Source organism: Pristimantibacillus sp. Z349TD_6 (assembly GCF_056173205.1).
Genome location: NZ_CM149662.1, coordinates 5,594,336 through 5,652,006 on the forward strand (window position 1 = coordinate 5,594,336; position 57,671 = coordinate 5,652,006).

Annotated in this window: 50 protein-coding genes and 1 riboswitch (2 of these 51 running past the window's edge); of the genes, 9 read left to right on the plus strand and 41 right to left on the minus strand. The window is 46.0% G+C overall.

Features of this window, described 5'->3' with window-relative positions; all coding sequences use genetic code 11:
* Positions 1-150, minus strand: the start of a protein-coding gene (gmd, locus tag AC0VYE_RS24430) for a GDP-mannose 4,6-dehydratase (protein ID WP_475443162.1). 924 nt of this gene lie to the left of the window's left edge; only the first 150 of its 1,074 coding nucleotides appear in the window; its start codon is at positions 148-150; its stop codon lies beyond the left edge, outside the window.
* A 194-nt stretch (positions 151-344) separates the two neighbouring features.
* On the opposite strand from gmd, the gene AC0VYE_RS24435 reads away from it, so the two are divergent.
* The gene (locus AC0VYE_RS24435; RefSeq protein WP_076270228.1) at positions 345-1,280 is read left to right on the plus strand and encodes a GDP-L-fucose synthase family protein; all 936 of its coding nucleotides are present in this window, start codon (positions 345-347) and stop codon (positions 1,278-1,280) included.
* Positions 1,281-1,338: 58 nt separating this feature from the next.
* Here AC0VYE_RS24435 and AC0VYE_RS24440 read toward each other — a convergent pair whose 3' ends face one another.
* From AC0VYE_RS24440 to rfbF, 7 genes are all read right to left on the minus strand, one after another.
* Positions 1,339-2,445 carry a glycosyltransferase family 2 protein gene (locus AC0VYE_RS24440; RefSeq protein WP_475443163.1) on the minus strand — a complete coding sequence of 369 codons (1,107 nt, stop codon included), beginning with the start codon at positions 2,443-2,445 and terminating at the stop codon, positions 1,339-1,341.
* Between the two features lie 109 nt (positions 2,446-2,554).
* Complete coding sequence (locus AC0VYE_RS24445) at positions 2,555-4,003, minus strand: glycosyltransferase family 2 protein (RefSeq protein WP_475443164.1); 1,449 nt, start codon at positions 4,001-4,003, stop codon at positions 2,555-2,557.
* 14 nt (positions 4,004-4,017) lie between these two features.
* On the minus strand, positions 4,018-4,698 hold the full coding sequence (locus tag AC0VYE_RS24450; RefSeq protein WP_076270231.1) for a putative nucleotide-diphospho-sugar transferase: 681 nt from the start codon (positions 4,696-4,698) through the stop codon (positions 4,018-4,020).
* A 21-nt stretch (positions 4,699-4,719) separates the two neighbouring features.
* A complete protein-coding gene (locus AC0VYE_RS24455; RefSeq protein ID WP_475443165.1) occupies positions 4,720-6,603 on the minus strand; it encodes a glycosyltransferase family 2 protein in 1,884 nt (627 codons plus the stop codon).
* Between the two features lie 44 nt (positions 6,604-6,647).
* On the minus strand, positions 6,648-7,568 hold the full coding sequence (locus AC0VYE_RS24460) for an NAD-dependent epimerase/dehydratase family protein (RefSeq protein WP_475443166.1): 921 nt from the start codon (positions 7,566-7,568) through the stop codon (positions 6,648-6,650).
* Positions 7,569-7,581: 13 nt separating this feature from the next.
* Complete coding sequence (gene rfbG, locus AC0VYE_RS24465) at positions 7,582-8,667, minus strand: CDP-glucose 4,6-dehydratase (protein ID WP_475443167.1); 1,086 nt, start codon at positions 8,665-8,667, stop codon at positions 7,582-7,584.
* Between the two features lie 10 nt (positions 8,668-8,677).
* A complete protein-coding gene (gene rfbF, locus AC0VYE_RS24470) occupies positions 8,678-9,469 on the minus strand; it encodes a glucose-1-phosphate cytidylyltransferase (RefSeq protein ID WP_076270235.1) in 792 nt (263 codons plus the stop codon).
* A gap of 221 nt (positions 9,470-9,690) precedes the next feature.
* Here rfbF and AC0VYE_RS24475 point away from each other — a divergent pair, with 221 nt between their 5' ends.
* Positions 9,691-10,770: a hypothetical protein gene (locus tag AC0VYE_RS24475; RefSeq protein WP_475443168.1), complete on the plus strand. Its 1,080-nt coding sequence runs from the start codon at positions 9,691-9,693 to the stop codon at positions 10,768-10,770.
* A gap of 79 nt (positions 10,771-10,849) precedes the next feature.
* Here the strand turns inward: AC0VYE_RS24475 and AC0VYE_RS24480 are convergent, their stop codons facing one another.
* From AC0VYE_RS24480 to AC0VYE_RS24500, 5 genes are all read right to left on the minus strand, one after another.
* Positions 10,850-11,929, minus strand: a complete 1,080-nt coding sequence (locus AC0VYE_RS24480) for a family 6 glucosyltransferase (protein WP_076270237.1) — start codon at positions 11,927-11,929, stop codon at positions 10,850-10,852.
* A gap of 24 nt (positions 11,930-11,953) precedes the next feature.
* Positions 11,954-13,285 carry a glycosyltransferase family 2 protein gene (locus tag AC0VYE_RS24485; protein WP_475443169.1) on the minus strand — a complete coding sequence of 444 codons (1,332 nt, stop codon included), beginning with the start codon at positions 13,283-13,285 and terminating at the stop codon, positions 11,954-11,956.
* A gap of 32 nt (positions 13,286-13,317) precedes the next feature.
* Positions 13,318-14,229 carry a CgeB family protein gene (locus AC0VYE_RS24490; protein ID WP_475443170.1) on the minus strand — a complete coding sequence of 304 codons (912 nt, stop codon included), beginning with the start codon at positions 14,227-14,229 and terminating at the stop codon, positions 13,318-13,320.
* 225 nt (positions 14,230-14,454) lie between these two features.
* Entirely contained in the window at positions 14,455-15,633 is a 1,179-nt protein-coding gene (locus AC0VYE_RS24495; protein ID WP_475443171.1) for a glycosyltransferase family 4 protein, read from the minus strand.
* Between the two features lie 187 nt (positions 15,634-15,820).
* Positions 15,821-16,543, minus strand: a complete 723-nt coding sequence (locus AC0VYE_RS24500; protein WP_076270241.1) for a sugar phosphate nucleotidyltransferase — start codon at positions 16,541-16,543, stop codon at positions 15,821-15,823.
* A 231-nt stretch (positions 16,544-16,774) separates the two neighbouring features.
* Between AC0VYE_RS24500 and AC0VYE_RS24505 the strand changes: the two genes are divergently transcribed.
* On the plus strand, positions 16,775-17,593 hold the full coding sequence (locus AC0VYE_RS24505) for a UTP--glucose-1-phosphate uridylyltransferase (RefSeq protein ID WP_475443172.1): 819 nt from the start codon (positions 16,775-16,777) through the stop codon (positions 17,591-17,593).
* A 31-nt stretch (positions 17,594-17,624) separates the two neighbouring features.
* Here AC0VYE_RS24505 and AC0VYE_RS24510 read toward each other — a convergent pair whose 3' ends face one another.
* Positions 17,625-18,410, minus strand: coding sequence for a glycosyltransferase family 2 protein (locus tag AC0VYE_RS24510; protein WP_475443173.1), 786 nt, complete (start codon positions 18,408-18,410; stop codon positions 17,625-17,627).
* Positions 18,407-19,153, minus strand: coding sequence for an NAD(P)-binding domain-containing protein (locus AC0VYE_RS24515; protein WP_475443174.1), 747 nt, complete (start codon positions 19,151-19,153; stop codon positions 18,407-18,409). The genes AC0VYE_RS24510 and AC0VYE_RS24515 overlap by 4 nt, the downstream gene beginning before the upstream one ends.
* A gap of 218 nt (positions 19,154-19,371) precedes the next feature.
* On the opposite strand from AC0VYE_RS24515, the gene AC0VYE_RS24520 reads away from it, so the two are divergent.
* Positions 19,372-20,451 carry a glycosyltransferase gene (locus AC0VYE_RS24520; RefSeq protein ID WP_076270244.1) on the plus strand — a complete coding sequence of 360 codons (1,080 nt, stop codon included), beginning with the start codon at positions 19,372-19,374 and terminating at the stop codon, positions 20,449-20,451.
* A 56-nt stretch (positions 20,452-20,507) separates the two neighbouring features.
* On the opposite strand, the gene AC0VYE_RS24525 is transcribed toward AC0VYE_RS24520, so the two are convergent.
* Positions 20,508-21,647: a hypothetical protein gene (locus tag AC0VYE_RS24525; protein ID WP_475443175.1), complete on the minus strand. Its 1,140-nt coding sequence runs from the start codon at positions 21,645-21,647 to the stop codon at positions 20,508-20,510.
* Between the two features lie 233 nt (positions 21,648-21,880).
* Positions 21,881-22,606: a YhcN/YlaJ family sporulation lipoprotein gene (locus tag AC0VYE_RS24530; protein ID WP_076270246.1), complete on the minus strand. Its 726-nt coding sequence runs from the start codon at positions 22,604-22,606 to the stop codon at positions 21,881-21,883.
* A 161-nt stretch (positions 22,607-22,767) separates the two neighbouring features.
* Here AC0VYE_RS24530 and AC0VYE_RS24535 point away from each other — a divergent pair, with 161 nt between their 5' ends.
* Positions 22,768-23,775 carry a beta-ketoacyl-ACP synthase 3 gene (locus AC0VYE_RS24535; RefSeq protein WP_475443176.1) on the plus strand — a complete coding sequence of 336 codons (1,008 nt, stop codon included), beginning with the start codon at positions 22,768-22,770 and terminating at the stop codon, positions 23,773-23,775.
* An 81-nt stretch (positions 23,776-23,856) separates the two neighbouring features.
* On the opposite strand, the gene AC0VYE_RS24540 is transcribed toward AC0VYE_RS24535, so the two are convergent.
* The 20 genes from AC0VYE_RS24540 to moaA all read right to left on the minus strand — a co-directional run bounded on the left by AC0VYE_RS24540 (position 23,857) and on the right by moaA (position 49,642).
* Positions 23,857-24,102 carry a hypothetical protein gene (locus AC0VYE_RS24540; RefSeq protein WP_475443177.1) on the minus strand — a complete coding sequence of 82 codons (246 nt, stop codon included), beginning with the start codon at positions 24,100-24,102 and terminating at the stop codon, positions 23,857-23,859.
* Positions 24,089-24,403 carry a hypothetical protein gene (locus AC0VYE_RS24545; protein WP_475443178.1) on the minus strand — a complete coding sequence of 105 codons (315 nt, stop codon included), beginning with the start codon at positions 24,401-24,403 and terminating at the stop codon, positions 24,089-24,091. The genes AC0VYE_RS24540 and AC0VYE_RS24545 overlap by 14 nt, the downstream gene beginning before the upstream one ends.
* Entirely contained in the window at positions 24,403-24,747 is a 345-nt protein-coding gene (locus AC0VYE_RS24550) for an alpha-helical endospore appendage domain-containing protein (RefSeq protein WP_076270250.1), read from the minus strand. Before AC0VYE_RS24550 ends, AC0VYE_RS24545 begins: the two co-directional genes overlap by 1 nt.
* A gap of 27 nt (positions 24,748-24,774) precedes the next feature.
* Positions 24,775-25,065 carry a nucleoside-diphosphate sugar epimerase gene (locus AC0VYE_RS24555; protein ID WP_076270251.1) on the minus strand — a complete coding sequence of 97 codons (291 nt, stop codon included), beginning with the start codon at positions 25,063-25,065 and terminating at the stop codon, positions 24,775-24,777.
* Positions 25,066-25,129: 64 nt separating this feature from the next.
* The gene (locus tag AC0VYE_RS24560) at positions 25,130-26,518 is read right to left on the minus strand and encodes a glycosyltransferase family 2 protein (RefSeq protein ID WP_475443179.1); all 1,389 of its coding nucleotides are present in this window, start codon (positions 26,516-26,518) and stop codon (positions 25,130-25,132) included.
* A gap of 213 nt (positions 26,519-26,731) precedes the next feature.
* A complete protein-coding gene (locus AC0VYE_RS24565; protein ID WP_475443180.1) occupies positions 26,732-33,184 on the minus strand; it encodes a WIAG-tail domain in 6,453 nt (2,150 codons plus the stop codon).
* 157 nt (positions 33,185-33,341) lie between these two features.
* Positions 33,342-34,373 carry a FecCD family ABC transporter permease gene (locus tag AC0VYE_RS24570; protein WP_076270254.1) on the minus strand — a complete coding sequence of 344 codons (1,032 nt, stop codon included), beginning with the start codon at positions 34,371-34,373 and terminating at the stop codon, positions 33,342-33,344.
* A gap of 2 nt (positions 34,374-34,375) precedes the next feature.
* Positions 34,376-35,416 carry a FecCD family ABC transporter permease gene (locus AC0VYE_RS24575; protein WP_076270255.1) on the minus strand — a complete coding sequence of 347 codons (1,041 nt, stop codon included), beginning with the start codon at positions 35,414-35,416 and terminating at the stop codon, positions 34,376-34,378.
* 185 nt (positions 35,417-35,601) lie between these two features.
* Positions 35,602-36,750, minus strand: coding sequence for a glycine oxidase ThiO (gene thiO / locus AC0VYE_RS24580; protein WP_475443181.1), 1,149 nt, complete (start codon positions 36,748-36,750; stop codon positions 35,602-35,604).
* Complete coding sequence (locus AC0VYE_RS24585) at positions 36,750-37,568, minus strand: thiazole synthase (RefSeq protein ID WP_475443182.1); 819 nt, start codon at positions 37,566-37,568, stop codon at positions 36,750-36,752. The genes thiO and AC0VYE_RS24585 overlap by 1 nt, the downstream gene beginning before the upstream one ends.
* A gap of 5 nt (positions 37,569-37,573) precedes the next feature.
* Positions 37,574-38,428: a thiamine phosphate synthase gene (thiE, locus tag AC0VYE_RS24590; RefSeq protein ID WP_475443183.1), complete on the minus strand. Its 855-nt coding sequence runs from the start codon at positions 38,426-38,428 to the stop codon at positions 37,574-37,576.
* Between the two features lie 43 nt (positions 38,429-38,471).
* Complete coding sequence (locus AC0VYE_RS24595) at positions 38,472-39,539, minus strand: ThiF family adenylyltransferase (RefSeq protein WP_475443184.1); 1,068 nt, start codon at positions 39,537-39,539, stop codon at positions 38,472-38,474.
* Complete coding sequence (gene thiC, locus AC0VYE_RS24600; protein ID WP_475443185.1) at positions 39,532-41,295, minus strand: phosphomethylpyrimidine synthase ThiC; 1,764 nt, start codon at positions 41,293-41,295, stop codon at positions 39,532-39,534. Before thiC ends, AC0VYE_RS24595 begins: the two co-directional genes overlap by 8 nt.
* Before the next feature lie 312 nt (positions 41,296-41,607).
* Positions 41,608-41,712: riboswitch (TPP riboswitch) on the minus strand.
* Between the two features lie 74 nt (positions 41,713-41,786).
* Entirely contained in the window at positions 41,787-42,944 is a 1,158-nt protein-coding gene (locus tag AC0VYE_RS24605; protein WP_475443186.1) for a glycosyltransferase family 4 protein, read from the minus strand.
* Between the two features lie 83 nt (positions 42,945-43,027).
* The gene (ytvI, locus tag AC0VYE_RS24610; protein ID WP_076270261.1) at positions 43,028-44,059 is read right to left on the minus strand and encodes a sporulation integral membrane protein YtvI; all 1,032 of its coding nucleotides are present in this window, start codon (positions 44,057-44,059) and stop codon (positions 43,028-43,030) included.
* Positions 44,060-44,123: 64 nt separating this feature from the next.
* A complete protein-coding gene (gene yfkAB, locus AC0VYE_RS24615; protein WP_076270262.1) occupies positions 44,124-45,263 on the minus strand; it encodes a radical SAM/CxCxxxxC motif protein YfkAB in 1,140 nt (379 codons plus the stop codon).
* A gap of 136 nt (positions 45,264-45,399) precedes the next feature.
* Positions 45,400-46,518: an HD-GYP domain-containing protein gene (locus AC0VYE_RS24620; RefSeq protein WP_076270263.1), complete on the minus strand. Its 1,119-nt coding sequence runs from the start codon at positions 46,516-46,518 to the stop codon at positions 45,400-45,402.
* A 147-nt stretch (positions 46,519-46,665) separates the two neighbouring features.
* Positions 46,666-48,114, minus strand: a complete 1,449-nt coding sequence (locus tag AC0VYE_RS24625; RefSeq protein ID WP_475443187.1) for a bifunctional metallophosphatase/5'-nucleotidase — start codon at positions 48,112-48,114, stop codon at positions 46,666-46,668.
* Between the two features lie 42 nt (positions 48,115-48,156).
* A complete protein-coding gene (locus AC0VYE_RS24630) occupies positions 48,157-48,651 on the minus strand; it encodes a hypothetical protein (RefSeq protein WP_475443188.1) in 495 nt (164 codons plus the stop codon).
* Positions 48,641-49,642 (minus strand): GTP 3',8-cyclase MoaA, encoded by a 1,002-nt coding sequence (moaA, locus tag AC0VYE_RS24635; RefSeq protein ID WP_076270264.1) that lies wholly within the window; start codon positions 49,640-49,642, stop codon positions 48,641-48,643. The genes AC0VYE_RS24630 and moaA overlap by 11 nt, the downstream gene beginning before the upstream one ends.
* Before the next feature lie 102 nt (positions 49,643-49,744).
* Here moaA and AC0VYE_RS24640 point away from each other — a divergent pair, with 102 nt between their 5' ends.
* The 4 genes from AC0VYE_RS24640 (at position 49,745) to AC0VYE_RS24655 (ending at position 54,044) form a co-directional block, all read left to right on the plus strand.
* The gene (locus AC0VYE_RS24640; protein WP_475443189.1) at positions 49,745-50,479 is read left to right on the plus strand and encodes a molybdenum cofactor biosynthesis protein; all 735 of its coding nucleotides are present in this window, start codon (positions 49,745-49,747) and stop codon (positions 50,477-50,479) included.
* Positions 50,480-50,537: 58 nt separating this feature from the next.
* On the plus strand, positions 50,538-51,614 hold the full coding sequence (locus tag AC0VYE_RS24645) for a ThiF family adenylyltransferase (RefSeq protein WP_475443190.1): 1,077 nt from the start codon (positions 50,538-50,540) through the stop codon (positions 51,612-51,614).
* Between the two features lie 92 nt (positions 51,615-51,706).
* The gene (locus AC0VYE_RS24650) at positions 51,707-52,762 is read left to right on the plus strand and encodes an HD-GYP domain-containing protein (protein ID WP_475443191.1); all 1,056 of its coding nucleotides are present in this window, start codon (positions 51,707-51,709) and stop codon (positions 52,760-52,762) included.
* Positions 52,763-52,925: 163 nt separating this feature from the next.
* On the plus strand, positions 52,926-54,044 hold the full coding sequence (locus AC0VYE_RS24655) for a YhfM domain-containing protein (protein ID WP_475443192.1): 1,119 nt from the start codon (positions 52,926-52,928) through the stop codon (positions 54,042-54,044).
* Between the two features lie 86 nt (positions 54,045-54,130).
* Here AC0VYE_RS24655 and sufB read toward each other — a convergent pair whose 3' ends face one another.
* The 4 genes in view from sufB to sufD are tightly spaced (at most 28 nt apart) and all read right to left on the minus strand, a layout consistent with a single transcriptional unit that may run on beyond the window.
* Complete coding sequence (sufB, locus tag AC0VYE_RS24660; protein WP_076270269.1) at positions 54,131-55,528, minus strand: Fe-S cluster assembly protein SufB; 1,398 nt, start codon at positions 55,526-55,528, stop codon at positions 54,131-54,133.
* Between the two features lie 28 nt (positions 55,529-55,556).
* Positions 55,557-55,985 (minus strand): Fe-S cluster assembly sulfur transfer protein SufU, encoded by a 429-nt coding sequence (gene sufU, locus AC0VYE_RS24665; protein WP_076270270.1) that lies wholly within the window; start codon positions 55,983-55,985, stop codon positions 55,557-55,559.
* Positions 55,972-57,198 (minus strand): cysteine desulfurase, encoded by a 1,227-nt coding sequence (locus AC0VYE_RS24670; protein WP_475443193.1) that lies wholly within the window; start codon positions 57,196-57,198, stop codon positions 55,972-55,974. Before AC0VYE_RS24670 ends, sufU begins: the two co-directional genes overlap by 14 nt.
* Positions 57,195-57,671, minus strand: partial view of a Fe-S cluster assembly protein SufD gene (gene sufD, locus AC0VYE_RS24675; RefSeq protein ID WP_339204088.1) — the 3' portion only. Its footprint extends 831 nt past the window's final position; the window shows 477 of its 1,308 coding nt (coding positions 832-1,308); its start codon lies off the right edge, out of view; its stop codon occupies positions 57,195-57,197. Before sufD ends, AC0VYE_RS24670 begins: the two co-directional genes overlap by 4 nt.

The window sequence follows — 57,671 nt, forward strand, 5'->3', positions numbered from 1 at the left end:
GGAATCATTCAACAAATGGTCGATTCTTCCGGTATTCGGCAGAGAGCTTCTTCTCTGCAATCCGTGTACAATATATCCCTTATCTAACAGCAATTCAGCTAGATATGCGCCGTCTTGTCCCGTAATCCCTGTTACAAAAGCAATCTTCAAAGCATCTGCCCCTTCCCTATCATCCCAATTAGTAACATAGTATGTCTCTCAAACGAATTGGTATGGACGTAATGGAAGCTTCTCAAACTCTATTCTATAAATAGGCAAAGACATGCTCACATTAAGAGCCGATTACATAATCTGATAAGTAGAATTATATATTCAGGTTAAATAGGAAAGGTCGGAGGCTGATAATGAGTCAATTGAAAGGGAAAAAAATTATGGTCACCGGAGGCTCCGGCTTCTTAGGCTCGCATGTCACCCAGCTGCTTGCCAAATACGATGCAGCAGACGTTATTGTACCGAGGAGCCGGCAATATGATTTAACTAGCCAGGCCGCATGTATGTCCGTTATTCAAGACTATAAACCGGATATCGTCATTCATTTGGCCGCAAAAGTAGGCGGGATTGGAGCCAATCGCGCAAATCCAGGTTCTTTTTTTTATGACAACCTGTCGATGGGCATCCACCTCGCAGAGGCATCGCGCCTCCACGGTGTCGAGAAGTTTGTAGCCTGCGGAACAATTTGCTCTTACCCCAAATTTGCCAATGTTCCATTCAAGGAAGAAGAGCTGTGGGACGGCTATCCTGAAGAGACAAACGCACCTTATGGCTTAGCCAAAAAAATGCTGCTCGTTCAGTCTCAAGCTTATCGCAAGCAATACGGCTTTAATTCCATCTTCCTTCTACCCGTTAATCTGTATGGTCCCAGAGATAACTTTGATCTGGAAACCTCGCATGTCATTCCTGCGCTTATTCGCAAATGCTTAGAGGCGAAAGAACAGAATGCTGATTACATTGAGGTTTGGGGCACAGGAATTGCAACAAGAGAGTTTTTATATGTGGAGGACGCTGCAACAGCTATTCTGCAAGCCGCAGAGCAGTTTAATGGCGAAGAGCCTGTCAATATTGGCACAGGCCGCGAAATCTCAATCAAAGAGCTCGTTCATTTAATTGCGGAGAAAACAGGCTACACCGGAAATATACGATGGGATGCAAGCAGACCCGACGGGCAGCTTCGAAGATGCCTTGACACATCCAAAGCAGAGCAGCTATTCTCCTTCAAGGCGAAGACGGATCTGCCGGAAGGGTTAGAGAAAACCGTGAAATGGTATATCGATCAGCAATAAATACGGTTATATAAACAAAAGCCACAGTGACTACCCATAGTCGCTGTGGCTTTTGTTTTTATGATGCCCGCTTCTTTCCTTTTATTGCGCTCCCTTTTTTCCGTGGCTGGACACTCCCCTTACGCTTGCTCCGGCTGACAGCTCTCCTGCTTGATGCGTCTTTACTACTTTTTTTTCTTCGTATGCCGGTTGTTTTTTTTCCTAACCTTTTACGTCCGTTTCTTCTTAACGGCTTCGTTCTTCTTATGCTTGGAGCTGGTTTGGCAACTGGCAGATTAGCATGATAATAGCTTGAAACCTCAGCAAAATACGAATTCAACACATTTTCAAGGCTCTGCTGGGAATAATGGTTCGTTTCGATATTTTTTGCCCGAAGCTTATCGAACCAGCTTGTCACCCCTTGAACAAAACCGTCTGTTGCCTGCAAACGTCTCTCGCATACATCCATATGAAGGTTAAGCTCATCCTCCGTAGGCAGAAGCCCCATCTGAATCAGCTGATTGAATACAATTTTTTTCCCGATCACTTGTTGTTCCGCATTATGCTTCGCGCCTATTTGCTCACTATGAATGCGGTAATGAAGCAGAACATCAGGTATATTCGTGATACGGGTTAATTGCGCCATTCTCGTCCACAGCTCATAATCCTCCGTATGGGGACTCTGATAGTCATAATAAAGCGAGTAGCTCTTAACGACGGAGCTCCGCATCATGACCGTTGGATGATTTAGAGAGCAATAAAACAAAAGCCCTGCCTTAATGTCCTCATGATCGGTTGGATGCTTAACCCAAATATCGGTATGCATATATTTTATCGCTGTACCGCAAAGGCCGATATCCGGGTATTGATTCATATGCTCAACCTGCCTAGCCAAACGATCAGGAAAAGCAAAATCATCACAATCCATTCTAGCAATATATTCGCCTTGAGCAAGAACAAGCCCCTTGTTCAGCGTGAAAATAAGTCCGTAGTTTGATCCATTGCTAAAGAAACGGATTCTTGTATCCGAGTAAGAGGCAATGATTGCGGCGCTCTGATCCTTGGATCCATCATCAATAATTAAAAACTCAAAATCTTGAAATGTCTGATTTAAAATGCTTTCGATTGCTTCACGCAAAAACAATTCACCGTTATAAACCGGCATCAAAACCGTTACCTTTGGCACCTTCCCGCCTCCTTCTACACACTCACTACTATACAATGAATGATAGATGCAGATGGTTTGGACAAAAGCCTTAGGGCATCTTCATCGTTCTTTCAACCATGTCGCTGTTTCAGTATAAGCTCGGATGATTCGCTCGTATTTGCTGAACAATCATCGCATGCTTCTGTCCCGCATCATAGGACAACGAATGGCCATGACGCCGGTATAATAACAAGGCTTCATGAATGGCAGTCCCACGCCAGCCCCTCTCGCATAACGAAATCCAGAAATCCCAATCCTCATAGCCGTGTATCATCGCTTCATTGTAACCGCCTACTGATAACCAAGCATTTTTGCGAACAAGCGAGGTGACACAAACAATATTTTCAGAAAGCAAGCGGTTAAAATCAAATTCGGGCGGAATCCAAACCCACGATTGATCGCCGAAATACTCTAAGCCGACAGTCGCGAACCCAACCTCCGGTCTCGCTTCTAATATGCGGTAAGCCTTCTCAATTAAAGTAGGCTGTATTTTATCGTCCGCATCAAGGGGCAATATATATTTCCCTCTTGCTTCGCTTATGCCAACGTTTCGTCCATACGGCAGACCGATATTCGTCTGCACATGAATGACTCTCGTTTTTGGCCGCTGAAGGCGTTGCAGAACATCGATCGTGTAGGGGTCAGTAGAGCCGTTATTTACGACAATAATTTCAATCTCTTGAAAGGTCGAGTTTAAGCAAGAATCTACGGCCTCCTCCACATATTGGCCGTAATTGTAACAGGGAATAACGATGCTTACGATTGGCGCGAGCTCAATATCTTGACCAAGCCGCCTGCGCAGCATTCTCCTAACCTCCCATTCGTCGCGCAGCCAGCTGAGCCATAGCTTATCCAATCGGTTTTCATGAAACAGCTCTGGATGGTTACTCACAATTTGTTTACTGAGCAGATCATGCTTGGAACCATCGGAATCGGCGCTTAATACACGATAAGCCAGCGGGGCGTCATTTACAGCTATACTGGTCCAGCCCTTTTTCGAAAGCGAAATCCAAAAGTCCCAATCCTCATAACCATCCGTCATCCCCTCGTTATAGCCGCCAGCTTCAAGCCAAGCCTGCTTCCGAAAGAGAGCGCTTATGCATATAATATTTTCAGCTAACAAGCGGCCAAAATGAAAGACCGGCGGCTCCCAGCTATAATGAACAGCCCCGAAAGTATGATAGCCTGGCGAAGCAATGCCTGCCATTGGATTTTGCTCAAGCAGGCGAATCGCCTTCTCAAGAAAGCTGTTATGGAGCAAATCATCTGCATTCAGCGATACGATGAAGTCGCCCTGTGCTGCCTTAATCCCCGCATTCCTCGCAGCTGGGAGTCCGCTACCCCGCTCATAAATGACTCTCGTCTTTGGTTTATTTAAACGATTTAATAGATCGATTGTCGCTGGCTCTGTTGATCCATAATCCACGACGATTACTTCAATCTCCGAATAGGAAGAAGCTAAGCAGGAATCGATGGTTTGTTCAATAAATCTACCCTCATCCAAGCACGGAATTACTATGCTGACCTTCACATTCATCGGGCAAGCTCCTTTCATTCTGGTGTAACTTTCCTGTCTGGCAACATAAAGTAATGATACATATCCTTTGTCACTGGCAAGCTATATTTAACCGTCAACAGCGAAAGAATCGACTGGTCGTAACGATGATCGATAAATTCCGGGAAGTTCGGCAGGCCGCTGCTATTTTCTGCATTCGAAATCACTTTATAATCTTGGCAATAAAACAGCCATTCTTCTAAAAGGCTTCTGCTTTTCTCATTATTGTAAAACATAAAAAATCCAGCCCAAACCTGCTCCGCTTCCCAATAACCCGAGCTGTCGCACTGCATGAGCACGAAGCTGTCTCTTTTTGTCCAGCTTTTATTTAAATAATAGGCTGTTTTAAAAAAAGCAAATCCGCCGTTATCGGCGCAGTGGGCAAATAGCGGATACAGTGGACTGGTAAACCGCGTGTCCGCATCCGAATAGAGCACCAGCGCTCCTTCTTCCATTTTCGATAAAGAGTCCAGTAAAATGTACGGCTTCCAGCACCATAGGCCAAAGCCTTTCTCATGCTGAAAAATTGCTGCATTCTTACGAGCAAAAGCCGTTCCTTCGAGATCGCTTGGATGATATGAAATGACACGATCAACGCCAAATTGCAGCGCAGTCGCGTTTAATCTATCTTGATAGGATTGAAATTCCGGCGATGCAAAACTTACTAAATAAATCATTTTTGACCACTTCCTTCTAACCTATGATCCATCAACGCGAGTTCGATGAATCCATGCATAATCTTTGTTTGTACTCGGCGTCCATCTTGCATAAAAAATATTCGTATTTCGCTCCATCACCTCCTGGAACATCCTGCTCATCCCTGTATCGTAATGGGCCATTGTCAAAGAACGGTTCTCTACATCAGACATCATGCAATACACCTTATAGCCGTAATGCTTAGCCCGAAAGCAAATATCCATGTCGTCTTGATACAAAGGCGCGTAGCATTCATCCAAGTATCCATATTGCTCCAAAAATGATTTTCGAATGACGAGCGGTCCGCGCATGCAAGCATCCACTTCAAAAACACGATTTTTCAAATTCGGATCTGCTTTCTCATCCTGCCTCCAATACACCTCGTTTGCAGAACATGAGATTTGCCCAGGTCCGCTAAGCATCGTTCCTCTCGGGTAAAAGTTAACGCCGGATAAGCAGCCGACAATGGCACAACTCGTATTTTTGTCCATAAACTGTACAACCTCGTAAAAGATATTTTTATCGTAAACATAATTGTCATCCTGCAAAATGACGCAATAAGCACCTGATGATTTTTTTAAGCCGATGTTGTTCGTTTTAATCTCAAAAATGTTTGGCGTCGTTTCATAAGCAATACTGTAATCCACTTGAACGGTCTGAAAAAATTGCTTCACCACATATTCGCTTTGATCGTAGCAGCCATCGAAAATAATGCGGAGTTCAGCATTTTTATATTCGCTCACAGCACGGTGCAGCTCCGCTATTAGGGGAACAATCGTAGCTTCTTTATTGAAAACAGGCAGCGTAATGCTTATTTTCGGATATAAATTCCCGTTCAGGCAATCCTTAATCGTCTTATCCAGCACCTGCTTATAAGGAAGGTGATATTCCTTTACATATTCAATCGTCTTCTTTTTCCAGTACACAATCTCTTGATCGCTCAGCTGAAGCGTGCGCTGCAGCAGCTGTTTTTGCTGCAAATGATCCAATGGGTCGAATACTCCGATGGGTGAAAAATCGATGCCGGACTGCGCGGTGACAAGCGGTATAGCGCCGTTAATTAGTCCCTGTAAAATCGTAGAATCATATTGGCCTAACGAGGGGTAAACGATAAAATCAGTGTTTGAGAGCAGCTCTGCGCTCTGGGCTTCATTAAGCTCATCCCTGTGAACAAACAGCTTATCGCCGAGCACAGCTTTTAATTGCAGCAGCCTATTGTTGAAAAACTTATTTGCAGGCTGCCCCACAACATGCAGCTCCAAATTTTGACTCGCGATATCTGAACTCGAGAAGAGTAGAAAGACGGCTTCAAAACCATTGTTTAATCCGAGTTTTGGAGCGCTATACGTGTACACTCTTCTTTGCCCCGTTTTTACACTTTCCGAAGATGGCAACGTATTGGGCTGATCTAAAGCAGCAATCCCGCCTAACAGCATTTTTATTTTCCATTTTGGCAGTCCGCGTTTGATGTAAGAATTGTAAGTTTCAATATTTCCGATTCCGATTATGAAATCAGCTAGTTTGATAGACTGTTCCAGCTCGTCAACATTCGGTGCAGCAGTCTCATGGAAAACATCATCTGGCAGGTTATGGCCAGCCTTTAATCTAGTCGTGCTGTGGTTGATCTCATGTGGGTGCAACCCTGTCGTTATCAATATGCTTTTCTTTATATGGCATAGCCCTTTTATACGCAAGAGATGATAGGGGCCGCCTACATACAGATCGTAGCTTTGACCTTGCACTATCCGCTCATCAAAAAATGAGGCATTGAACAGCGTTACTGCGCCTATTGGAGCGAGTAAATCATGGAGCGCAGCGGTGAGCTGACCGGCTGCCTTACTGCCCGCAGCTGCCTCATCCGCCTCATAACAAAGCAAAATTCTCATCTTTATTTACCCTCCTCATTTTTAGCAGCAAGCTATTCTCATTCCTATTGCTGCTGCTCTATTAATCTTTTAATTCCCTCCTCTAATGTTATTTTTGGCTTCCACTTCGGCATGACTGCCCCCTTGTTCCATGGAATCATAATTTCTCGCGGATGGTAGGGTCGTCCTCCCCAATTCACCTGTAACGGTACATCCATTATTTTTTCGATAATGCCCGCCAACTCCTTTAGTGGAATGGGCTGCTGTGAAGATACGGAATAAACCTCGTTCTTAACTGCCCCTTCATTTAGCAGCTGCTGGGCTGCGAGCATATAAGCTTCAACAACATCATCAATGTGTACAATATCAATCAGCTGCTCTCCAGGTGACATCGCAAGCGGTTTTTGTTCCTTCCCTGCCTTCAGCAGCAACGAAATGATTTTGGATCTCGTATCGTTTGGACCGTAATTATCGAACAGCTCCAGCGTAATTACACGTAACGGCGACGATTCACAATAATAAGCTAAAATATCCGTAAACGCTTGTTTTGAGGCATCATACAGCGATTTTGGACTATAAAGCTTATTGTCAAAATGCTGCGAGAAGGTTCCCGTATTAATGAAGGCATAAACGTGCTGCGACAACATCGCCTCCACTAGCTGCGTACCGAAAATAATATTGCTTGTCAGCATCTCTTCTACTTGTCTTGGCGCATACGTAACTGTGGCGAAGGATGCTAAATGAATAACAAGATCGGGCTTAGCAGACTCGACAATTGCGAACATACTGTCAATCGTTCCATCATGCCGATGTATGGTGATAGCACCCTGGACATCCTCCAGTTGCTTAAGGCTCGAATCATTTCTAGCGATAATGTGCACCTTCCCCCCTTCCGCCAAAAGCTTTCGAACGAGGTGTGAGCCAATAAAACCCGTGGCTCCGGTGACTAAAGCGGTTAAGGCTGCATGGGAATTTCTATCTATCATCGATGTCCCCCCCTCAGCTTGTTTTCCCGGCATATTCATGCCATTGCTTCAAACAAACCTGCCGAACATCTTCGTTGCCTTGATAGGCAAGCGTCCACTCAACGACCTTATCCAGAGCCTGATCAAGGCTCCATCTTGGTTTCCAGCCTAAGCGCCGCTGTGCCTTCGAACAGTCCAGCTTCAGCTCATGGGCTTCATGCGGGTGCTTGCCTGTATCCGTATGCACCACTACGCCGCCCCATTTCGCACCAAGTTGTTCTACAACCAGGCCTACCGGCCGTGCATCCTCATCGCGAGGCCCGAAATTCCAGCCTTCCGCATACTCTGATCCGTTCGTATAAAGTTTCTCTGCAAGCAGCAAATATCCGCTTAAAGGTTCAAGTACATGCTGCCAAGGCCTTATCGCAAGAGGGTTTCTAATGCTTACCGCACTGCCGTCCATGAAGGCACGAACCATATCTGGAACTAATCGATTCTGAGCGAAGTCTCCGCCCCCGATGACATTGCCCGCTCTTGCCGTTGCAATGCCGACACCGTGAACCTTCTCATCCTTGCTATGAAAGAAGGAATTGCGATAAGAGGATGTAACAAGCTCCGAGCAAGCTTTACTGTTTGAATATGGATCATAACCGCCCAGCCTATCGCTCTCCCTGTAGCCCCATGCCCATTCTTTATTTTCATACACTTTATCTGTCGTTACATTAACAACCGCCTTAATGCCCGCTCCACTCTCCACAGCAAGCTTTACCGCATCAAGAAGATTAACCGTACCCATGATGTTGACTTCAAAAGTATAAGCAGGCATTTCGTAGGAGGGCTTAACCAGAGCTTGAGCTGCCATATGAATAACGATATCAGGCTCAGCAGCTAACAAAACCTTGCTCAGCCTTGCTGAATCTCTAATATCGCCGGTAACGGATTGAATCATCGCATCGATATTGCAAAGCTCATATAAATTAGGCTGCTGCTGCGGCGCTAACGCATAACCAGTCACCTTGGCGCCCATCGCTGCCAGCCACAAGCAAAGCCAGCTGCCTTTAAAGCCGGTGTGTCCAGTAATGAACACTTTTTTATTACGCCAAAAGCTTGGATTCATCATGGACACTCCTTTATTTTTTCCATAGCGCTTTTCCTGATTTCCATAAATCTTCTAAATAGTTTTTATCTCTAAGCGTATCCATCGGCTGAAAGAACCCCTCATGCTTATAAGCCATAAGCTGTCCATCATTAGCTATCTTCTGCATGCAGTCCATCTCTAGATTTGTATGATCGCCTTCAATATAATCAAGCAGCTGCGGTTCCATTACGAAAAAACCTGAATTAATCCAGCTCCCGTCGCCTTTCGGTTTCTCCATAAAATCAATGACCTTATTGCTGTCCTTTATATCGAGAGCGCCAAATCTGCCGCTTGGCTGCGTAGCCGTTACTGTAGCCAGCTTGTTATGAGAGCAGTGAAAAGCTGTCAGCTTGCCAATATCGATGTCCGAAACCCCGTCGCCGTATGTCAGCATAAAAGTCTTGTTTCCTAAATACGGCTGAACTCGTTTTAGCCTGCCGCCCGTCATCGTTTCTTTGCCGGTGTCGACCAACGTGATTTTCCACGGTTCAATGGAAGATTCATGAATTGTCATTTCGTTTCGATTCGATAAATCAAAGGTCACATCCGAGTGATGCAAAAAATAATGATAGAAATATTCTTTGATGAAATAACCTTTGTAGCCCAAACAAATCACAAAATTCGTAAAGCCGTAATGCGCATAGGTTTGCATGATATGCCATAAGATTGGCTTATCCCCAATGTCGATCATCGGTTTTGGCTTCATGAGCGACTCCTCGCTTATTCTAGTGCCGAACCCGCCTGCTAGAATGACCACTTTCGTATTTTTATCTATCGTCCGCATAGAAACATCCTCTCTTTCTCTCAAATATACTTTGCCATCTTCCTATGTTTATTCATTCGATAGTTTGTTGTTCTGATGAATACCCAGTCTGTGAAAATTTAATAGATGCGATCAAGCAATGGAATACAGGCGCTCCATGACTATCAATTGCCCGTACCATGCCAAATTATCCACATAGAATACATTGAACGAGGTTTCTTGAAAATAAGGAGGTATAACGTTTGTCTCAAACCGTTGTCAAACGAAAACCAGCTGCGAATAAGCGGATGAAACGACAAAGTAAAAAAACAAATCGTACGTCCGCAAATACGCGTCGCAGAGCTTCTCGCAAGGGAAAGAAGCTGCTGCGGTCAAATCGAATAAACAAACGAGCAAGAGGATGGAAGCGCGGCATCCTCGCCCGTAAAGCACCAGCTGCTCCAATAGCTCCTACTGCTCCTGCCTCTTCTCTTGTTGAACAACCAAGCGACGGAGGGGCAGCGCCTATTTTAATACCGTTGACGGGTATTATTTTCAGCAAGGATCGAGCCCTCCAGCTGGATGCAGCACTGCGATCGCTTTATTTGCATGCCCTCGATATTTCCAATTTTCACATGAGGGTCCTTTACAAGACATCGAGCGATTTTTATGAATCACAATATGAACAACTCAAAAACGAATACCCGATGGTGCAATTTATTAAAGAGGAGCAATTCAAAGAGCAGGTTATCGCTTCGATGGAACCCTATGCCTATGTTCTATTCATCGTGGATGATTGCATGTTCGTTCGCGATTTCACGTTGCAGTCCGTCATGAACACATTAGCTGCACACAACGATTTGATTGGCTTTTCCTTAAGACTGGGACCAAACATCCGTTACTGCTATACGATGAGTGCCGAACAGTCTATTCCATGGCACCACATTATCGAGTATGGCTATCGCAAGTTTGACTGGACATCGGCGCAGTATGAATTCGGTTATCCGATTGAAGTTTCCAGCTCGGTATACCGCACAACTAATCTTCTTCCGCATCTGAAAAACTTGGATTTCTCTAACCCCAATACACTTGAAGGATGTATGGCAGGACGTGCGCAGGAGCTGTCTGAGGGACGCCAATTTCTAGCATGCAGCGAAGTATCCTTAGCGTTTTGCAACCCGCTCAACGTCGTTCAGAATGTGTATGACAACCGCGCAGGAAGCAATAAGGAAAACTCGCCGCAAGAGCTTGCTTTGTTATTTGAGAACGGTGATCGTATAAACGTAAACAAATATGCGAACTATATCCCAGCCGCATGCCACGAGCAGGTAGACATCTTTTAATAGCTGCTCCTGTCATTCATCCACACAAAAAAACGTAAGCAGCTCGGAAAAACCCGAACGCTTACGTTTTTTTATGCCGCTAGCTTCTCAAAAAGCTATGGCCGCCGAAGTTGTTTTTATCGCGAATTAATATTTTCATTGGAAACGGAAGCTGCTGGCCCTCCACGTAACCATAGGATGGATTCATCACTTTAGGAGATTTGTCGATTAAATATTTATTTAAATGAGATTCGTCATGCCAAACGGCATTGATCCCATTATTCATATCTGTTCTAATATTTTCATCCAGAACACGAATAAGATTCGTATAGTGCTCCGTTCGGCCGCCGTTCAACCCACCCATATAGTAGTAGCTTCCTTCGCCCTCTGGAATATAGGCTAAGCTTTGTTGATTTTTCTCATAATCAAGCTCGTGGCGCGCTTTATTGTAGAAGCCTGGATGTTGAACCGCAACGATGCCCTCATGCATCGGCAATATTTCTTCTCTTACGACATCAACGAATTGCATATTGGCATTAAAGAAAAATACGAAATCACATTCCTGCTGCAGCTGATGCAATACGTTTCTAAACATCGCATATCGCAGCAGCGTATTGCCCGGCCATCCAAGATTATCCTGAGGAATCTTCAAAATGTTTGATCTCTCTTCATCAACGATGTGATCGGCATCTGTGAATACATAATAGTTTTTCTGGTAGCCCGGCAAGAAATAAGCTTCGGCGCTCCGATAGAAGTTTTCCCAGAATATACTGTATTTCCCTGTGCATATATAAAGAATCCCGATTCGTGATCCGGCTACGCTCGCAATTTCCGCTTCACTCGGCATTTGTGTAGTCAGATAAGGCGATGCATTTGCGCTATCTGGCTGTGCTTGCGAGAGGACAGCACCTTGATTGGTCATATAAGACTCTTGATGCGCATCCTCAAAACCTTTCGAATGCCCTTCTCTATACCCTTGCTCATAACCCGTGTGAAACGGACCGCTTCTTTTTCTCCCTCTTGCACCGCTCCTCAAGCCCTTTTTTAATGTTTTACCGCGCCGTTTCCCCTTTTTGACACCATACTTGTTTTTGCGGCTGCTTAATTTCCCGCCGGTTTTCAACGTTTTTTTTACGCTCGTTTTTTTAATGGCTGTACTTTTTTTTCGTTTCGTCAGCATGCTACCGTCCTCCTAAACTTGAAATTATATATTATTGGCCTTAATGATCGGAGGAGCTATAATAGGGAAGCCTTCCGAATACTGGTTTTTGTCGGCCTGCGTTAAAGGACGAACATAACGCTGCTCCAGTCCCCATGCCTTATAAGCATATTTTGTCGTCATCCGGTGCAGCTTGCCCTGTATAATCTGGTACATTTCGCCGTCCTGCGTTTTCACTAAACTGCCTTCAGCGAAATTGGTTGTGAGCGCCGATAATGCAGCTATTCTCTGCTGCAGCACTGCAATCGAAATGTCCCCTCCTATCGGCCAGTTCCATAAATCAAGCTGCGGCAATCTTACTGCATCCACATGCATTAAGTCTGAAGACCGCACGATATATCGATATCCATTTTCTACCCAATACACATTCGAATCGGTTCCTTTAACAACGATATGGCTAGGGTAAAAGTTTGTTCCTTTTCTCTTTTCATTAGGGGATGCCGAGTTCATTACCGACTCCAGCCTGCTGATCTGATCCCAGTCGCCCCATTTTTCACGAAAAAAAGCGTTATTAAGCAAGGAAGCGTCCAGAAACGAACGCATCGTCACACTGCCATAATGATGAATGAATGTATCCTCCGCAATGACTAGATCCAGACCAAGCAATTGTATCCGAAGATAAAAGTCTACATCCTCGCAGGTCCCAATGACATATCCCTCATCCATATACCCGACTCTCTGAAGCACCTCTCTGGATAACAGCAAGCAAAAGCCCATTATGGCATTCGTTTTTCTCCATCGTACTGGGTTAATATGATTGTAATTTTGGGCAAACTGCTGCATTTCTTTCATGTTTTTGTAGCTGACATCAATCTTTTGATCATTCGACAAATAATTGGTTACCGGACCAACAAGACCAATCGACGGGCTGCTGTTCAAGCACGACAATAAATTCGACAGCCAGTTTTTCGTCACGATCGTATCATTGTTAAGAATGAGAATCGACGTACCTTTTGCCATCATCAGGCCTTGATTGACGCCGCCGGAAAAACCTAAGTTCTCTTGAAAAATTTTATAGCGCAATCGCCCTGCCTGCGACTTCAAATAGGGAGCCGTTCCATCTGTTGAGCCATTATCAATAATGATGATTTCGTAAGACTGCGGCGTATATTTATGAATGCTTTCTATGCAATTTCGTAAATAGTTCAACTGGTTGTAGGTTGGAATAATAATGCTTGTGCCTTCAAAAGGCTGCTGATAGCTTGCTGCTCCACTCGCCCTGCCATCCCGATAACCAGCCGCATAGCTCGCTTGAAAGTTGGTTCGCTTTATTTTACGGACTGCTTTTATACGCCTGCGCGGATATCGCTTGCGCATCTCGATTCACCTCCCACGCTCTTGTTTAGCTATCATGATGGAAAGACGATTTGAAGCAGCTGGCTGAGCCGCTTCTCGTAGGTATGCTGCTCCAGCGTTTTTATAAATCCTCTTAATGCGATTTGGTTTCTCTTTTGCTCGTTCTGCAGGTAATAGGCAATTTTATCAGCCAGCTCATTTGGTGAAGAGTACGTTTCAAGCTCAGTTCCCGGTACATAAAAATCGCTTAAGTCCTGACGAACATCTGTAAGCTGAAAAGCTCCGGCAGCCGCAATTTCATACGTACGAGGGTTGATCGACAAGCCGGGAAGGTTGCGGCTATTTTTGTTATGCACCTTGTCGTCATGGGAACGATGAATATTGATAACAATCTTGGCGCCATTGTAATAGCTCGCTGCTTCTTCTGAGCTGATCCAAGAAATGCGGATGCCTTTGCTTAGGCTTTTGTAACGCTTAAGCCTTTTCCAGAACAAGCCGATAATTCTTGTATCACGCAGGGCTAGGGCAGGAGCAATTCGATCTATTAATCTCACTCTGTTATGAAAGGCATTCCCAATAAAGCAAATATCGCTTTGATAATGAGCGGGTACATATTTGGGCTTATACACGGCTGGGTTAACTGCCAGCGGCAAATAATGAACCTGACAGCCGAGCTGCCTATACATTGGAATAGCAGCCAGCTCATGGGTAAATAACCATTCATACTGCGGGGCAATGACCGTTGTAACATCGGTTACATAGGGCTCATCGACGAGCCATATCGCTGTTTTGATGCCGATCGACCGAATGCCTTTTATTTGGTGGACGGGCACCTGAGTGCCATGCAATACGAGCACTAAATCCGGTCTTCTCCTGCTTGCCAGATCAATAAGATTATCGGATGGAGATGCGATGATCAGCTCGCTGACCATACCTCTGAGAGCATCCGTAACCGCCTGGTCCATATCTGGAAAAGGGCCTCTTAATCCCGCACGAACATATAATACTCGCAGAGATCGCAGCATGCTTGCGGACCTCGGTATTTTCTGAATTAACGCTTCACAGGTACCCACATGGTAACCATGCTTCCAGCCAGATTCGCGTCCCGCATCCCACTCGCTTGCTGCTGAAATGTTTATTTTCCGTTTCTGCTTCAGAAGTATCTCACCTCTTTCTGTAACGAATACTGTCTATACATTTCTAATTAGCGCTTGCTCCAACAAATCTATGCTTCGATCCCATTCCCACTTCTTTACCGTCTCGCTCCCGCCAGCTCTTAGGTGTTCGCGCAGAGACTTGTCTGCTATCAAACTTTGTACTGCATTCGCTGCTGCTCTAATGTCATTTGGAATGACCAAGCTATTATAATGATTGACCAGATATTCATCCGTCCCCGTTACATCAGCAACGACTGGAACGCCTCCGCAAGCCATCATCTCAAGTGGAGGATAGAGGAAACTTTCAACCCTGCTCATTTTGAGCAAAATATCACAGCTAGAGTAAATATGCTTCATCGTTTCATAGGACACACTCTCAAAGAAGCGGTCACAGCGCCATGATGCAGCGGGACGCCCCGACGAGCTGACACACCAAACCTCACAGTTCAAATCTCGCACTGCCGCAAAAGCATCGCTCATTCCTTTGTAAGGAACGTTAATGGGGCCCTCGAGCAATACTCTAACTTTGTTGCCTTTTGGTGCAAGCGGCTCTGCCTCATACATAAGTGAGGTATCGAGTCCGTTAGGAATATAGATCGCTTGCTTATTAAACGTACGCTGTAGCCAGCGCTGCAACCAACCTGCCATCGTCAGAAACGTAAAATCATTCGTTTTGTACGTTTGATAGGCCAGCTTCGATTGCTCCGACGATGGCGAATAAAATCTGGATTCATCCGATTGAATGAAATAAAACCTTTTCTTTGCTTCTATTCTTCTTGCAGCGCCGAGTGTAGCCCAAAAGGTCGCAATCACAATATCTCGATCCGCAGGAGCGCGGGATTCTGTGACGATGGGCACCTCAACAGGATGCCAGCTAACCTGCGTATTTCCATCCAGGGAAACTAATACGACATCATAACCGCGCTGCTTCAGGCGGTTGGCATGCTGAAGAATAACCGCTACACCACCGGAAATGGAGCATCCTGGGATGACGTATGCAATTTTCGGCTTACAGACGCCGCCTACTACAGCAATCCAGCGGCCGTCGCGATAGCCGTCTTTCCATCCAGCTTTGTAGCCTTCTGACTGGCTGCTTATCGATCCTGCCCGCCAATCTTTCCTTCCTTTTTTGACCAAGCGGCTTTTTCTACCAATTCTCCTTTTTGGCTTCAGCATCATCTTAGGTCGGACCTTAAGATTTTTCAATTTCATAATCTTTTTTCCTTCCCTTATATCTGTAATGGCGGTATACTTGGTGACTCTATGCATTCAACCCTATCTCATAGTATGTTTGATCCTTTTTACCGCCACGGCGTCTGTTACCATGAAGTTTCATCTCTCCTAATCGTTGCAAAAATATAGACTGGGACACAGGTCATGTCGCAGTCTAGCTGGCCTACTATTCTGTTTTCTCATCCGCTAGACGCAATCCCGCTTCCTGCAGCGAAGTGAACGTACCCGCGTCATGCCACCACCCTTTCAAGATGCTGTGCTTGAGTGTCCCCCTCGCCGCATAAAAGTTGTTTACATCGGTAATTTCAAGCTCCCCTCTCCCCGAAGGGCGCAGTGTCTTGATTACATTAAAAACATCGGCGTTGTACATATAAATACCCGTTACACAATAATTAGAGCCGGGATTCGAAGGTTTCTCCTCAATGGATACAATACGCCCGCCTTCCATTCTCGGAACGCCAAATCTTTCTGGATCCGCTACTCTCTTAAGTAATACCTTCGCCTCTTCCGATGATGCTTCAAAAGAAACCATATATTCAGATAATGAATCCTCGAACAAATTGTCTCCTAGCAAAACGACAAATTTTTCATCCGCAGATACGAACCCATCTGCCAAAGCCAATGCCTCAGCAACACCGCCAAACTGATCCTGCACTCTAAAAACGAGATTTACGCCCCATTCGTGGCCGCTCCCCAAAAAATCAACATACAAGCCCGCTGATTGTTTTCCTATAACGAGCAAAATATCTTTAATCCCTGCATCCGCCAGCTTTTTTATCGCATAATATATCATAGGATGCTTTCCGACTGGCAATAGATGCTTGTTCATAAATTTCGTTAGCGGATAAAGTCTCGTACCTGACCCGCCAGCCAGTATAACGCCTTTCATCCAGCAGTCCACCTCCCCTCACTCTACTGAAACTCCCTTATAAGTATATGAATTTAAAAGATTTAAGAGTGGATGGATAACCACATGCGCTAAGATTTGGACGTTGTTGATCAAAAATCATAACGATAAAGGGGCTTGTACGGCTGCCTTTTTTAAGAAGGACAAGCTTCAAATCTATATTTTATTAATAAACTAGATTTAGAGAGACAATCAAAACTAGAGGTGATGCAATTGATTCGAAAAGCGATTATTCCTGCCGCAGGCTATGGAATTCGCAATTTACCCATAACCAAGGCTATACCCAAAGAATTGTTTCCCATTGGAAACAGACCCGCAATCGACTATGTAGTTAAAGAAGCAATCGATGCAGGAATTACCGACATTTTAATTATATTATCTCGCAATAAGACAGAAATTATGAACTACTTTGACCGTTCGATGGAGCTGGAGGCGCATTTGCGTACGATTCACAAAGAAAGCATGCTGCCTACAATTGCTCCCTCCAAAGTCAATATTCAATATATTCGTCAATATGAAGCACTCGGTCTTGGGCATGCCGTTTCGCTTGGACAATCATTTGCTGCAAACGAGCCCTTTGCTGTTATGCTGCCGGATCAAATAAACCTGCATCAAAACTCTTTACTCCTACCATTGATTCGAAACTACGAGAAGCACAGAACCAATGTCATTGGACTGCAATCGGTTGACCCCAAGCTGTTGTCCCAATACGGCGTGGCGTCTGCTGTTCAAGTTCAGCGCCGAATTTACGAGGTTGCTTCCATAGTAGAGAAGCCGGCATATGATCCTCCGTCCCAGCTCGCGGTCATGGGAAGATATATTGTTGAACCTGGCATTTTCGAATTATTAAAAACAACGAAACCCGGAATAGGCGGAGAGATTCAATTAACCGATGCTTTAAATCAGATGGGCATGACACGCAAAGCGATCGGATATGTATACAAGGAACGCTGGTACGATACGAGCATTGAGCTTGACTACTTGAAAATTCAACAGCGTGCATACCAGCTCCATAAAAAGCGGAAGCAATAAAGCAAAAAATAAGGATAGGCCGCTGCCATCCTTATTTTTGTTTGCTGCTCTGATTGACTATGCTTCGGTATTGCTTCGTCTGCGCAATCTTTTTGGCACGAAGCAATCGAGTCGTTTTTTTCGTAACCTTCCATGTATGCATTTTTTGATTCGCTCTTCTAATTGCTGCAAAATGGCTGGGACTTGTGAAAGCCAGCTTATAGCCTTTTTTGATGCTGTCCTTCTGAAACCTCATATCCGCTCCTTTGCGAAGATGTTTGAAAGAAACGTCCGGATACAACTTTTTTTTGAACAGCATCGTCGCTCCTGCTACTCTATTTTTACTAGGCATCGTTGCAAGCATCAGCTTTGAAGAATGCTTAAAGTACATATAAAACTTATTTTTCCCTATCAGATCCGCTTCCGTTTTTTCAAGTCGCAGCATCGCCTCAGTCAAATAATTTGGTGCGTAGTAATCATCATCGTCGAATTTGGCTATAATCTCATATTGGGCTTTGCTTATGCCGTAATTTAAGCATTTCCCAAGCGACCATTTGGCCGGCAGCTTGTATATCGATACATTTCCAAAGCTGCTGGCCTGTTTTTTGTAACGTTCAATGTTCATGCCATCGTTATTAAGCAGCACGATCATCTCCTTCACCCTCCATTGCTGACACTTGAAGTTAGTGAATAGATTTTGCATAAAGAGGGGTTTATTCGTTGCTGTAACTATGGATACACCTGAGGTCATCCTTCCCTGACCGGAAAAATGCTCCTTATCCATGCCGGCTGCATCATGCCTCTTCACTCGGTCATAAACAGCTAGTGATATTCTCATGATCCGACGCCTCCGAGCGTGAAGATTCTTGATTTGCCCGTGATGCCTTTGACTACATTTCGGGTGTCATATACAAACGGAGCATGCTCTAAAACAAGCTGCAGCGGCAAAGAAGTATGATCGGTAGCAATGATAACACAATCTGTATTTGAAAGTGTTTCTGCGTTTAGCTCCAAGCAGCCTGGCGTTACGCCGCTGATTACCTTCGGAATACTCTCTACATCAAAATGTTTATTTCCGGGATCTACCCGTTCAGGCGAATAAGCGATATGATAGTCAATCCCTGCGTTAAGCCCGGATTGATTCAAAACAGGGAGGAGCACTTCTCTCGTAGTTCCCGGGTACGTTGAGCTTTCCAATATGACAAGCTGCTGCTGCTTAAGTCTGCTGCTGATTTGTTTGGCTGCTTGCGTCAAATAGCTCAAATCAGGCGTTCCATGCATAGTTAAAGGCGTTGGTACACAAATAACGATCGCTTCAGTAGCATCCATTAGATGAAACTCATTTGAAACGGTAAAACGGGCAGACAAATTCACTTCTTCTATATCCTGATCATTTATTTCGTTTATATAGCTTTTCCCAGATTGAATAGACTCTACTTTTCTTCTATCCAAATCAACTCCAACAACGTAAAAACCCTTGCGAACAAAAAGCAGAGCAAGTGGCAGACCCACATAACCAAGCCCCACAATAGCTACCGTTCTCTGCTTTTCATTCGCGTTATGATTATGCAAATCGCTCATATTCTAATCTCTCGCCTTCTCTCTAGTAATTTTTAATCAGCTTAGATAGTATATGAAACAACTTATTAATAGTTTGGACAGTATGGCTACAAAATGCGGCCACCTTGATTACAGCCCAATTTTCCACTTCCCATGTATTCGCCTTATACCTTCCTTTCAAATGCCGCATATGCTATCGATAATCTGCAGCAAGCAAATGCTTCGAGAGGGGTAACGAGATGGCTGGAAAATACCGCAAGCGCAGTGGACATTTTGACGTCATTATGATGTCTGACTTTAGATTGCCGGGTGGAACAACCTCGTCCAACATTGAAGAAATGAAAGCTCAAAAAAGAGCAGGCTTAACAACAGGACTGATTCACATGTCCGGCCAGCCAAGAAGTAGAAAAAGTACAATTAACCCCAAAATCAAGCGTATGGTCGATGGGCGGAGCATTCGAATGCTAAATACAACCGCCAGAGCTACCTGTGATACTCTAATTATTAGACATCCACGAATTCTTCATGTAAGAAGAAGATATAAACCGAACGTATCGGCAAAGAGAATACACGTCATCGTCAATCAAACCCCAAGAAAGGATTATGGCAGATACGGCCAGTTAGTCTATAACATTAGTCGCTGCGAACAGCGGGTCAAACAATTTTTCGGAAAATCCAGCACATGGCATCCAATCGGCCCTCAAGTGAGAAAAACGCTTTTTAAGCACCATGCAGGTGACTTGAAGAACATTAAATTAGCTTCTGCAGATTGGGTCAACATCATTAATACGAGGGAGTGGAGACGGAAAAACCGTCCCTCTCACAGAGGCGTGATCAAAATAGGCAGACACTCCAGAGATGCTTATGTGAAATGGCCTTCCAATCGAACGGATCTTCTAAAAATTTATCCCGCTTCATCAAAATATGAAATACACATTCTTGGCGGTGCTAGAACACCGCGTCGGATATTAGGAAAGCTGCCTCAAAATTGGCATGTGCTCGGATTTGGAAAGCGTTCGCCAAAGTCTTTTTTGGCAGGTCTCGACGTCTTTGTTTACTACACACATCCCAATTGTGTCGAAGCGTTTGGCCGCGTTATTTTTGAGGCGATGGCTGCTGGCGTGCCGGTTATTCTTCCTCCAAGCTACAAGGAGCTTTTTGGCGAAGCCGCCATTTATGCTGAGCCTTCCAATGTAACGAATGAAATCGATCGGTTGATGTCAAGCTCTGAGCTTTACGAGAGGCAAGTGAGAAGAGCGATTCAATATGTTGAAGCAAACTTTGGTTACACGAAGCATCGTGCAAGATTAAATAAATAAGAATGCAAAAAAATGCACCTAGGCTAACGGGTGCATTTTTTTCATTCCATCTGAGTTCAATTCGAACGACGACGTTTTTTACGGATAAACTTCCTTAGCTTGCGCCGAGCTCTTCTCTTTTTCACCGTACTATTTCGACGCTTTATCCGATCTGGTTCGTCCTCGGAATACGGAATCGATTGATCCGCCACATCCATATTAGACGCTTCTGAATGAAAGTACCCATTTGAAAGCAAAAAAGGATTTTCAACTTCAGAATTGTCATAGTAATGCATGCGAAACTTTCCTCTCGTTTGATCTGCAATCACTTCTCCGCTAGTGAAGTGACTATAGCTCCAGGTTGAGCTCGCCGCTGTATTTCGTTCTACTTCTATCCATTCATTTCTATATTCTTCGATTAGTTCTCCGTATAGCTGCCCCTTCTCATGCTCGATCCATGAGATCGCCAGCTCAAAATTATTGGATATTCGAATAGAGCGCAGTGGTTTATTACCAATGGAATACGTATGAGAGGCAGTTTTGGATATATCCCATCTCTCCATAAGGTTGCTGTGAGAGACCTGATAGCCCGCATTACGCAAGGAAAAGACACCATCAAAGAGTGTGTGCGATTGATCCAGCCATCCTTGATCGATAAAATTATGGATCGCCTGATCATAATAACAATTATTTTCACTAAGCTTGAGCCAGCATTTCAGGAAGCTTTCCGTAACAGAATGACGTTTAAAGCTCATAAAGCTTGAATCATAGATCCCGTTTTTCCTAACCTCAGTCAAACAGTCCAAATCCAGAAACTCAGGATCAATGACTTTTCCAATCAAAGTAATGGGATGCTGATTGAAACCGTCTGCAAGCTCTTCAAACGGCGAAACGACCCATGTATCCGCATCCAAGTAATGGATAGTTATCTCATTCGTATACTTTTTGTATATATAGTTCACCAATAAAGCCTTGCAAGCCCGCTGTGCTTCTTGAAGAGTGTACTGGAAAAAAAACTTTTTCATATTGGAGTATGCATCCGTATCTTTCATGAGCACGACCTCATCAAAATAAGGACAGCCAACAGCGGCATTAGGCATCGTTTCCTCCATCACACCAATGATAACCTTGCCATTAGGCATATGTTTCTTAATGGATTTGGCCATCATTATCGCTTTGGCTGTTTGCTCTGCATGTATAACCGACCCAAAAATCATAATGCCTCTCCCAATCTAGCTATAACTAGTCTATTATCATTCATGGCAGTACGACCATCTCCTCTCCTGTCATATCCTATGATTGCCTTGTTTCATAGGAAACCCTAGTATCCGTCTAAATATAGGGTGAAGATCATCTGATAGTTTTACCCATTGCCATTCCAAAATAAAAACGGCTCAGAGATTGGAACCCTCCAGCCGTTTTTTGTATTTTCATTACGATTACCTGCCCTTTAGTCGTAAATCATGCGCCTATCTTTGATGCTTTTGCTCTTCATCTTATTTTCTACAGTCTGCGCTGGAAAAATTCGTTCAACCATCGCATTAAATTCTGCAATATAGCCTTGTATAGGATGCCCAAGCTTCACATCATTCATATACGCATTCATCCGCCCAACAAAATCGGGATTAGCTGATACATATACATGTTCAATGCTCGGATTTAATTGCTTCACTTTACTCGCAATTTGTTCCTTTACTTGCGCCGTAAGCATATGGTTTCCTGTAGACAGGGTGCTCATTCGCCGGCTAATCTCCACGCCCTCTTTCCCCATATACCCACTATTTGTTCGACTTAGCATTTTGGATTCAACCTTAGGCTGAATCTCATCTAATGAAACAGCGACGTATGCGTTATGGTCGGTTATCATCACATATGAAGATTTGACTACACCTAAATCTGTGATCTCCTTAGCCATTTTTTCATTCATTTGCATTCTATAATTTTTATGCGAGCCGATGACATTATTGCTGTTTAGCCTGCGTCCATTTACTCGATTTTTCTCATTCATTTGGTCATCGGCGAATCGTTTATTTTTTAATAAATTTCCATTTGCATCATAACGGATACTGTTCGAGCGGATGTCTTTATTTCCAAGCTCACCGTGATTTTCCATGCAGCCTGCCAGCATTGTGCTTAGCAACACACCTGCAGACAAAGCAGCGATTTGTTTGCGCATTTAGCCATCCTCCAACTTGTTTTGTTTAGGCACCGGACCCTTCCTTAGCGTTCGCCTTTTCGGGACTCGCTATTCATTGCATTGACAAAGCAAAAGGGATGAAGTAAATTAGTATCAGATACTAGTACTTGGTACTAATTTTGAGAGGAAGTGTGCATTGTATGGACAAAATAAAACCATCAGCCATTCAATCGAATGCCGTCATTACCGCGATAGGCACTTACGTTCCTGAACGGATTTTAACAAACACAGATATGGAGAAGCTTGTGGAGACGAGCGATGAATGGATCATGCAGCGAACCGGCATCAAGGAGCGTCATATCGCCTCAGACAGTCAGTTCACCAGCGATCTATGCTTTGAAGCTGTTCATAATATGATTGAACGCTACGGCGTAAGCGTGACTGATGTTGACTACATTATCGTGGCTACTTCTACGCCAGATGCCGTCTTCCCGAGCGTAGCTTCTCAGGTGCAGTCGCACTTCAACATCAGCCATGCAGGTGCAGCCGATATTCAAGCAGCCTGTGCTGGTTTTGCAGCTGCCCTTCAATTAGCGAATGGCTTGTTGTTATCTGGAGCGCATCGCAAAATTTTAGTGCTTGGCGCAGAAACGTTATCCAAAATTACGGACTATACAGACCGTACGACCTGTATTTTGTTTGGCGACGGGGCTGGCGCAATTCTTATGGAAGCTTCGCATGACGGACATGGCGATATCGAAGCAGTATACACCAAAACAGATGGTGCCCGTGGTCATCTGCTTTATCGCAGCAGTTTAGCATCCGCAATTGGTGAGCATGATATACAAACGAATGGTTTAATCGTGCAAAACGGCCGGGAAGTATATCGCTGGGCGGTTAGTCATGTAGCCGAGGGTGTTCAGCAGCTATTGGAGAAGAGCGGATATACACCAGCAGAAATCAATTGGTTTATTCCTCATAGCGCTAATATGCGAATTATAGAATCGCTTTGCGAAAGAACAGGCTTCTCGCTTGAACAAACCTTATCGAGTATAAAACAATATGGCAACACATCCGCTGCATCCATTCCGCTTGCCCTAGACGAGGCTGTGAAATCCGGCTTCGTTGAGCCTGGACATCTTTTACTCTTATACGGCTTTGGAGGCGGATTAACTCAAGCTGGCGTCGTTCTTCGCTGGTCCTTCTAGAACATGCTAAACAGCCCTATACTCCATCGATTACATTCCACTTGGAACCGATGGTGTAGAGGGCTGTTTTTCTACAGCCATTTAGGGTTGACTCTCGTATGCTGCTTGATGTCCATCTTCAAAACCCGTTGCAAACCCTGTGTTATAGCCATCATTAAAGGTTTGCCCAAGTCCAGCTCGTTCAGTTTCCTTATGGGCAAATCGTTTCCTCGGTACTTGTTTTCTACGTTGTATTGTTTTTTTGCTTGTCGTATTTCTTCTTGCTGTCCGTTTGCGAGGGCTTCTTGCAGTTTCACTTTTCCGTGTATTGCTCTTATTGTTCAACAATCCCCTCTCCCCCTGACCAATGAACGCCATAGATGGGCAGCTCAGGCTGAATCCATGGCTTCGTTGGATTACCCTTCTGTTTTACCCGTCTATGCCAAGCTAGGCTTGTTACCGATTCAGCAATCGTTTCCTGTAGCTCGGTAAGCGATCTTACATTGTCCCGAAGGAGCTTAACTGTTCCTTGTGAAGCATCAGACACATCAGCGATACTTTCTAATATACGGGCAAGCGCGCCTTGGCTTCTAGCAAGCGAGGCTAAAAAAGCCGCTCTTGCCTCACGTTCAGATCCCAAGGTCTCCATCAGTTTTTGTCACCAAAGGTGAAGCCCTTGCCCAGTGAAGACAATGAATCACCATAACTCTCTGACATTTCTTCCTCTTGCTGCAGCACGGCCTTCATAATAGACACGATTCCTTGATTAAGCTTCGCGATTCCATCGATCATCTCAATCACCTGATCATGCATTTGAATAGACTGGCCTAGCTGCGTTTGGTGCGAATTAAAGGTGTGGGTATGCACATGATTACATATCCAGCCTCGCATCTTCTCTGCCTCAGCCGCTTTGGCTTCCAGCATAATTGCTATATTCCATTGCATATTAGCTGTTGAGCTAAGCATTCGCATATAGGCTTGATCACGATCCATTGCAAGCTAGACCTCCTTATTTGCTCTCTATTCTTCCCCGTCTGCTTCCTTAAGCTCACGCACAACATAGGTAAGCTGAGCAGCAATCGTTTCTTGAAAATCTGCGATACTATTCAAATATGCAACGATATTCTGACCCACCGCTTGCGTATTTTCCAGAATGCCAGATAAACCTCCTAAATTCGGATGCTCGTCTGGAAGCGCCTGCACGATTTCGGATAAGCGAACCGTTACATGCCGTTCTGCTTCTAGCATTCGTGCCATTTGAACATTGCCGTGGGACATATGCTGCATAATTTCCGTAATTGTAGCTTGCATCGTACTTTCCCTCCTTGCTCCTACATCATATGCGTGCTCCGCAGCAGTGGATACTTCCCTTTTGTTACAACGCTTGACGTAGCGTGATCGGCGCGATCAAGGGCAAGCCGTCGGGAATCATACGAAGCTCCGCTTCGGAAAGCTTCTCTTTATGCCCAGTCTGCAAGCCCCAGCCATCGGCAGCAAGGCGACTCATAATAATACGTTTCTTGCCATTCTCAAGATAGAAGCTGCTTCCGTTCTCACTTATATAAATGCTGCCATTTTGGAGTTCGTTGCTATCACCGCAACATAGCGAGCCCTTACGTGAAATGACTACATCCACCTCGATAGGCTCACCGATCGGCCAACGACACAAGTCAAGCTGAGATACGCGTTTAACTGGCTGCTCCCACAATCCATGAATGGGCCGTCTAACGCTGTCCTCTATCCAATAAATTGTTTCTCCAAAACCTTTTACGACCATTTGCTGAGGATAAAACACCGACTCCCCAAGCTTCGGTCTAATGCCCGCTTCCCATTCAGGAAGCTTGGCTTGACGTTCAAAGTCAGTTCCCTCTCGGTCCAAAAACTTCTCATCCAAGCCGCTCCATTTGTTCAAAAAATAATGCTTGGATTCAAGCGCCTCGGACTCTCTAGCGTTGTACTCCGCCAGCTCCTCATCATTTCGTTCGGCATGAATGTAGGCGTCGCGCGCGTAAACCAAGGAATATCCTTGCAATCTCACTCGCAAGCCATAATCTTCTGCTTCAAACGGCGACTCTTGGCAGCCTTCATCGAGAAAGCCCACTTTCTCCAGCAGCTCGCGCCGAAAGAGCAGGCATCTGCTCGCTAACCTCTCTGTTTGATGCCATTTCGATGAATCACTAGCATTATTTAATCTCGCAAGTTCATGCATATCTTCCAAATCAACATAATGAAATTCCATCTTTTGTTTGCCAGTTAGACCGATAGAGACAGGGCCTACCATTCCGATGCCAGCATCGCTATTCAAGCATATTAATAGATTGTCGAGCCAATTTTCAGTCGGTCGCATCCCATTGTTTAGCAGCAAAATAGTCGTCCCTTTAGCCATCATTAAACCTTTATTTGCAGCGCCTGTGAAGCCTGCCGACTTTGCTAAAATACGATACCGCACTTGGCCGTCTAGTTGTCTTAAATAATGCTCGATGCCATCTGAAGATCCATTATCTATAACGATGATTTCATAAGGCAAATCAGTATGATCCATAATGCCTTCGATACATGCTTTTACCGATTCAACCTCATTATGACTGGGAATGATGATGCTAGTTCCTTCGAAATAAGAATCATAGCTTTCAATGCCGGCTTTCAATCCTTCCTCATAGCCTTCATTCATACCCAGCCTATATCTCTCTACTCTTTTTTCCGCTGTACTGCGCAAGCTAACATTGTTTTTGAGACGTCGGACCGGTCTTTTTTTGCGTCTCATCGATAACCTCTCCAATCCGTCATTTGATCTTTTTTACATCAACATCATATAGTATGTTTTGAAGAGATATCTGCAACGGCAAGTGTACTGCTTATCAAGGAATGAGTATAAAATGCTGCGACAACATAATGCTAGAGTTGTCTTATAATTGTGTATAAAAAGAGACTGCCCTCGGTATTTTACACCTACAGGCAATCTCCTTTTTAATACGTCTTATCCTTTACCGATAGCAATCCAGTTGAGATGGCCAACTGGCTCTTGACTGATGCGTGTACGAATGATGAGAATAACTGCATGATCCGCAGCCTTTGAATGAACTACAGCGTAGCAGGCCGGGTTGTCAGTTGTTACGGTTAGCACGTAATAATTATCCACGAACGGCTCATCAAATGGAATGATAAGCTCTACTTGTTCTGCTTGCGCAGCAAAGCTGTAAGGCGCAAGCCCAAATTGCTGCTTTACAATGCCTTGGCTCGCGTTAGTAATTACAGGTGCAAATTGCAGTGCTGAAAGGCTAATGGATTGCTCTTGAATATGCCTTCCAGTAATTGAGCCATCTGCAATCTGCTCTACTTGATTTGCAGCTGGACCCTCTACATTGCTCAGCAATATTCCAGGTGCCAACAATTCTGCGGTAATGCTTCCCGGAACAATTTGCCCCGTTCCTACACTGCCTAGAGCAAGCTTCGCTGAAGTTACGCTTCCGTCCGTCAGCTGTTCCGATCCTATGCTGCCAATTCCCAGCTTCGTCGTTGTCACGCTTCCGTCCGTCAGCTGTTCCGCACCTACGCTGCCAAACGCCAGCTTCGTTGTCGTCACGCTTCCGTCCGTCAGCTGTTCCGCACCTACGCTGCCAAACGCCAGCTTCGTTGTCGTCACGCTTCCGTCCGTCAGCTGTTCCGCACCTACGCTGCCAATTCCCAGCTTCGTCGTTGTCACGCTTCCGTCCGTCAGCTGTTCCGCACCAACGCTGCCAAACGCCAGCTTCGTTGTCGTCACGCTTCCGTCCGTCAACTGCTCCGCACCTACGCTGCCAATTCCTAGCTTCGTCGTTGTCACGCTTCCGTCCTTCAGCTGTTCCGATCCTACGCTGCCAATTCCCAGCTTCGTCGTTGTCACGCTTCCGTCCGTCAGCTGTTCCGCACCTACGCTGCCAATTCCTAGCTTCGTTGTCGTCACGCTTCCGTCCGTCAGCTGTTCCGCACCTACGCTGCCAATTCCCAGCTTCGTCGTTGTCACGCTTCCGTCCGTCAGCTGTTCCGCACCTACGCTGCCAAACGCCAGCTTCGTTGTCGTCACGCTTCTGTCAATTAAGTGCTCTGAACCTACGCTGTCATATGCCAGTTTCGATGATGTTACACTTCCGCCCATCAGCTGTTCTGAATCTACACTGCCATACGCCAATTTCGTCGTTGTCACGCTTCCGTCCATCAGCTGTTCCGAATTTACACTGCCATAAGCCAGCTTTGAAGTTGTCACACTTCCATCCATTAGCTGTTCATAGTTTACGCTGTCATGCGCCAGCTTCGCTGCCGTCACACTTCCGTCTGCCAGCTGTTCTGAACTTACGCTTCCATACGTAAGCTTCGCTGATGTCACACTTCTATCCGTCAGTTGTTCTGAACCAACGCTTCCATACGCAAGTTTCGCTGATGTCACACTTCTATCCATCAGTTGTTCTAAACCAATACTTCCATACGACAGTTTCGATGAAGTCACACTGCCATCTGCTAGTTGCTCCGAACCTACGCTTCCATACGTAAGCTTCGATGTCGTCACACTGCCGTCCGTCAGCTGTTCCGAATTTACACTGCCAAATGCCAGCTTCGTTGATGTCACGCTTCCGTCCATCAGCTGATTCGAACCTATGCTGCCTAGCGCCAGTTTCTCTGTTGTCACACTTCCGTCAGACAGCTGTTCTGATCCAACGCTTCCATACGTAAGCTTCGCTGATGTCACACTTCTATCCGTCAGTTGTTCTGAACCAACGCTTCCATATGCAAGCTTCGCTGATGTCACACTTCTATCCATCAGTTGTTCTAAACCAATGCTTCCATACGACAGCTTCGATGTTGTCACACTGCCATCTGCAAGTTGCTCCGAACCGATGCTTTCATACGCCAGCTTCTTTGTCGTCACACTTCCGTCCGCCAGCTGTTCCGAATTTACACTGCCCAATGCCAGCTTCGTTGACGTCACACTTCCATCCATCAGCTGATTCGAGCCTACGCTTCCAAACGCCAGTTTCTCTGTTGTCACACTTCCGTCATTCAGCTGTTCTGATCCAACGCTTCCAAACGCTAGTTTCCATGCAGTCACGCTTCCATCCATTAACTGCTCCGAACCTATGCTCTCTAACGCAATCTTTGCAGTAGTTACACTTCCCTCTGACAATTGATCCGTATCTACGCTGCCTAGCTCAAGCTTCGATGTCGTCACACTGCCATCCGACAACTGATCCGTACCCACGCTGCCAAGCACCAGCTTCGTCGTCGTCACACTGCCATTCGACAACTGATCGGAGCCTACACTGCCTAGTACCAGCTTCGATTTTGTTACACTGCCGTCCGCCAACTGATCCGTACCCACGCTGCCTAGTACCAACTTCGTCGTCGTCACACTGCCGTTCGACAACTGATCCGAGCCTATACTGCCTAGTACCAGCTTCGACTTTGTTACACTGTTATCAGCCAACTGCTCCGTACCTACACTGCGCAGCTCCAGCTTCGATTTCGTCACACTGCCATCCGCCAACTGATCCGTACCTACACTGCCTAGTAAAAGCTTCGTCGTCGTTACACTGCCATCCGACAACTGATCTGAGCCTACACTGCCTAGTACCAGCTTCGATGTCGTTACACTGCCTTCCGACAACTGATCCGTACCTACGCTGCCTCGCTCAAGCTTCTTTGTCGTCACACTGCTATCCTTCAACTGATCCGTACCCACGCTGCCAAGTACCAACTTCGTCGTCGTCACACTGCTATCCGACAACTGATCCGATCCTACACTGCCAAGTACCAGCTTCGATTTTGTTACACTACCGTTTGCCAACTGCTCCGTACCTACACTGTGTAGCTCTAGCTTCGATGTCGTCACACTGCCATCCGACAACTGATCAGAGCCTACGCTGCCAAGCACCAGCTTCGATTTTGTTACACTACCGTCTGACAACTGCTCCGTACCTACACTGCGCAGCTCCAGCTTCGCTTTCGTCACACTGCCATCTGACAACTGCTTCGTACCCACGCTGCCTAGTACCAGCTTCGACGACGTTACACTTCCGTCCGCCAACTGCTCCGTACCCACACTGCCTAGTTCCAGCTTCGATGTCGTCACACAGCCATCCGACAACTGATCTGTGCCTACGCTGCCTAGTACCAACTTCGTCGTCGTCACACTTTCATCCGCCAGCTGCTCCGAACCAACACTGCCTAGTTCCAGCTTCGATGTCGTTACGCTTCCGTCCGACAACTGCTCCGTTCCTACGCCGCCTAGCTTCAGCTTCGACGCCGTCACACTTCCATCTGCCAGCTGCTCCGTCCCTACACTGTCGGCTGACAACAACTTACTGTCGATAGAGCCTTCTTTAAGCTTTCTTCCCAAAATACTATTGTCAGCAATTCGATCAAACACAAGCACATCATTAGCCAAATGAGCTAGTGTAATCGTGCCCTTGCGAACGTGATAGCCTTGAATCGAATCGGATTTCAAATGTTTGCCGGCAAGTGATTCGAGCTGTACATGCTCGCTTGAGACGGCATCTTGAGCCAGCTTTGCACTCGTCACCGACTCATCCTGCAATGCATGTTCGTTTACACTATTTATTGTTAAATGCGTTGCATCTACCGATCCTGGCTTCAGCTGCTTCGCGCCGATCGACAATTCCGCTATTTTACCCGACGTAATGGCTCCTTGTGCGATATGATCCGTACCTATAGCACCTTTGACTATGACATCAGCACCTACGGAATCGTTTTGCAATTGCGCTGATCCAATACTGTTTGCTGTCAGCTTTTCAATCGTAATCGAATCATCCGCCAAATGCGCGGCATGAACCGACCCTTCTCCCAAATGAATGCCAAGCACCGCTGCATTTCCCAAATGACGGCTAAGCACTACTTCATTTGCTATCTGCTTTGATTGCACAGCGCCGTAAGCTAGTTTAGCAGATGTAATGACACCATCCTGAAGGTGGTCATTTCCGATCGATTGATCAGCCAAATGTTCAGCTTCAATTGCATTAGCTTCAATATGGGTCGAGCGAATCGATTCTGCTTGTATGTGGTGGGAAGCAATCAAATTGGCTCCGAGATGCCCTGGCATAATAGCTTGAGACGCAATCTTGACACTCGATACGCTTCCATCTGCGAGCTTGCCCGTCGAGACGCTTAAATCTGCCAGCTTATCCGTCGTAACCGATTCAGGGGACAGCTTTAATGAATTTACAGTATGATCTGCCAAATGATGAGAAAAAACTGCACCTGAAGCAATAACTTGATCCGTGACAGCGCCTTTCGTTAGCTTGCTGCTCGTAACTGAACCGTCTTGCAGCTTTTTGTTATCTACAGCATCCTTTGCGAGATGGCGTCCTTCAATAATCTCCGATTTTAAATGCATGCCGTTCACTGCTTCAGAAGAAATCGCTTCACCCGTCACAGCACCCTTAGTAAAATGATACGACCTTAACACTTCAGGGGCTAGCTTCTGAAACGTTACCGATTCATCCTGAAGATGCCGGGATTCAACAGCAAAGTTTGCTATGACTTTACTATCAACAGCACCATCAGCCAGCTTGCTTCGCGTAATTGAAGCATCCGCTAATTGAGTAGTACCAACAGCCTCCATACCAATATGGTCAACACGAATGGATAATGGCGCGATTTTATCTTCATTAACAATGCCGCTTTGTAGATGATCCCGTTTAATTGCATTTGCTGCAATATGCTTCATGTTTACTGCATCGGTTGTCAGATGCGCCTGCAATATTTGCCCATCAGCAATTTTGTCGGATGTAATGCTTCCAGAGCCCAAATGACGGCTGTGAACGGAGTCATTCGCGAGCTTCTGAGCATTAACGGATTGATCAGAAAGCTTGGAAATCGTTATCGAATGATCAACAATTTTAATGGTGGACACCGATTGATCCGCAAGCTTCCTAGAGTTAATGGACTGATCCGCGATGTGCTCACTTGTTATTTGCCCTGTTCCAATGTGGGAGCTTAGAACGGCCGCTGCTTGCAGATGAGATGAAGATACCGATTCGTCCGCTAATTGTTCTGCTTTTACCGCTTTTGGCTGCAGTTCCCTTGTTCCGACTGCTCCTTCTGCTAGATGTTCCGCGGCTATGTCTCCGAGGGCCAAATGCTTTCCCTGAATAATACCAACTGCGACATGCTCAGATAGCAGCAATCCAGGCTTCAAATGCTCCGCTTCAATCGCTTCTGCTGCAATCTTCTCACTCGTAACTGCTGAGTCGCGAAGCTTAGAGTGTGTTACCGCTCCTTCAGAAAGCTTGGAGTTGTCAATGGCTTCATTAGCCAAATTTTCCGGCCCAATCGTTCCGCTTTTAATTTTCTCGCCAGTAATGGCTTGATCAGCAAGCAGGTCTGTTGTAATGAGCAATGACTTCAAATGCCTGGATTCGATTGATCCTTCTGCAATTTTGTCCATACTGATCGTACGATCCGCAAGCTTCTCTGACGAGATGCTGCCATCCTGAAGCTTATTGCCAGAAATCGAATAATCCAAAATTTTGTTTCCAGTAATCGAGTGGTTTACCAAATGCTCGCCCATAATCGATTCATTCGCAATTTTAGCGGAGTTGATTGTGCCGTCAGCTAAATGGATGGTGTGAATGGAATAATCGGCAATCGTGCTTGCCAGCACGCTGCCTGCTGCCAGCTTGCTGCTATCGATCGACCCAGGTGCAATTTTCTCTGATGTAACCGAAAAGTCTACCAAATCATCCGTGTAAATAAAAGCTGGAGGACCTTCCGGTGCTAATTTCTCATCAAGTTTCTCAAACTTTTCTTCCAAGCTTAACTGTTCAATCTGCTGGGCAAGCTCTTCGACAGCGAGCTGCTCTTGCTCTTCAATCTGGTGCAGCTGTTCCAGCGTATCCAAATACTCTAATTGCTTCTGCTGCTCTTCTCCTTGCGATTGTTCCAATTGTTCCGATTGTTCATTTCGTTCCAGCTGCTCCCCTAGCTCCAACAGCCTTACTTGCCCTACTTGCTCCTGCTGCTCTTCTCCTTGCGATTGTTCCAGTTGTTCCAATTTTTCCGGCTGTTCCCCTTGCTCAAACAGTTCTACTTGCCCCACTTGTTCCTGCTGCTCCTGCTCCAGCTGTTCCGCTTGCTCCCCTAATTCCACTTGAATAAGCTGTTCTAGCTGTTCAATCTCCTCAGAGTCCTCCACCGTGACAACTTCCGACTCCATCTGCTCTAATGGATTCTCGAGTAAGAGAGCGAGTGCATTAATGCTCGCTTTCTCCTTCTCTTCTTCCTCTTTTTTAATCAATGTTTTAGCTGCATGCGCTTGTGCAACAGCGGCCTTCTTCCTGTTCAAATCATCTAGCCACTTTAACTCGGAAGCATTCGGATTATCAACATAAAAAAGCGGCTTTCGCCCCTTCGGGCTTTTCCCTTTTCTGTTTTTTGTCATAGTCCTCTCCTTCTTCCACCTGAAATGTCATAGGTAATATATGCAGGTACCCATGGGCTCGCTACAAGGAGTACAGACAAATGTATATATGCGACTTATAACAAACAAAAACCGCGGGAGCATACTGCTCTCCGCGGTTTCTTTTTCAGCTATTTGACTATTTCGATCTGGACAATAAGTATAAGAAATAAGGTGCTCCAATAACAGCAACAACAATTCCTGTTGGAATTTCGTTTGGCTGGAATGCCCATCTGGCGAGTGTATCCGCCACAATAACGAGCAGCGCGCCTACAAATGCTGAAGCTGGCAATAATACCTGATGCTGCGGACCGACAAGTCTTCTTGCCAAGTGAGGCGCTATGAGTCCGACAAATCCGATGCCCCCGCCGACAGCAACGCAAGAACCAGCTAGGCCCACCGCTGCAGCAAGCAGCAGTGCCCGCTCCTTGTTCACTTGAGCTCCAAGTCCAACTGCCAATTGATCGCCTAAATTTAAAGCATTCAATGCTTTCGCTTTATATTGCACGATTGGAAAAATAACGATTAACCATGGGAGCAGTGCAAGCACATACTTCCAGTTCGTTCCCCAAATGCTCCCCGCCATCCATACAGCAAAAAACTGATATTTCTCAGGCGTAAGACGCAAAATCAGAAGCTGCATCGCTGCGCTAATACCCGCCGCTACAGCGATACCTACCAATATCATCCGAGTTGGCAATAACCCTCGATGTCTCTTATACGAAAGTACAAAAATGAGCAATGCGGTAAACGATGCTCCGATTAATGCAAGAAACGGCATCAAAAAAATAGAGCCCTTTTCCGTCGTTGGATAAAAAGAAATAAACAAGATAACTGCAAGCCCTGCGCCCGCGTTTATACCGAGCAGCCCTGGATCAGAAAGCGGGTTGCGCGATAATCCTTGAATAATACAGCCCGATACTGCAAAACCTGCACCAATTAATATAGAGATGACAATCCGCGGCAAGCGGAAATCAAATAGAATTAGCTCCTGCTTAGCCGTTCCCGATCCAAATAACGTTTTGAAAACGTCAAGCGGTGCTAAGCGAATAAATCCTGTGTTCATACTGATGATAACGGACAAAACAATAAGTACGCTAAGCACGGTCATTACAAGGACTGCGCGTTTTCTTCTACGCTGTTCGGTTTCGGTAATAAAGTAAGTATTCATGCTTATTCTCCCTTCATTCTTGTTACAAGATAGAGGAAGAACGGAACGCCAATAACCGCGATTATAATACCGATAGCCACTTCCTGAGGCGGATTAATCAATCGCCCGCCAATATCAGCCAGCACCATAAGTAAACTTCCCAAAACCGCCGAGCATGGAATGATCCATCTATAGTCGACACCAACAAGGAATCGTGAGATATGAGGAATAATCAAGCCTACAAAACCGATAGAGCCGACCGCTGAAACGGCGGTACCTGCCAGCAATAAGACTATAATGACGCCTGCTGCTTTTACTAGGCCCGTTCGTTGTCCAAGACCTGCAGCAACATCGTCGCCTAAGCTTAACAATGTAATGGATCGTGACAACACGATGGCGCCAAGCAGTCCGCCAACTACCCATGGCCATACTATTTGAATTTGCAGCCATTTCGTTCCGGCTACCCCGCCAGCATACCAAAAAGCCAAATCCTGACCAATTTTATAATAAATCGCTATGCCTTCTGTTATAGCAAGCAGCAATGCCCCTACAGCCGCACCAGCCAGTGTAAGCCGCACAGGTGTTAGGCCGCCTTTTGCTAATGAGCCGATTCCGTATACGAGTCCCATTGCAACTGCTGCACCCGCAAAGCACACAAACATAAGACCAAGATAAGATATCGAAGGGAAAAAAGCGAAGCAAAGTGCCAACATAAAACCTGCTCCCGCGTTAATACCAAGCAAGCTCGAGTCTGCTAATGGGTTTCTAGTCATGCCTTGCATAACAGAACCTGCGACAGCGAAAGCTGCTCCCACCAAAGCAGCGGCTAACGCACGCGGCATACGAAGCTCTTTAATAATTTGATGCTGAATGTTTTCCTCATTGAAGTGGAATACGCCATCCCACACCGTTGAGAGACTGATATCTGCTGCACCGACAGAGATAGATAATGCGAGCGATAATAAGAGTGCTGCTAACCCGCCAAATAAAATAATCGTAGCCACTAGCGGCCGTGTGCGCAGCTTTGTGCCTGCCAGCGCTTTCTTGCTTGATAGAGAAGACATTTGAAAACTACCCTTCTGTATGTATACTTTGGTTGATAAAAAATGCTTCATAAAGGAAGTCTGTTTCCAGACATAAAAAAAACCTACTCAACTGATAACGATTCTCGTTTTCAATATAGCAGATTTTTCATATGTTTTCAATGCAATAATTTAGATCTTTCGTGCTGCCTTCATGCGGCTTCCTATCAAGTAGAAAGTCTTCCTCTCATAGCAATAGTCGTAAAGCGGTTAGGAGAGAATCTGCTGATCGACGGTTCTCCCTGTTTTTCTTCCAATAGTTCAGCAACAATATGAGCTGTGATTGGACTTAGCAAAATACCATTGCGATAATGACCTGCGGCCATAATAACGGCTGGCATTCCCTCTACTTGCCCAAGCATTGGCATTCCATCTCGCGTTGCGGGACGCAAGCCTGCCCACCGATGCGCGGTTTCTTTGCCTTTAAGAAATGGAAAAAGCTGATTGCTGCTGCGAATTAAGCGGCCGATGCCTCGTTCTGTCACACTCGTCTCAAAGCCCGCGACATCTTCAGAAGCACCGCATACGAGCCGAGCATTTCTTTTTCCGACCCAATAGGCTTGGCTGGAGAAGATCATATGGCGAACTTCAGTTTCTTGATGCTCGTAAGAACAGATTTGGCCCCGAATGGGATGGATCGGAACAGAAAGTCCGAACCATCGTTCATATTCACCTGACCAAGCGCCCGCGCAGACGACTAGCCGATCAGCATGAACCTTCTTTATCATCGTTTCTGCTCGGACAGACACTCCCCCGCTATGATGAACCGCAACCTCTTCAATTTTACCCGCATGGGATAAGATGACGACACCTAACCTCCGGCAAGCTTCTTCAAGCGCTGCAACAAGCTTTGGTGCGTACACATGGCTCTCCTTTGGCGTAAATATCCCAGCAATTGCCGAATGAGCAAGCATCGGCTCCAGCTTCCTAAGCTGAGCTGCATCAATAAGCTGAGCTTCGGCTCCCCATTCATTTTGCCACTGCAATCTGGATTGTATGGGCAAGACGTCTGCTTCATGCATAAAAACGTTAATGCTGCCGCTCTGCACCCACTCCGCCGACATGCCGGATTGTTCCTCGATCGCTTTAATCCACGCCGGGTAGCTGCGGTGGCTGTTTAGGCACAGCTGAAAAAATGGATCGGGCTGCTCCGTATTTTCTGAAAATGGAGCAAGCATTCCTGCCGCTGCGCCGGATGCTTGCCCTCCGAGCGCGCTTGGCTCAATGAGTGTTACGTTCATGCCTCTACGCGCCGACTCGAAGGCACAAGACAAACCAATAATGCCGCCTCCAAGTATAATTACCGATTGGGGCATTATTGTTCCCCTCCTGCACTAGCTCCTGTTTCAAATAATGAGCCTGCCCAATCGCTGCTTGCAGATGCATACCGTTTTTTCGGTATGCGGCCAGCCATCCATGCCAGTCGCCCTGCTTCAATCGCTAATCGAAACGCGCGAGCCATCATAATCGGGTCCTGTGCCTTAGCGATTGGCGTATTAGCCAAGATGCCGTCCGCGCCTAGCTCCATCGCTTCCGCAGCATCCTTCGCTGATCCAATACCCGCATCGATGATGACTGGAACGCTTGACTGCTCCGCAATAAGTCCGAGGTTATAGGGATTGAGCAATCCGAGCCCGGATCCAATTGGCGATCCTCCTGGCATGATTGCTGAAGCTCCAGCTTCCTCTAATTTCCGGCATAGGATTGGGTCATCGGATGTATAAGGAAGAACGATAAAACCCTCGTTCGCAAGCTGCTCCGTAGCACGCAGCGTTTCTATAGGGTCAGGCAAAAGTGTGCGATGGTCTCCGCTGATTTCGACCTTAATCCAGTTGCCAAGCCCAGCTTCTCTCGCCAGGCGCGCGATTCGGACAGCCTCCTCCGCTGTTCTCGCACCAGATGTATTCGGCAAATATTGCATTTGTCTATCTTCAAAGTGTTGAAGTACCGAATCATCCTCCACACTCTCTAGATTAACCCTTCTAACCGCGAACGTAATCACCTCCGAACCCGACGCTTCAAGCGCTTGCTGCAGTACAGCAGGACTTGGAAATCGCCCCGTACCGAACAAAAAACGCGACCGCAGCGCATGTCCTCCAATAAGAAGGACATCTTCATGATCCCAATTTTCCAAAATATTCAGCCTCCTCCGACAAAATGAACAAGTTCTATGGAGCTTCCGCCAAGTAATTCAGTTTCAGCCCACCTTGCACGTTGTACGATCATACCGTTAAGCTCAATAACGAGCTTTTTATGTTGTTGTCCCAGCTGGACGACCAGTTCTTCCACTGTTTTAGCGCTGGTCTGCTCCTCGCGTCCATTAATCTTCACTGTCTTAATTGGAAGAACATATTCAGAACGGTGGGCTTCGATTTTCTTTAAGAAAGCCTGACAAACACCGGCCGGGTCATTATGGCCAACAATGGCTGAAACTGCGCATATCCGTGTCGCTCCCGACGCTAACACGGCATTAACATTTTCGAGTGTGATACCGCCAATAGCCACGAACGGTATGGTTATATGATGCGCTGCTTCCCTGACATAACTTGTAGTAACAGCCGTACGGCCCGGCTTTGTTTCGGTAGGATACACGGGTCCAACGCCGATATAATCGGCTCCTTCCTGCTCAGCAGTTAGCGCTTGCTGCAGGTTATGCGTGGATATGCCAATGATGCGGTCAGCACCAAGCCATTCTCTTGCTTTGGAAATTGGCATATCATCCTGACCCAAATGAACACCGTCAGCATCCGTCTCAAGAACAATATCAGGATAATCATTAATGATAAGAGGCACTTTATATTTTCGCGTTAGTATTCGAAGGGCTTTGGCCTCTTCAAGCACCTCTTCCCTCGTCCCCGTTTTGTTGCGAAGCTGAACCATTTGGGCTCCGCCAATCAGCGCCTGTTCCATCACTTCAACGACTGATCTGCCAGGGTGATTGGATTTCGCTGTAATGGCGTAGAGCTTGAAGTTCCGCCAGCCTTGTCTACTCATTCTCAAACACAACCTTTCATCAAACAAATCATTTTTTTCCATTTCATAAGAACGTTTTAACGAGATTAATTGCATTCTCTGCATCCGCTGTGCCCTGCACAAGCACTCGTCCATCTGGGAAGAGAATCAGCTGCTCTCCGCTTGTAATCATCGCTTTCACTAAATACCGATTCACGGTGAGCGTGCAGCCAAGCGCTCTCAACGTTTGCTCTACCTCTTTTAAATCAATTGGCTTGCCTAACGTCACCTGCACCGTATCCCTACCGCATAATACGGTAGAGCTTATTTGAGTGTCTTCCGCTCTATCAGCTTCAAAACAACGCTTGTCGTCAGTTGCTCCATCAGGCGTTTGACCACAGAATGGACACTCGTTACTGAATGCCGGAAGCTCCGATTCCCGCATTCGAAATGACCATAAATCAATGCTCAACCACGTTTTACGCAGCGCCGAATCATTGCCAGTGAGCCATTTTATCGCCTCAGCTGCTTGCATAGATGCAATCCATTCAACCGCTGGAGCGAGTACGCCCACCGTATCGCAAGTATCGGCCTCCTGTTCCATATCATCTGCTCCGATTAAGCAGCGCAAGCAAGCTGTCTCTCCAGGAATTAATGTTGCCTGCATGCCCTGCGCCCCAGCCACTCCGCCATAAACAAATGGGATTTGCTGTCTAAAGCATTGGTCGCTGACCAGAAGCCTTGTCGCTGCATTATCCATCCCATCAAGGACGAGATCGACTCCTCCGGCGAGAAATCCGATGTTCTGTGCATTCACATCCGCTACTGTCGCCATAATGTTTACACTGCTGTTAATTTGGCGAAGCCGATTGGCAGCGGCCACTGCTTTGGGCATCACAGCCAGCGCGTCCGCCTCGTCAAAAAGCATTTGGCGCTGCAAGTTGCTCGGCTCAACAAAATCCCTGTCTACCAGCCTAACTTCCCCGACACCGGCTCTTACCATATGCTGCGCAAGCGAAGCGCCTAATGCGCCTACACCGACGATAAGCACCGAGGCATCGGCCAGCTTCCGCTGGCCTGCCTCTCCAATGAAAGCAAATCTCGTTTGCCTCGAATAACGATCGGCAAAAGCATCAAGAACAGAATCAACCATAAATCTTGCTCCCTGCCGCCTTGAATGCATCTGATTTTTCCTTCATTCCCGCTTCAATGGCTTCCGTTGTTTCCATATCGTTTTGCGCGGCATACTCTCTTATATCTTGGGTGATTCGCATGCTGCAAAACTTCGGCCCGCACATGGAGCAGAAATGAGCAGATTTCGCTGCATCAGCAGGAAGCGTCTCATCGTGATAAGCCATCGCACGCTCTGGATCAAGCGACAGGTGGAATTGATCCCGCCAACGAAACTCGAATCGAGCTTTGGACAATGCATCATCACGCAGCTTCGCTCCCCGGTGCCCTTTCGCCAAGTCAGCTGCATGAGCTGCGATTTTGTACGTAATAACGCCTTCCTTCACATCCTCCTTATTCGGGAGGCCAAGGTGCTCCTTCGGTGTTACATAACAAAGCATCGCCGTGCCGAACCATCCAATCATCGCAGCTCCAATTGCTGAAGTAATATGATCATAGCCTGGCGCGATATCGGTCGTTAGCGGTCCTAATGTATAGAAAGGCGCTTCATCGCATACTTCCAGCTGACGATCCATATTTTCTTTAATCAAATGCATAGGCACATGACCAGGGCCTTCAATCATGACTTGAACATCATGTTTCCATGCAATCTTCGTTAGCTCACCAAGTGTATCCAGCTCAGCAAACTGAGCAGCGTCATTGGCATCTGCAATAGAACCGGGTCTCAGGCCGTCACCGAGCGAGAATGATACGTCGTATTCTTTCATAATTTCACAAATGTCTTCAAAATGCGTATATAGGAAATTTTCCTTATGATGTGCCAGGCACCAAGCTGCCATAATTGATCCGCCTCGCGAGACAATACCCGTAACGCGCTTTGCCGTGAGTGGTATGTAGCGCAGCAGCACACCTGCATGAATCGTAAAATAGTCGACGCCCTGCTCGGCTTGTTCAATAAGCGTATCGCGGAATACTTCCCAGCAAAGGTCTTCTGCTTTGCCGTTCACTTTCTCCAGCGCCTGATAAATGGGCACTGTGCCAACTGGAACTGGAGAATTCCGCACGATCCACTCCCGCGTCGTATGGATGTTTTTCCCCGTGGACAAATCCATAATCGTATCGGCTCCCCAGCGAGTCGCCCAAGTCATCTTCTCCACTTCCTCTTCAATCGAAGAAGCTACAGCAGAGTTGCCGATATTAGCATTGATTTTAACGTGGAACTGCCGCCCAATAATCATCGGCTCACTTTCAGGATGGTTGATGTTCGTCGGAATAATGGCACGGCCGGCCGCGATCTCGCTGCGTACAAATTCTGCACTCATCCCTTCACGAATAGCGATGTATTCCATCTCAGAAGTAATGATCCCTTTGCGAGCGTAATGAAGCTGCGTAACATTTTGCCCTGTTTTGGCACGAAGCGGTTTCCTCGTTAAACCCGGGAATCGTTCCGCGCCTCGCTGCTCTGCTTTTTCAGCCGAAATAAATCCGTTATCCTCCGGTTTGATTTCTCTGCCCTCATAGGGCTCTACATCACTACGCTCCAAGATCCATTCGCTGCGAATACCGGGCAAACCGCGCCGAACATCTGCCTCATACGTTTCATCGGTATAAGGACCGCTTGCATCATAAACTCTTACAGGTTCATTCGGCAGCTCTTCACCATTTCTGCCAGTACTAGCTTCAAGTGCAATTTCTCTCATCGGAACACGGATGTTTCCCTTTGAGCCCTCGACGTACACCTTGCGGCTGCCCGGAAGCGGAGTAGAAAAAATAGACATAACAAAAACCTCCTAATGGAATAATAGAATTCCTCCTGGAGGCATACGCAAGCATATGAGAAAGTTTAAAACACCGCTGCTATACAAGTAGCTAGGCTGCTACAAGAGCTGCAATCGCTGGAGCGTGCATGGCGGCCACAAAGCTTTATCGATTCACTGGCGCCAAACAAAAAAACCGCTCCAGCAAAGGAGCGGTCGAAGAGTGTCGTCATGCGAGTGTTATCTTGCAAGGGTTTCCCCTAAGCAGATAAAGTCATGCCGCATAAGCTGAGGCTTCAGCAGATACCAGCAGAGCTTTCACGCGCAAAGCATAAACGCACAATCCCACTTTCCTACGCTGGCATAACCCAGATCAGGTTCAAAGGGACCAAAGCGATTCGCTTTATCTCAGCCATTGCGGCGCCCCTAGTGGATTTCCTTGTTTGACTATACCGTTTAGTAAAGAAGGGTGTCAACCCTCTATTTTCCTATCCGCGGAAAAATACAGCCTGCTACAGTCCGCTTTCCTTCAGCAGCCTTACCCAACGATCAGCGGTGTGACGCCATGTGAATGTCTGCTCCACACGCTCGCGGCTGCGGCGCCCCAGCTTCTGCCTGAGCTGTTTATCGCGAAGCAGCAGATGCAGCTTTTCTCGCAACTCTCGCTCGATATGAAGCTGATTGACCAAATAGCCCGTTTCGCCATTACGGATAATTTCTTTCATTCCGCCTGCACGTGTTGCGACTACCGGAACGCCGCAGGACATCGCCTCAACATTAACGAGCCCAAATGCCTCCCTCTGTCCAGATGGAACGACCGCTACATCAGCAACGAGCATCCAGCTGGGCACTTCCGAATGCGGCACGTAGGGCACAAAACGAACATGACCCGGACATTTGCGTCCAAGCTGTTCAAGTTTACGCGCATAAGCCGTTTTGCGATGCGAGCCATAAAATGGGCTCCCTACGATGATAACGACGAGCTCCGGGTGGCTTTTGGCAAGCTGCGGCACGATATTGAGAAGATGATGAACGCCCTTAAGCGGAATAAGCCTCCCTATAAAAAGCACCACTTTTTTACCATTCAATCCTCTCTTTTGCCTTAAACTCTCCCGTTTAGCGGCTCCTTCGGAGGAATATTGTGAAGGGAACCTGGCCGTATCTACCCCAGGATAAATGACTCGCAGCTTCGAAGCGACCTCTGGCGCTTTCGACACTACAATTCGCCTTAGAAACTCGCTATTAACGATGATTCTATCTGCTGCCTGCAAGCACTTATGCAAGTTTGCAGAAGAAATATAGGAGGGTGAAATGAAGGTGGAGGAATGCAAATAAAGCCAGACTCGTTTGCCTGGATTCAAACGCTTCATCGTTAGCACAAATTGGGGACGATTCTCAACGTCGATGACATGAGGAGAAAAACGGTGAACCGCATGTCCTACCTCTTGAATATATCTCAGCTTATTGCCCGCTGCAAACCGTTCACAAACAACACCGTTAAATTGTCCTTGACGAGGCAATCGCTTGCTCAGTCTTCCAAATATACGAGGTTCCGCGTAAGGCTTAAGCAGCGGGGCAAATTTCTCTACCACTCGCTCAACCGAGCTGCTTCCTGATGATGGAATCGGGAAGGAGCCTGGAGTTACAATTGCTACTTTTATAGGTGCCATCTATTCGTATGCCTCCTGCATGATCTGCTTTTTTTGCAGTATCATACGTATCTAGCAGCGGCTTTGGCACGGCTTTTCCAAGGCTATAGCTTGAATTTCATTTGGAATAGTCCAGCTCTTCGAGCTGCCATATAGATGATCACGACAAGCGGTCCGATGAATACACCGATAACACCGACGAGCTTGAAGCCGACATAAAGACTTACAAGCGCTGACAATGAGCCGATCCCTACAGAATCACCGAGAATTTTAGGCTCAACGATGCGGCGGAATACGGTAATCACTAGAAATAGAATAATTAGCCCTACCCCAACAAAAACATTGCCCGTCAGCAGCAAATAGCTTCCCCATGGCACAAGTACAGAACCTGTTCCAAGAATCGGCATAATATCAACAATGATAATAAGCAGCGCGATAGCAAGCGGATATTTGACATTAAGGATGAGCAAACCGATCAACGAAATGATGTAGGTGAGTGCACTCAAAATAAACTGCGAACGCAGGAAACCAAAAATCGACTTCTTGAGATTGTTCAGCACATCATTGACCTGGGGCTGCGATTTTTCTTCAAATAACGAAAGCACCGTTGCCTTCATCGTATTTAGACTGAAGCTCATCATGTATACCGCTACCAAGAAGACGATAAAGAAGATGAACATGCCCGGGATGCTTGAGGCGAATGCGATAACGGTGTTCGATAACGTACCCACCATTTTCGTTAATGTACTCGTTAGCTCCATTAGCCACTTCTCTAACGTTTCAATGGCGTCAGGAGGGAAGTTTTGATATAACGATTGTGCCTGAAACATGAGATCGTCTACCATCCCATTGGCGTTCTCGAAGTATTGGGGCACTTTTTTGAAAAAGGCTATTAATTCGGCTACCACTTTCACACCAAGCAGCGCGATTAGTCCGATGAGAATAACCGTAAATAGGCTGCTTGATATTGTAGCTGCCACCAGCCGATTCATTCGGAATTTTTTCATAAACAGCTGATTAAGCGGCTCAAGAAAAATAGCTACAACAAGCGCAAGCAAGAAAGGAGCACCTACCGTAAAAAACAGATAGAGCAACAATAACCCTAAAGCGATAAATACGATTGTCTTAATAGACACAGCATCTCCTCCTCTCTATTCTTTTATATGCACTTTACGCCACTCTTAAACCAGCTCTTTCATACTAATCCAGCACTGCGCTGCGCTCATGGAAATTAACATCTTTATAATACATATCCTTAACAAGGAGGTTAGGTCCGCAGCATGAAGCGACCGGGCAGTGACAATTCACACTTTGCGCAAGGGAATGGTCCAGCCATTTATCAAACAAATCCTCCAATTTGGACGAACCGATGTTGCCAAAAGCGGGCACGTCAGAAAAGTCGGTTACAAATACATCACCTGTAAACAAGTTTACGTTCAGCCGATTGCGGCCGTCAGGATCGTTGCGTACCGTCACATTTGGCTCATTCGCTAATCTTCGCAGCAGCTCACGTTCTGATTTGCTGTCGCTGCATGGATAAAAGGGAAGTGTGCCAAACAGCATCCAAACGGATTGGTCGCGCGCTTTCAGCAAACGTTCAATAGCTTCCAGCATTTGCTCGCGTGAGAGAACCGGTAAATCCTTCGCAAAAGAGCTAGGATACATCGGATGCACCTCATGCCTCTGACATCCCATATCAACGATCAGCTGATGAATCTCATCAATTTTGTTATACGTTTTGTAATTGATCATAGACTCCGCAGAAACGAGTACACCTGTCTCGCTAAGGCGACGCGTGTTTTCGATCATTCGTTCATAAAGCTTGGTCGCAGCTTCGAGCGATACATGGTGATTGGCTTTCGCAAATCCAATTTGGTGAAAATCTTCCGGAGACGTGTAGTTAAACGAAATGTGCATGACATCTAGATAAGGAGCTAGCTGCTCATAACGGCTGTAAGGCAGCGTCACGTTCGAATTGATTTGGGAGCGAATGCCGCGGCTGCGGGCGTATTGAAGCAACGGCACCATATAATCACGAACCGTTCGGTCGGAGAAGGATGGCTCCCCGCCTGTAATGCTTATCGTTTCGAGATGCTCCACTTCATCCAGTCGGTCCAGCATCTGCTTAAGCGGCAGCTTGGCGGGTTCTGTCATTACTAGTGTATCTCCAACCGCGCAATGCTCGCATCGCATATTGCATAGGTTGGAAACAGTCATTTCGACGCTTGTTAAACGATGTCTTCCATATTGCTGCAACGAACGAATGGGATCCCACGGATCATTCGTTGGCGAAAGTGTGGATAACGGTGTTCTTGATTGTTGAAATTGTATTGTGTTCATTTTTTCTTCAGCACCTGACTTATTTTCTGGAATGAATCATTCTTTAGTTATTGTAATGCGCGACTGCAAAGGAAGCAAATAAAACGGCAAAAAAAGAAGCAAAAAGGAGCCTAGGCGGCTCCCAATCTGTCTTTCGTTAAATGCCTGAGGCAAACTGTACTTCGCTCGCGTCATCGTTCACGCTGACGATCATCATCGTGAGCTGCTTCGACAAATCGATCTCGTAAGGCGATTTCAGTTCCTCGCCCGCTTCATTATATAGAATGCGAATAATAGGTCGATGCGGGTAAGAATGATTAAGATCTGCTACGATACCCGACTCTCCTGTTTGCAGCTTTACTGTTATTCCTATTGGGTAAATAGCAACCTTATCACGGAAAAGCTGCAGCATACGCTGCTCGTATAACGTTCCCGTACCGGCATACAGCCGCTCAATCGCGTGATGCGGAAGCATTGGAGCACTATAGACGCGATTTGTTGTCATAGCGTCGTACGAATCGACCAACCCGATCCACTTCGCATAATCATGAATTTCGTTGCCTTTGATTCCGCGCGGATACCCGCTTCCGTCAATTCGCTCATGATGCTGGAAAGCACAGTGGGCAACAAGCAGCGGCAGGTTAGGCTCATCCTTGAGCAGCTCGTAACCGATTCTCGCATGCTGCTTCATCGCTTCGAATTCTTCTTTGGAGAGGGAGCCTGGTTTTCTTAACACATCGATCGCAATCTGCGTCTTGCCGATATCGTGAAGAAGAGCACCCATGCCAAGCGTCGTAAGCTCATCCTTGGAATAGCCGTTCGACATACCGAGCAGGGTCGTATAAACGCAGACGTTTAAGGAATGCTGGAACAAATAATGATCAACGGAGCTCATGTCCATTAACATGATCATGGCATCCTTATGACCGGAGAGGTCATCGATAATCATATTCATCATATTTTTAAATGGCTGTGCAATATAGGGGTAGGTTACACCTTTTTTGCGTTTAGGACGATCCATCATCTCGCGGAAATTCGTTCGAATTTCCTTCAGCGCGATTTGCATCGTTTCCTCTCTAATTAAAGAAGGCAGCACAATATCATCCGTCTTCGGATCTGTTATATAAACATATTGAATTCCGCATTGATCCAAGCGGGATATAAGTCTCTCTGTCAGTTCCATATTTTCGCCAAGAAGAACGATACCCTCTTGAGAAAATATTTTTTTGGCCAGCTTCATACCCGGCCTGCATTTCGCTATTGGCAACAACCGCATTTTCTCGATCCTTCCCCATTAAAAGTCGGCTAACTATTACATCGGAAAAAATCGTTCGTAATGTTAATGTACGGGATATACGGGAAAATCGCAACCATTTTATACTATTTTTTCGACATGAATTGTCGATATTTTTCATATTCTTTGTCAAATCGAGGCATTTTCCCATCTAAGCTGACAACATTCCGCCAATTCAGACGAATTTTGCAGCTGCGCTTCGATCACGTCTCGAATGAATTCAGGCAAATAATAGTTCACTTGCACCGCGTTAGCGAGCGACTCGTAACCCGCCTTGAAACTGAACATATCGATCGTTCCCAGCTTATACAGTCGTTCATCATCCAGCGTTTCTCCATTGACCGTTACCTGAATGAGTTTATCCATCGGCATTCTGTTCGAATCATAGGTAACGGACAAACCATCTATGGCAAGCGTTCCAAGCACTTCACCGCGAAAGCCGTATCCCTTGATCGGCTTATGGATAAATTCGGGCAGCAGCGCTTGCTCCAGCGCTGTCCTTATATCCGTGCCTGCGATGAGCATGAGGCACGGATTAATCGGCGACGGACAGAGGGCGTGCAATTCGCCCGCTGTCACGTCCCCTTGCGCGAGGCCGCCGAGCAGCTGTCCAGCGTTGACGATGCCGATCTCGGCATCGGTCCAGCGGCGCAAGCCAGCGGCCAGCAGGTTGCCGAGCGGTGATTCCCGCTCGGCTCTGGCGGGCAGCGGCGCTGAAAGCCGGGCGATAACCCGGCTTAGGCGCTGCTGTCCCGCCTTTAGGTAGCTGCCGATGATGGCGGCAGCTTCCGGATGCTCTGCCATTGCGGCCGTAGGAACGCAGGTTGCGCGGAACATTGGGCGCGAGGAAACGTCGTCCATTCCGATTTCTACTCGCCCGATATACTCGCCGAATTTCCCGGCTGCACAAATCGTCGTATCACCGATAACAATCGGCTCTTCCAATAAATGATGGGTATGTGCTCCCAAAATAAGATCGATGCCCTCAAGCTTCTCCGCCATTTGCTTATCGAAGGTAATCCCAATATGGGACATCACTACCAGCACATCTACCTTATCTCTCAGCTTTGCCGCCTGTTCTTGCACCGCCGCGAATGGATCGGATACTTGCCAGCCTAGCAAGGAATAAAAGTCAGAAAAGGCCGCTGTGACGCCTATGATACCGATTTGAAGTTCATTTTTATCAATAATAATACTTGGCAGCAGCCAATCAGGCTGCTCACCTGTATCAGCCTCATGCATATTGGCACAAACGACAGCAAACTGAGCGCGATTGGTATACGCCTCCGAAATCGTCTGAGAAGAATAAGTAAGTCCTTCATTATTGCCAAGTGTTATTACTTCATAACCAGCTTGATTTAAAAGTTCTACATTAACAATCCCATCGCTGCCTTCGGTCTCCACTCGCATGCGATCCATATGGTCTCCGCAGTCTACCGCAAGCACTCGCTCATTGCCCCAGCTTCGTCTTTCCTCTGCGATAAATGAAGCGATCTTGGCGGCATGCTCCAGACGACTATGTATATCATTGCTATGAAGAAGCACTACCCGTGTACGAAAACTGTCCGTCAAATTCATGCACGCCTCCTTAATGCCTGTACTCAGCGACACAAAACCAGTCTACTTGTTATTACGCAAATCATTCATCGAAAAGGTATGCTTAAAACCATATGCTGCTTCAACCTGCGTATTTGGCTCATCGTGTCCAATTTTGAGTTTAACGATGCTTTTCACATTTAAGCATCTGCTGCTGCCGTTAGGCACATAAAGGCGGATAGGGCCTGCCTTCTGCAAAGGCAAGCCATTAATCCGGTAAAGCACTGCCGCCTGCTCAAGCTGCTCCCATGGAATAGCAGCCTCGAAAGAATCTGCCGCTTCAACAATTAAATAAGATGGCGTCTTGGACGCTGCAGCATTCTCAGAATTATTGTCCCTCATCCATGCAGCGTACCATTGATATAAGTCAAATGCTTCACCTTCAGCATCCGGCACTCTGTCTGCTATAAGGAAGCTTGCGCCCGAAAGCTTTGCCATCTCCTCTGGGGTCGTAGCGGACATTCCTATCTCAAAATGTTCAATCTTGATCTCATGCATCAGCTGCTTCTCAGCCTCCAATCTGCGACATCCGCCGTTCGGTAGGAATATGCGTTTGTGCGCTGTCAGCCAGCTTAGCCGCCATTTCATGATTTTCCGGCTTAATGTCCATCGATTTCAGCAGCAATTGCTGCATTTCCTCTGGATGCCCGAATGCTTCTCTTACATTCAGCTCATCTACCCAATATAAGCAAGGCTTAATGGACCCATCCGCTGTCAAGCGCAGCCGATTGCAATTGCTGCAGAAGTGATCGCTGATGGGATGAATAAGCCCGAAGGAGCCGCGGCCGCCCTTCATTTGCCAATCCTCTGAGGGACCGTTTCCATGTACGTTTGGTCCGCGGCTAATCGTATAGCCCTCTTGCTCTGCTACTTCCAGTACACGCGAAAGCGGCAAATAATGCTTTTTCCAATTTTCATCCGCATGGCCGATTGGCATATATTCAATAAATCTAACATGCATCGGCTGCTCGTAGGCGAGTTTTAAAAATGCGGCAATTTCATCCTCATTTACTTCTTTAAGAAGGACGCAGTTCAGCTTAATAGGGTCGAAGCCTACTGCTGCTGCCGCTTCGATTCCTTCCATCACACGTTTTAATTCCCCGCTTCTTGCAATAAAACGAAATCTTGCGGAGTCCAGCGTATCTAAACTAATATTGACGCGATTCAAGCCTGCTGCACGAAGCGCTTCCGCTTGTTTGGCTAGAAAAACACCATTCGTCGTTAATGCTATATCTTTAATGCCAGCTATGGCAGATAATCTTTTAATTAAACCATCGAGACCCGGCCTTATAAGCGGCTCGCCTCCGGTAATGCGCAGCTTCGTAATGCCAAGCGCCGCACCCGCCTCAACAACCTCGACAATTTGATCATAGGAAAGTAAATTTTCTGATTCTGTGAATTCCATTCCTTCCTCAGGCATGCAATACAAGCATCGCAAATTACAACGATCCGTTACTGAAATACGCAAGTAATCGTGTACCCGTCCAAAACGATCCGTCAATGTCGGCATGACCTTCACTCCCTTTCTGTACGAGTATAAGCATAACATTTTTTCTTGAATTATGATATTCTATAAACAGCTTCAAGCCTATACGATGAGAGGTTTTATACCATGAAATATGACTGGATTATTAAACTATTTGCAGGGCTTCCCGAGCGAATTGGGGCCCCTTCCATACAGCTGCAATCTGATTTGGAGAAAATGAGCGTAGCCGATCTGAAGTCCGCCATTTCTGATGAATACCCAGATCATCAAGCATTAATACAAATAGCTTTTATCGCATGCAACCACGTTTACGCCGCCGAGGATATGATCGTACACGCCTCTGACGAGCTAGCCCTGCTTCCGCCAGTATCCGGAGGAGAAGAGAAACAAGAGCTTGCCAAGGAGCCTATAGAGCGCTATATCGTAACAAACGATGTCATTAGCTCCGATGCTGTGCTTGCAAAAGTTATCGTACCGGAAAATGGTGCCTCAATTGCATTTGTAGGAACAACGCGTGAATGGACACATGGGCAGCGTACGGTACGGCTTGAATATGAAGCGTATGCACCGATGGCCGTTGCAACGATGCAGCAAATCGGCAATGAAATTGCCGAGCGCTGGCATGGCGCCTTATGTGCCATCAGCCATAGAATTGGCGTTGTTGGCCTCGCTGAGACAAGCGTCGTTATCGCGGTGTCATCCCCCCATCGTGACAGCTGCTACGAGGCGAGCCGCTATGCCATTGAACGTCTTAAACAAATCGTTCCTATATGGAAGAAAGAAATTTGGGAAGACGGATCAGAATGGAAAGGGCATCAGCTTGGCCCGTGGAATCCTACTGAACAATTAAAGGACTTTTAAAATTACAACTAGGCGTGTTGAACATGGCTTCACAATGCTTTTAAGGAGATTAGCAAAAATGAACAAACCAATCACACAAAATAACGCTGCGCCTGAAATATCAGGCGTGGGATCAGCTCGTTATGCGAGACAAATCCGCTTCTCTCCCGTTGGAGAGAAAGGACAGCAGCTGCTTGCCGGCAGTCGCGCAGCGGTCGTTGGCATGGGTGCGCTTGGTTCTGTCATCGCCCAGCATTTGGTCAGATCCGGCGTTGGATATGTGCGTATTATAGACCGGGACATTATTGAATGGAGTAATTTACAGCGGCAAATGCTGTATACCGAAGAAGATGTATTATCGCTGCTCCCTAAAGCAGAGGCCGCTGCTGCGCATTTGCGAGCCATAAACAGCTCTGTCTTCATTGATCCGATAGTTGCTGATTTGACGGCAATGAATGCGGAGGAATTACTCGCTGATGTTGATCTTATTGTTGATGGCAGTGATAACTTCTCTGTTCGATATTTAATTAATGATTATAGCGTGAAGTACAGCATTCCTTGGATTTATGGCGGAGCCGTCGGCGCATCGGGCATGACGATGACGATTATACCAGGCGAATCCCCCTGCTACCGATGCTTGTTCAATGAACCGCCACCGCCTGGAACGACCGATACTTGTGAAACAGCAGGTGTCATCTCTCCAGTCGTTGACATCATCGGCTCTCTTCAAGCTACGGAAGCCATTAAGCTGCTCTCAGGCAACAAGAACACACTTCACGGCACCTTATTTCAAGTTGACCTTTGGAATCATGCTTGGCTTCCTATTTCTGTGGCCAAATCGAAGCGAAGCCATTGCGACTGCTGCGTAAATAGGCAGTTCGCATTTTTGGAAGATCAAATGTCAGGATCAGCTGCTGCTCTATGCGGTCGCCATTCTGTGCAAATTACACCGAGTCAAGATGCTCTACTGAACTTGGAAGAGTTAGCTGAACGTTTAAAGCCGGTTGGCACAATAACACGCAATCGTTTTTTACTGCGAATTGAACTTGAGGCTGATTTGACCTTAGTCCTGTTCCAGGATGGCCGAGCCATCGTCCAAGGCACAGATCAATTAGCAAAAGCAAGGTCGCTTTATGCTGAATTATTAGGTAATTAGTCGCTATTATAATACCCTCATATTGCCAATCCGATCAATCATTGCTACTATTGTAGGTATATCTTTTCTACTACTACCAATGAGGTGTCTCGATGAGAGTTCATGTTACAGAATTAATTAATGGAGACCGTTTAAGCAATGACACTTTCAACAATTACGGACTTCATGTACTCTCCAAAGGAACAGTACTCAATAACCAAGATATATCAAGATTATTTCAACATCAAATGGACTATATTGATATAGATGAAAGAGCAAGCGAAGAAACGGAAGGTCGTACACTTGAATCTACTATAAATCCCAAGTGGCTTCCTACCGTTCAGCCCTTTTACGAAAACGCTGTCAAAAGCTTTGAGGGATTATTCACGAAAGCGAATCTGCAAGGAAAAGTAGATGTCGAGGAAGTAACATCCATCTTCCAGCCTCTACTGAGCAACCTCCAAATGGAACGCGATGTTGTATCTATGCTGCTATTGCTCAATTCTAAAGACGATTATACGTATCAGCATTCCGTGCAGGTCGGTATGTTGTCCTATTATCTCGCTACTTGGGTGGGATACTCCAATGAAGAAGCTGTTCGAATCGGCAACGCCGGCTTCCTCCATGATATCGGAAAATGCCGAATTGAAGAGAGTATTTTGAATAAGCCTGGGAAGCTGACTGATGAAGAGTACGAAGAAGTGAAGAGACACACCGTTTACGGACATGAGATTATTTCAGATTCACTGGATGAACCCTTTGTAGCCATTGGAGCACTTCAACATCATGAGCGAAATGATGGCACTGGATATCCTCAAGGTCTGAAGGGTGATGAGATTCATCCCGTATCCAAGATCATTGCTGTAGTCGATATTTACAGTGCGATGATTTCCCAGCGCGTATATCAACAGAAGCGTGATTTACTTTTTGTGCTAAAGGAACTTTATCAGCTGAGCTTCAAAGAGCTTGATCCCTATACAACCCACACCTTTATTAAACATATGATGCCTAATTTCATAGGCAAAAGAATTGAGCTTGTAGGTGGAGAAAGTGGAATTATTGTCATGACTCACCCTACCGAGTTTTTCCGCCCGCTTATTCAAATTGGTGAAGAATTCATCGATATGGCCATTGAGCGTGAGTACGAAATCCAGCAGGTTTACATTTAAATGTTTCAAAAACAACCCGAATTGCAGATCATATCTGCGATTGCGAGTTGTTTTTTTATGCTTTCGCTTATTCTTATCAGCCACGTTCGCAACTTATACATTGATTTTATCGTTGTTATTGTAAATGATACCAAATATGCAAATTAAGACTAGAGGTGATAGAGTGAGAAGCATTTTAGCAATAATCATTATCGCTTTAATGATGACCGGCTGCAAATCCGAAGCAATAAGCAATACACCAACTGTTCAACCAAACGAGCTAGCAAGCAATGAACCGAACCAACAGCCAAATCGTACCAGCGAAAAAGTGGTCATTTACAGTCTCAATGACGGTGATGGCAGCAAGGAAGCTATTGAATCCATCTATCAGACCATAACCGAAGCGGATCTTGTAGAAGTATTTAAAAAAGCTTTTGAAGAAGCTGAAGCACTAAAAGGTGTCATAAAAATGACAGCTCCAACTTATAAAGTAATAATCGGCAGCTCTGAATATTATCTTTTGATCGGTGAAGATAAGACAGATTCAATCGTTGATTTAGATGACTCGCATACGATGTTTAGTCTATCTCCTTCTGACACGATTAAGATTCGAGAAATATTATCTTGGTCAAAGCCAGAGAAAGCAGTACAAGGTCTTGTTATGGACAAAAAAGTAATCACTCGAGATGATTCTTATCGTGTATTAGTCGCAACAAATTGGACTAAACAAGAGAAAATGACGACGGATGATTGGTTTGCAAAAGCAGAACAGAACCGTGAGTTAGCGTGGTACACAATCGATAAAGAAATCTATGATAAGCTGCATATTAGTCAGCCAGTCGCTATAAGAGCAGCAGCAATGCAGCTTGATTCATCGCCACCCATTCGGTTCTCCATTACGGCACAAATCATTGATCCTATATTAACCAAATCATCCCTTTATTTAAATCTAATCGAAGAAGAATTATACAATCAGCAGCTGCTTTTAACTCCGATCAGTCCGGATAAGGAATGGATTTTGGATGGTATTAAGCCTAGCAGATATACGGTTAGTCCTATAAACAATGAAGCTGACTCTACTCGCCTAGAGCAGGTTTCAATCTATATTTTTAATTCGGAGCAGCAGCTTGAAGACGGTCTAAAGGATTTTCAAAAACAAACCGAATTGATTAATATGCTTTATCCTCGTATTTATAAGTTAAACAATGCGATGATCTTTTATTGGGCTCATGGCAACATGGAAGAAACCGCTAAGCTTGGCAGCTATTTCGAGAAAGCAGTAAAGCTACTAATGGAAAAATAGATGGAGAAGATGAACAAAGAAAATGGGCTGCCCTAAAGTAGAAAATTCTACTTTGGGACAGCCCATTCTTCCTGTTGGGTTTATCGTTAACCGATAGAACCTTCCATCTCGAACTTGATCAAACGGTTCATCTCTACCGCATATTCCATCGGCAGTTCTTTCGTGAACGGCTCGATGAAGCCCATTACGATCATTTGCGTTGCTTCCGCTTCGCTTAGACCACGGCTCATGAGGTAGAACAGTTGATCCTCAGAAACCTTCGACACTGTTGCTTCATGCTCAAGTGTGATGTTATCGTTCAAAATCTCGTTATAAGGAATCGTATCAGACGTTGATTCGTTATCAAGAATAAGCGTATCACATTTGATATTAGCTTTCGCGCCGTCGGAGTTGCGTCCGAAGGATGCAAGACCACGGTATGTTACTTTACCGCCGTGTTTACTGATTGATTTGGAAATAATTGTCGAGCTCGTATCTGGTGCAAGGTGAGTCATTTTTGCCCCTGCATCCTGATGCTGGCCTTTGCCGGCAACGGCAATGGACAATACCATACCTTTTGCGCCGCGACCGCGAAGAACAACAGCTGGGTACTTCATCGTCAGCTTGGAGCCGATGTTGCCATCTACCCATTCCATCGTTGCATTCTCATCAGCTACCGCACGTTTTGTAACCAGGTTGTAGATATTCGGTGCCCAGTTTTGAATCGTTGTGTAACGAACGCGTGCATTTTTCTTAACCAAGATTTCAACTACCGCACTGTGCAAAGAGTTTGTGCTGTAAACGGGAGCTGTACAGCCTTCTACATAGTGAACGGAGCTGTCTTCATCGGCAATAATAAGCGTACGCTCAAATTGACCCATGTTCTCGGAGTTAATACGGAAGTATGCCTGCAAAGGCACTTCGCATTTTACGCCTTTTGGTACGTAGATAAAGCTTCCGCCTGACCATACCGCACTGTTCAAAGCAGCAAATTTATTGTCGTTCGGAGGAATAATCGTTCCGAAATATTCTTTCATAAGCTCAGGATACTCACGAAGCGCAGTATCTGTATCTGTGAAGATAACGCCTTGCTTCTCAAGATCCTCTTGCATGCTGTGATAAACGACCTCGGACTCATATTGAGCCGATACGCCTGCTAGAAACTTTTGCTCAGCTTCTGGAATACCCAGCTTGTCGAATGTTTCTTTAATTTCGGAAGGAACTTCCTCCCATGTTTTCCCTTGCTTGTCTGAAGCACGAACATAATATTGGATGTCGTCAAAATCAAGCTCATCCATGTTGCCGCCCCATTTAGGCATCGGCATTTTGAAAAATTGCTCAAGTGATTTCAAGCGGAAATCCAGCATCCACTCCGGCTCGCCTTTAATATCCGAAATCGTACGCACGATTTCTTCCGTTAAACCTTTGCCTGATTCGAATACGGCTTTGTGCTCGTCACGGAAACCATACTTATAATCTTCCATTTCCGGCATTGATTTAGCCATGGTCATTCACGCTCCTCATAAATCTAGTTTAATGTGATTCTTGCTGCTCGATCCCTTTGCGTAAGGCGTTCCACGCTAGTGTCGCACACTTAATTCTTGCAGGGAATTTGTTTACACCAGAAAGTGCATCCAATTCCTCATATTCATCAAATTCAACCGGTTCGCCTTTCATTAGAGCTGAGAATTTCTCAGCCATGGCAAGCGCCTCATCAAATGTTTTTCCTTTTATCGCCTCTGTCATCATCGATGCAGAGCTCATGCTGATAGAACAGCCTTCACCACTGAATTTCGCATTGGCAACTTGGCCGTCTACGACCTGCAGCTGCAGCGAAATACGATCGCCACAGGTAGGGTTATTCAGGTTAATGGTAACTGATTCTTCATCCAAGGTACCGCGATTTCGAGGGTTTTTATAATGATCCATAATGACTCTGCGATATAAATCATCCAATTGCATGACCGAAGAACTCCTTTGTTTGTAGTAAGGCATCGGCTAAGCGGTCAATTTCATCTTCAGTATTATATAAATAAAAGCTTGCTCTTGCCGTTGCCGATACATTCAACCAACGCATTAGCGGCTGGCAGCAGTGATGGCCTGCACGAATCGCAATGCCTTTGGAATCAAGCACGGTCGCAACATCATGCGGATGCACATCATCCAAGTTGAATGTGATGAGTCCTACACGATTTTGCTTCGGACCGTACAATGTGATGCCTTCCAGCGAAGATAGCTTCTCGTAAGCATATGTGGCTAAACGTCTCTCATGCTGATCAATTTCATCTAGTCCAACTTCTTGGAGGAAGTCAATTGCAGCACCGAGTCCAACTGCACCCGCAATAATGGGAGTGCCGCCTTCAAAGCGGTACGGAATCTCTTTCCACGTAGACTCATAAAGATCAACAAAATCAATCATCTCGCCGCCATACTCAATCGGCTCCATCTTGTTAAGCAGTGCCTTCTTGCCATATAATGCGCCGATGCCCGTAGGACCACACATTTTATGACCAGAAAAAGCATAAAAATCAACATCCAAATCTTGGAGATCGATCTTCATATGCGGTGTGCTCTGAGCACCATCCACGACCATAATGGCACCGTTACGATGTGCAATTTGGGTAATTTCTTTAATCGGATTTATGAGACCGAGCACGTTCGAGACGTAAGTGATGGAAACCACCTTGGTCTGTGGAGTGATCGTCTTCTCAATATCCTCAAGAGAAATGGTACCATCGGGCTGCATCGGGATATATTTCAACGTTGCGCCAGTGGCCTTAGCAGCCTGCTGCCACGGAATCAAATTACTGTGATGCTCCATCGGTGTGATGACAATTTCATCACCTTCACCGCATACGCTGCGTGCATAGCTTGAAGCAACCAAGTTTAGTGCTGTTGTAGTACCGCGTGTGAAAATAATTTGCTCCGGTGCTCCCGCATTCAGAAACTTCGCTACCTTCTCGCGCGCTCCCTCATAGGCATCAGTCGCCCTGGAACCAAGTGTATGCACACCGCGATGAACGTTCGCGTTATCCAGCTCATAGTACCGATTAACCGCATCAATGACGGAGCGCGGCTTCTGCGAAGATGCCGCGCTGTCCAGATAAACGAGCGGGTGCCCGTTTATTTCTTGATGCAATATCGGGAACTGCTCCCGAATCGCATTTATATTCATCCCTCTAGCTTCCTTTCGAGCAAACGCTGAAGCTGACCGCGTACCGCCTCGACTGGAATTTCCGATACGACTGGAGCCAAGAAGCCGTAAATAATTAGACGTTCAGCGTCTTGCTTAGATATACCGCGAGACATTAGGTAATATACCTGCTCAGGGTTTACTTGCCCCACGCTTGCTGCGTGGCCTGCTGTTACATCATCTTCATCTATAAGCAAAATCGGATTGGCATCGCCGCGCGCTTTAGGGCTCAGCATGAGCACCTTCTCGGTTTGTACACCGTTCGCTTTCGTCGCACCCTTCTCGATTTTTGTAATTCCGTTAATGATCGCTGAAGCGGAATCCTTCATTACTGCACGTGTTACCATGTTGCTGTCGGAGCTTTTGCCGAAGTGAACGGCTTGCGTCGTCAAGCTGTTTTGTTGAGCGTTTTTGCCTACGCTGATTACTTTTGCATCAGAAGTAGAGCCTGTGCC

What these genes read in the sequence shown, in the direction of transcription:
- AC0VYE_RS24545 (WP_475443178.1), bottom strand. Translation starts at nt 24,403, where the DNA reads ATGGAGACCTTGGGATCTGAACGTGAGGCAAGAGCGGCTTTTTTAGCC.
- AC0VYE_RS24650 (WP_475443191.1), top strand. Translation starts at nt 51,707, where the DNA reads ATGAGAGTTCATGTTACAGAATTAATTAATGGAGACCGTTTAAGCAAT.
- AC0VYE_RS24480 (WP_076270237.1), bottom strand. Translation starts at nt 11,929, where the DNA reads ATGCTGACGAAACGAAAAAAAAGTACAGCCATTAAAAAAACGAGCGTA.
- AC0VYE_RS24445 (WP_475443164.1), bottom strand. Translation starts at nt 4,003, where the DNA reads ATGAATGTGAAGGTCAGCATAGTAATTCCGTGCTTGGATGAGGGTAGA.
- AC0VYE_RS24500 (WP_076270241.1), bottom strand. Translation starts at nt 16,543, where the DNA reads ATGAAAGGCGTTATACTGGCTGGCGGGTCAGGTACGAGACTTTATCCG.
- AC0VYE_RS24670 (WP_475443193.1), bottom strand. Translation starts at nt 57,198, where the DNA reads ATGAATATAAATGCGATTCGGGAGCAGTTCCCGATATTGCATCAAGAA.
- AC0VYE_RS24495 (WP_475443171.1), bottom strand. Translation starts at nt 15,633, where the DNA reads ATGAAATTGAAAAATCTTAAGGTCCGACCTAAGATGATGCTGAAGCCA.
- AC0VYE_RS24520 (WP_076270244.1), top strand. Translation starts at nt 19,372, where the DNA reads ATGGCTGGAAAATACCGCAAGCGCAGTGGACATTTTGACGTCATTATG.
- AC0VYE_RS24490 (WP_475443170.1), bottom strand. Translation starts at nt 14,229, where the DNA reads ATGGACCAGGCGGTTACGGATGCTCTCAGAGGTATGGTCAGCGAGCTG.
- AC0VYE_RS24595 (WP_475443184.1), bottom strand. Translation starts at nt 39,539, where the DNA reads ATGGTTGATTCTGTTCTTGATGCTTTTGCCGATCGTTATTCGAGGCAA.
- thiC (WP_475443185.1), bottom strand. Translation starts at nt 41,295, where the DNA reads ATGTCTATTTTTTCTACTCCGCTTCCGGGCAGCCGCAAGGTGTACGTC.
- sufB (WP_076270269.1), bottom strand. Translation starts at nt 55,528, where the DNA reads ATGGCTAAATCAATGCCGGAAATGGAAGATTATAAGTATGGTTTCCGT.
- AC0VYE_RS24455 (WP_475443165.1), bottom strand. Translation starts at nt 6,603, where the DNA reads ATGAGAATTTTGCTTTGTTATGAGGCGGATGAGGCAGCTGCGGGCAGT.
- AC0VYE_RS24485 (WP_475443169.1), bottom strand. Translation starts at nt 13,285, where the DNA reads ATGCGCAAGCGATATCCGCGCAGGCGTATAAAAGCAGTCCGTAAAATA.
- AC0VYE_RS24645 (WP_475443190.1), top strand. Translation starts at nt 50,538, where the DNA reads ATGAACAAACCAATCACACAAAATAACGCTGCGCCTGAAATATCAGGC.
- thiE (WP_475443183.1), bottom strand. Translation starts at nt 38,428, where the DNA reads ATGAGTAGACAAGGCTGGCGGAACTTCAAGCTCTACGCCATTACAGCG.
- AC0VYE_RS24530 (WP_076270246.1), bottom strand. Translation starts at nt 22,606, where the DNA reads ATGCGCAAACAAATCGCTGCTTTGTCTGCAGGTGTGTTGCTAAGCACA.
- thiO (WP_475443181.1), bottom strand. Translation starts at nt 36,750, where the DNA reads ATGCCCCAATCGGTAATTATACTTGGAGGCGGCATTATTGGTTTGTCT.
- AC0VYE_RS24515 (WP_475443174.1), bottom strand. Translation starts at nt 19,153, where the DNA reads ATGAGCGATTTGCATAATCATAACGCGAATGAAAAGCAGAGAACGGTA.
- AC0VYE_RS24435 (WP_076270228.1), top strand. Translation starts at nt 345, where the DNA reads ATGAGTCAATTGAAAGGGAAAAAAATTATGGTCACCGGAGGCTCCGGC.
- yfkAB (WP_076270262.1), bottom strand. Translation starts at nt 45,263, where the DNA reads ATGAACACAATACAATTTCAACAATCAAGAACACCGTTATCCACACTT.
- AC0VYE_RS24575 (WP_076270255.1), bottom strand. Translation starts at nt 35,416, where the DNA reads ATGTCTTCTCTATCAAGCAAGAAAGCGCTGGCAGGCACAAAGCTGCGC.
- AC0VYE_RS24605 (WP_475443186.1), bottom strand. Translation starts at nt 42,944, where the DNA reads ATGGCACCTATAAAAGTAGCAATTGTAACTCCAGGCTCCTTCCCGATT.
- AC0VYE_RS24555 (WP_076270251.1), bottom strand. Translation starts at nt 25,065, where the DNA reads ATGCAAGCTACAATTACGGAAATTATGCAGCATATGTCCCACGGCAAT.
- AC0VYE_RS24525 (WP_475443175.1), bottom strand. Translation starts at nt 21,647, where the DNA reads ATGATTTTTGGGTCGGTTATACATGCAGAGCAAACAGCCAAAGCGATA.
- AC0VYE_RS24450 (WP_076270231.1), bottom strand. Translation starts at nt 4,698, where the DNA reads ATGATTTATTTAGTAAGTTTTGCATCGCCGGAATTTCAATCCTATCAA.
- AC0VYE_RS24570 (WP_076270254.1), bottom strand. Translation starts at nt 34,373, where the DNA reads ATGAATACTTACTTTATTACCGAAACCGAACAGCGTAGAAGAAAACGC.
- moaA (WP_076270264.1), bottom strand. Translation starts at nt 49,642, where the DNA reads ATGCCGACATTGACGGATCGTTTTGGACGGGTACACGATTACTTGCGT.
- AC0VYE_RS24535 (WP_475443176.1), top strand. Translation starts at nt 22,768, where the DNA reads ATGGACAAAATAAAACCATCAGCCATTCAATCGAATGCCGTCATTACC.
- AC0VYE_RS24565 (WP_475443180.1), bottom strand. Translation starts at nt 33,184, where the DNA reads ATGACAAAAAACAGAAAAGGGAAAAGCCCGAAGGGGCGAAAGCCGCTT.
- rfbG (WP_475443167.1), bottom strand. Translation starts at nt 8,667, where the DNA reads ATGATGAATCCAAGCTTTTGGCGTAATAAAAAAGTGTTCATTACTGGA.
- AC0VYE_RS24620 (WP_076270263.1), bottom strand. Translation starts at nt 46,518, where the DNA reads ATGCGGTTGTTGCCAATAGCGAAATGCAGGCCGGGTATGAAGCTGGCC.
- sufU (WP_076270270.1), bottom strand. Translation starts at nt 55,985, where the DNA reads ATGCAATTGGATGATTTATATCGCAGAGTCATTATGGATCATTATAAA.
- rfbF (WP_076270235.1), bottom strand. Translation starts at nt 9,469, where the DNA reads ATGCGGACGATAGATAAAAATACGAAAGTGGTCATTCTAGCAGGCGGG.
- AC0VYE_RS24460 (WP_475443166.1), bottom strand. Translation starts at nt 7,568, where the DNA reads ATGATAGATAGAAATTCCCATGCAGCCTTAACCGCTTTAGTCACCGGA.
- AC0VYE_RS24640 (WP_475443189.1), top strand. Translation starts at nt 49,745, where the DNA reads ATGAAATATGACTGGATTATTAAACTATTTGCAGGGCTTCCCGAGCGA.
- AC0VYE_RS24560 (WP_475443179.1), bottom strand. Translation starts at nt 26,518, where the DNA reads ATGAGACGCAAAAAAAGACCGGTCCGACGTCTCAAAAACAATGTTAGC.
- AC0VYE_RS24625 (WP_475443187.1), bottom strand. Translation starts at nt 48,114, where the DNA reads ATGAATTTGACGGACAGTTTTCGTACACGGGTAGTGCTTCTTCATAGC.
- AC0VYE_RS24510 (WP_475443173.1), bottom strand. Translation starts at nt 18,410, where the DNA reads ATGAGAATATCACTAGCTGTTTATGACCGAGTGAAGAGGCATGATGCA.
- AC0VYE_RS24550 (WP_076270250.1), bottom strand. Translation starts at nt 24,747, where the DNA reads ATGGATCGTGATCAAGCCTATATGCGAATGCTTAGCTCAACAGCTAAT.